A 57,671-nucleotide genomic window follows, 5' to 3' on the forward strand; every position below is an offset into this window, starting at 1 on the left:
AAGCTACCGGCATCGATGGTTCATTTGCGCGAAAGGTTGGTTAGCCTTCTGAATGAAGAACGGCCCGGTCGAAGCTTCGACCGGGCCGTCAAGGGCAGACCTAGAAAATATGACGTTCGCGTATTAAAAAAATCTCCTTAACTGAACGGCATTACGCCGACGGCGCGTTTTTTTTATGCGTGAAACCGAATCATTTCTGCGACAGGACCCATTTCACCAGCGTCTGGGCTTCCGCTTCGTTGACTTGCGGGTTGGCTGGCATCGGGATCGCGCCCCAGGTGCCGGAACCGCCCTTGATCACTTTGGTGACCAGCTTGGCCTCGGCATCCTTCTGGCCGGCGTATTTGGCGGCGACGTCCTTGTACGCCGGACCCACCAGCTTGGTGCCGACCGCGTGGCAAGCCATGCAGTTCTTGGCCTTGGCCAGATCCATGCCCGCGTCCGCCATCGCCGCTTGCGAAGCGAACGCCGTTGCCACAACCATCCCAACCATCATCAAATTGCGTTTCATTGTGTTCTCCAGGTAAGTGCTTCTTCATTCCACCAAGAATTCTAACGCATCACAACGCCAAAGGTTGACCGAGAGCAGAATATTGCTCCCCGTAAAGCCATTTTGTTTGTAAGATGGCGGAAGAAAAGGAGGACGTCATGCCGATTATCCTGTTGATCGTGGCGCTGTGCGCGCTGCGTTATTTTGAGGTCTGGAAGTTCGCCGAGCTGTCGTGGTGGTGGATCGTCGGACTGATGGCGTTCGCCTTCCTGTGGTTCGAATACCTCGAACCGATGTTCGGCCTCGACAAGCGCAAGGCCCACAACGAAGACGAAAAACGCCGCCAGGCCCGCGTCAAGCAGAGCTTCGACAAGAAGAAATAACTCCCGCCCGGGACGGCGCGGGAGCATAGTGACTTAGCGCTTCAGCTGCGACAGGTCGCGCACCGCGCCGCGATCGGCGGAAGTGGTCAGCGCGGCGTAGGCTTGCAGCGCTTGCGAGACGTAGCGGTCGCGGTTGACCGGCTGCCATGCGTCGGCACCCTTGGCTTCCATCGCGCCGCGCCGCGCCGCCAGATCGGCGTCGCTGATGCGCAGGTTGATGCTGCGGTTCGGGATGTCGATGTCGATCATGTCGCCCTCTTCCACCAGGCCGATCGCGCCGCCTTCCGCCGCTTCCGGCGAGGCGTGGCCGATCACCAGGCCCGACGAACCGCCCGAGAAGCGGCCGTCGGTGAACAGCGCGCATGCCTTGCCCAGGCCCTTGGACTTGATGTACGAGGTCGGATACAGCATCTCCTGCATGCCCGGACCGCCTTTCGGACCTTCGTAGCGGATGATGACCACGTCGCCCTCATGCACGGTGTCGCCCAGGATCGCTTCGACCGCCGCGTCCTGGCTCTCGAACACACGCGCCTTGCCGCTGAATTTCAAAATGCTTTCATCCACGCCGGCCGTCTTGACGATGCAGCCGTTGACCGCCAGGTTGCCATACAAGACCGCCAGTCCGCCGTCCTGCGAATAGGCGTGCGCCTTGTCGCGGATGCAGCCGGTGCTGCGGTCCAGGTCCAGCGCCGCGAAGCGTTCCGACTGCGAGAACGCGGTCTGGGTCGGCACGCCGCCCGGCGCGGCGCGGAACAGCTGGTGCACCGCCGGATCGTCGCTGCGCTTGATGTCGTTGCGTTCGATCGCATCGGCCATGGTCGGCGCGTGGATGGTCGGCAGCGAAGTGTCCAGCAAGCCGGCGCGCGCCAGTTCGCCCAGGATCGCGATGATGCCGCCGGCGCGGTGCACGTCCTCGATGTGGTACTTGTCGGTCATCGGCGCCACCTTGCACAGGCACGGCACCTTGCGCGAGATGCGGTCGATGTCGGCCATGGTGAAATCGACGCCGGCTTCGTGCGCGGCGGCCAGCATGTGCAGCACGGTGTTGGTCGAGCCGCCCATCGAGACGTCCAGCGCCATCGCGTTCTCGAACGCCGCCTTGGTGGCGATGGAGCGCGGCAGCACCGAGTAGTCGTCCTGCTCGTAGTGGCGCTTGGCCAGTTCGACGATCAGGCGGCCGGCGCGCAGGAACAGCTGTTCGCGGTCGGAGTGGGTGGCGAGCACGGTGCCGTTGCCCGGCAAGGCCAGGCCCAGCGCCTCGGTCAGGCAGTTCATCGAGTTCGCGGTGAACATGCCGGAACAGGAACCGCAGGTCGGACAGGCGGAACGCTCGATCTCGGCCACATCGGCGTCGCTGACGGTCTGGTCGCCGGCCTTGATCATGGCGTCGACCAGATCGAGCTTGATGATCTTCTGCTTGCCGTCGACCACCTTCAGCACCTTGCCGGCCTCCATCGGGCCGCCGGAGATGAACACCACCGGGATGTTGAGGCGCATCGCGGCCATCAGCATGCCCGGCGTGATCTTGTCGCAGTTGGAGATGCAGACCATGGCGTCGGCGCAGTGCGCGTTGACCATGTACTCGACCGAGTCGGCGATCAGGTCGCGCGACGGCAGCGAATACAGCATGCCGCCGTGGCCCATGGCGATGCCGTCGTCGACCGCGATGGTGTTGAATTCCTTGGCGACGCCGCCGGCCTTTTCGATCTCGCGTGCGACCAGCTGGCCCAGGTCCTTCAGGTGCACGTGTCCCGGCACAAACTGAGTGAACGAGTTGACCACTGCGACGATCGGCTTGTCGAAGTCGCCGTCCTTCATGCCTGTGGCGCGCCACAGGGCGCGGGCGCCGGCCATGTTGCGGCCGTGGGTGGTGGTGCGTGAACGGTATTGCGGCATGATGTTTCTCCTGATGATAAGGCTAGCTTAATTCCGCTGGCTTAGCATGAGAGTTTGCGGCGGCCAAGGCCCGCTGTCAAATATATGATTCGCATTGCTGTGAGTCGTATAAAATATCACAGACCAATAATCCAACAGTAAACCATATGGAACTGCGACAGCTGCGCTACTTCGTCACCGTCGCCGAAGAACTCCACTTCGGCAAGGCCGCGCTGCGCCTGCACATGACGCAACCGCCGCTGTCGCAGACCATCCAGGCGCTGGAGGAACTGCTGGGTGCCGCGCTGTTCGAACGCAACCGGCGCGGCGTCGCGCTGACCCCGGCCGGCCTGGCGCTGCTGCCCGAAGCGCGGCGCATGCTGGCGCAGGCGCAGGAGCTGCCGCAGCTGGTGCGCCGCGCCGCCGGCGGCGAAGTCGGACGCCTGACGCTGGCCTTCGTCTCCTCGGCCGACTACAGCGTGCTGCCGCCGTTCCTGCGCGCCTACCGCGCCGCCTACCCGCAGGTGCAGATCACGCTGCAGGAGGCCACCTCCGACCTGCAACTGGACGACCTGCTGCACAGCCGCATCGACGCCGGCCTGCTGATCCCGCCGCTGCCCGACAAGGCCAGGCTGGAACTGGACTATCTGCCGGTGCTGAGCGAGCCGCTGATGCTGGCCCTGCCGGCCGACCTGCCGGCGCTGAAGAAGAAGGGCAAGCTGTCGCTGGCCGCGCTGCCGGCCCTGCCGCTGATCATCTTCCCGCGCGCGATCTCGCCGGCGCTGTACGACGCCATCCTGTCGGTGTTCCGCGAAGCCGGCGTCACGCCGGAGATCGGCCAGCAGGCGATCCAGATGCAAACCATCGTCGGCCTGGTCTCGGCCGGGATGGGGATGGCGCTGGTGCCGCAGTCGGTGTCCAACCTGATGCGGCCCGGGGTAGAATACCGGGCGTTGGCGGACGTCACCCCGCTGGTCGAAACCGGCCTGGCCTGGCGCCGCGACAACGCCTCGCCGGTGCTGCGCGGCTTTTTGGATTTATTAAGAAAAGAATTAAGGAAAACCGCCCTATGCTGATACACCCGATGCCCGACCCGATCGCCCTGCAACTGGGACCGGTCGCGATCCACTGGTATGGCCTGATGTACGTGCTCGCCTTCGCGATGTTCATCACGCTGGGGCGGGTGCGCATCAAGCAGCCGCACATCGCCGCGCAGCTGTGGAAGAAGGAAGACCTGGACGACATGCTGTTCTACGGGATGCTGGGGGTGGTGATCGGCGGCCGCATGGGCGAAGTGCTGTTCTACGAACCGGTCAAATATTTTTCCGACCCGATCGAGATCCTCAAGGTCTGGCATGGCGGCATGTCCTTCCACGGCGGCTTCATCGGCGTGCTGATCGCGATGGCGCTGTGGGCGCGCAAGTCGGGCCGCAACCTGCTCGACGTGTACGACTTCATCGCGCCGCTGGTGCCGCTGGGTTATGCGGCCGGCCGCCTGGGGAACTTCATCAACGCCGAACTGCCGGGCCGCGTCGCCGGCGATCAATCGCTGCCTTGGGCCATGATGTGGCCGGACACGCGCTACCCGCTGCTGCCGGACCCGGTGTTCCTGCAAGGGCTGCGCCATCCGTCGCCGATCTACCAGCTGCTGATCGATGGCCTGCTGGTGTTCGCGATCCTGTGGCTGTATGCGCGCAAGGAGCGTCCGCGCCTGGCGGTCGGTGCCTTCTACACGCTGCTGTACGGCTGCGCGCGATTCTTCACCGAGTACTTCCGCACTCCGGACTGGGAAACCACGGTGCTCGGCATGCCGATCACCTCCGGCCAGGTGCTGTCGCTGCCGATGGTGGTCGCCGCCATCGTGATGCTGGTGTGGGCGTATAAGGTCAAGCAGAAGGGCCGCGCGCCGATTCTTACTTCAACAACTTCGCGATAGTTTTCCACTGGGCGGCCGTCACCGGCGTGATCGACAGCCGGCTGCCCTTCTGCAGCACCACCATGTCCTCCAGCGCCGGAATGGTGCGCAGCTCCGCCAGCGGCAGCAGGCGCGTCTTCCGCGTACCCTTCACATCGACCGAGATCCAGCGCGGCTGCTCCTGCGTCGCCTTGGGGTCGTAGTATTTGCTCTTGGCGTCGAACTGGGTCGCATCCGGATATGGACCGCCGACGATGACCGCCAGCCCGGCGATGCCCGGCTCGGGGCAGCTGGAGTGATAGAACAGCACTCCGTCCCCGTCCTGCATCTGGTCGCGCATGAAATTGCGCGCCTGGTAGTTGCGCACGCCGAACCACGGCGTGGTCTGGTTCTTCGACGCCATGACGTCGTCGATACTCACTTCATCCGGCTCGGACTTCATCAACCAGTATTGCATCAGCATTCTCCAGACGAAAAAAAACGGCTGCGCACTCACATGCTGACAACCGTTTTTTAATGAATAAGTACCCCGCCTGTGCCGTCTTTGCCGGCATCCCGAACCAAACGGTTCAAGGTGGTCACAGTTAGTTCAATTTCGGGTTCATCGGACTAGCGACGCTCACGCCCATCGAACAAAATTCCGCAACCGGTGCACATAAATGGTTCAAGGAATATATGGCAATCGCGAACACCGCAGGGTGAAACGAAGTTTACTCTCTTGTCCGCCGCAAAGGAAGGAGTTTCGCCAATTAAAACAGGGTTTCTTGCGGGGTCAGGGCGGAATCCAGCACTTTGTGCATGGCCGCGATCTTGGTCTGCACTTCGAGGATGGACATGTCAGACAACGGACCTTGCGGCGCTTTTACCGACAGCAGTTGCGCCGCCATGCCCAGCGCCGCCATGACGGCGATGCGGTCGTTGCCCTTGACTTTGCCGGCGTCGCGGATGACGTTCATCTTCTTGTCCAACAAGGCAGCCGCCTCGCGCAGCGCGCGCTCTTCGTCCTCCTTGCAGACCAGGCGATACGGCTGGCCCATGATGGTGATATCCAGCTGGATCATCGAGCATCCTCGTTTTCAGGCAGCGCGTCGGATTCGCCGCCGTCGAGGGCGGGGACTTTTTCCAGCAGCGCCGCGACGCGGGCCGACACCTCACCCAGGCGTCGCTGATAAGCCATGCTCTCCATGACGAGCGCGGAATTAGCTTGGCGCAGCTGCGCATTTTCCCGGCGCAAAGCAACGGTCATCTCGGCCAGCTGGTCGATTTTATCGGATAGTTCTTGGAATTCAGAAATCATCCCGCCACTATAGGCAGCGCACGGGACGCCGTCAACCGAATCGCGTATTTGCGACCAACAAGCACGCGATTTATTTACAGGCCGTCAACAACCGCCGTCCTATCGTTCGATGGTGACGTTGCCGTCGATGCCGCTGCCCTGCCCCGGCTCCGCCTCGACGATGACGTTCAGCTCGCGCTTGCCGGCGCCGGCCGGCAGCGGCAGGTCCAGCGCCCCTGGGGCGTAACCGTCCTTCTTGCCGAGCAGGACGCCGTTCAGCCACACCTCGGCCTTGCCGCGTATCGAAGCGAAGCGCAGGCGCCCGCTGCCGTCGGCCAGGTTCTTGCGCGGCGTGAAGCTGGAACGGTACAGATGGAACTTGCCGCCCGCCTTGGCCACCATCGGCGGCGAGCCCCAGCCCCAGGTGTTCATGTCGAAGCCGGCCAGCTGCTGCACCGGGTCCGGCCGCGTGTCGCTGTCGGGCGCGATGCGCCAGCTGCGCACAAAGGTCAGCGGCGCGTCGGCTTCGGCGACATACGGCTGCGCCGCCACCGGCTTGACCGGAATCGTCACCCGCGCGGCGACCAGGCCGGGCGCGCTGGCGACGACGGTGACGGCGTCCTTGCCGTCGTAGTTGGTCTGCACGATCAGCTGCGCCAGGCCGTTGAACAGACGCCGCGTCGCGCCCTTCTCATCCTCGTGCGAATTCGGATCGCCGTTGCCATGGCCGATCGAACGGCCGCCGCCCGTCACCGCGAAGGTCACCTGCGCGTCGGCCAGCGGCACCGCGCGGCCCTGCGCATCCAGCGCGCGCACCGTGATCGGCATCGCGTCGCGGCCGTCGCCGGCCAGCTGCGCGCGGTCCGGCACCAGCTCCAGCGCCACCGCCGCGCCGGTGGTCTCCACCGCCGTGCGCGCCACTTCCTGGCCGCCGCGATAGCCGATCGCCTCCAGCTTGCCCGGCGCGTAGGCGACGTTGAAATAGTTCATGCGGAACGGATCGACCTGTTGCTCGCCCAGCGCGCGCCCGTTCAGCAGCAGCTTGATGCGCTCGACGTTGGCCATCACCATCACGCGGATCTCCTTGCCCTCGCTGCCGCTCCAGTTCCAGTGCGGCGCGATGTGGATCAGCGGCTTGTCCTTGATCCACTGCACCTGGTGGATGTAGTAGGCGTTCTTCGGGAAGCCGTTCAGGTCCATGATGCCGAACACCGAGCTGACCGACGGCCATTCGTTCGGCGTCGGCTCGCCGCGATAATCGAAGCCGGTCCAGACGAAGCCGCCCGCCACATACGGCCGCGTGGCGATGGCTTCCCACGCGTCGCGGTGGGTGTTGCCCCACTTGGCCGCGTCGTCGTCGTAGCTGGCGATCAGGTTCTTTTCCTTGACGGTCTTGAACTCGCCGCGCGTCATGAAGGCGGAGGTGTCCTCGGAACTGGTGAACGGCTTGTCGGGATAGGCCTTGTGATACTTGTCGTAGTCCGGCACCTGGTAGTTGGCGCCCACCACGTCCACCGCGTGCGACACATTCAGCTCGGTGAGGAAGCCGCCGTTCATCGCCGCCGTCACCGGCCGCGTATCGTCCAGCGCCTTGACGGCGGCCGACATGCGCCGCACCATCTCGTAGCCCACTTCGGTGGCCTGCACCGGTTCCTCGTTAAACACCGACCACAGCACCACGCCCGGATGATGGCGGTCGCGCTTGACCATCCACTCCAGCTGCTTCATGTAATCCGGCGATGGATTGAAGTTGCGGTTCTCGTCCATGACGACAAAGCCCATGCGGTCGACCAGGTCCAGCACCTCGGCCGCCGGCGCGTTGTGCGAGAAGCGGATCGCGTTGACGCCCAGTTCCTTCAAGCGGCGCAAACGATACTCCCACACCGAATCGGGCACCGCCACGCCGACGCCGGCATGATCCTGGTGGATGCACACGCCCTGCAGTTTCACGTGCACGCCGTTGAGGAAGAAGCCCTGCGCCGCGTCGAAGCGGATGCTGCGGAAGCCGGTGTGCAGCGTCAGCTCGTCCTGCTGCTCGCCGCCCTGCAGGACGCGGGTAGCGACGCGATACAGATTGGTTTTCTCCAGCGACCACAGGGCCGGGTTGTCGATGGCGACCGGCAGCTGCACGGTGCTGGTGGCCAGCACGCCGACGCGCGCGGCGGCCGTGCGCTGCGCCACTTGCTTGCCGGCCGGGTCGAACACGGTCACCTCAACCGTCACGTCGGCGGCCTGCTTGCCGCTGTTGTTCAGCGTAACCTCGACCGGGATGCTCCACGACTTGCCTTTGCCGGCGCGCGGCGTGGCGTGCACGCCGTCGGTGGCGATATGCACCGGGCTGCGCTTGACCAGCCAGGCGTGGCGATACATGCCGGCGCCCTCGTACCACCAGCCCTCCATCGCCTCGGCGTCGGCGCGGACGGCGATGGTGTTGAGCGCGTCGCCGTAGCGCAGGTAAGGCGTGATGTCGATGTAGCTGGCGTTGTAGCCGGACCAGTTGCGCGTCACCACATTGCCGTTGACCCAGACCGTGGCGTGGGTGGCGATGGCGTCGAACTGCAATTCGAAATGCTTGCCGCGATCGGCCGCGTCGACGCGCAGGTAGCGCCGGTACCAGCCGATGCCGCGCGGGCGATAGCCTTGCGCGACGTTGGCCTTGGGATCGAACGGGCCTTCGACCGCCCAGTCGTGCGGCAGATCCAGCTTGCGCCAGTCGGAGTCGTCGAACTCGTTGCCGGCCGCGCCGGCGGCGCTGCCGGCCTTGGCGTTGCCATAGGATTCCTCGTGGCCGAGGATGGGCGGCTGGACCACGTCGCCCAGATGGAACAGCCAGCCGCGATCCAGCGACAGGCGTTCGCGCACATCGGCGCCGGCTTCGGCATGCATGCAGACCGCCAGCAAAATCAAAGCGGAGCACAGCCTCCGCCAGTTACTCATGTATGGTTTCAAGCTGCGCTCCCGAAAATGAAAAAAAACGGAGCGGCGCCATCACGCACCGCTCCGCAAACCACGATAAAAGGTTACAGCTTGAACGACAAGCCCAGGTTGAAGCGGCGGCCGAATTCCGTGACCTCCTGCTGGATCGGGATATTCGAGCTGGTGTAGACCGCCTTCTGGTTGGTCAGGTTGTCGATGCCGAAGCGCAGCTGGATTTGCGGCGTCAACTGCTTGGCCAGGTTCAGGGTCAGATAAGTCTCGGACTCGTTTTCGATCAACTGGCCCGCGCCCCAGGTCGGATTGCGCACAAACTTGCTGTGATAGTTGGCCGACAGCCGCGCCTCGTAGCCGGACTTCTCGTACCACAAGGTCACGCCGCCGTTGTGCTTCATCAGGCCCTCGATCGGATACGGATTGCCGACCGGCGTCTGCTCGCGGATATTGCTAGTGGTGTAGGCGTAGTTGCTGGCGACGCCCAAGCCGTCGAACGGCGCCGGCAGCGAGGTGAACGCCTGCTGGTACACCAGCTCCAGGCCGCGAATATCGCCGCCGTCGCCATTGACGGAACGGGTCAGCGTCGCGGTGCGGCCGTTGACGGTGGTGGTGTCGCTTTCGATGGCGATGTAGCGCTGCACCTTCTTGTAGAACGCGCCGGCCGACAGCAGCGAGGCTTTGTCGAAGTACCACTGGTACGACAGGTCGACCTGGTTCGCCATCATCGGCTTCAGCTCGGGATTGCCGGCGCCGCCGGTGATCGGCTGGCTGGTGTTCGACACATTGCTCAGGTTACGCGAACCGCGCATCTCGTCCAGCGGCGCGCGCGACATGGCGCGCGCCACGCTGAAGCGCACCTGGCGTTGCTGCGCCTCGTCCATGTTGAAGATCAGATTCAGGCTGGGCAGGACTTCGGTGTACGTCGCGCCGCCCTCCACCGCAGTCGGCGCCGCGCCGTCCAGCGACTGCATGCCATAGCCGGTCTGCTTGGTGTGCACCAGCCGCACGCCGACATTGCCGCGATAGGTCTTGCCCAGCGCTTCGCCTTCCAGGTCGCCCTGGATGAAGGCCGAGGTGCTGCGCTCCTTGACCTTCCAGCCGGCCAGCGCGTCGTTCTGGATCTGCCACGCTTCCTGCACCTGGCCGTTCGGATTGAAGGCGTTCGCGCCGAAGGCGCTGGCGACGCTGGCGTCGAAATCCTTCAGCGCGATGAACGCCGGGAAGCCGTCGGCCTTGACGGTCTGGTAGGCCGACGCCGGAATCGCCGACTTCTGCGCCAGCGTCCACGTGGTCTGGTGATAGCTCTTCTCGCGATCGCTGCCGCGCACGCCGAACTTGAGGCGGCTGATGATGCTGCCGTCGATGGCGCGCGAGGCGTTCAGGCTGAACGCGTCCAGCTTGTCCTTCACATGGCCGTCGTTGTCGACGTACAGCGTCGGCGTGCCGAAGTTGGCGACGTTGCCGGTGTCGATGCCGAAGCTGTAATCCTGCTTCTCGCCGCCGGTGAAGGACCAGGTGACCGGCACGCCGCCGTTGGCGTTCAGGCGCAGGTCGCGCCACTGGCTGCCGCGCCGCGCGTGCGACGACGACAGGTCGGCTTCGATCTTCCAGTCGCCGGCGTTGAACTTGCCGTTCAAGCCGCTGGCGGCGACGCTGGTGTCCTGCACATAGACGAAATCGTTGGTGATCAGCGTGGCGTTGTTGAAGGTGCCGCCGGCGACATAGCCGTCGCGGATATCCAGGTTGCTGTAGCCGGCGGAATTGCCGCCGTCCCAGTTGCCGAGGTTGTCGGCCCAGTGCTGCAAGCCGCGCTCCTTGATCTTGGCTTCGGCGTAGTAGCTATCGGCGGTGATCAGCACGTCCTTGTTCGGCTTCCATTCCAGCTTGCCCAACACGCTGGAGCGCTTGTCCTTGCCGTAGCGCGCCTCGTCCTGGAAGCCCCACGGCGTCTTGTCGATCTTGCCGTCGCCGTTGATGTCGGCCGAGTGATCCTCGTTGAAGCCCCAGTGGCGCTTGTTCTTCTGCACCGACGGCTGGTCCTGATAGCTGAAGGCCAGCGCCGCGCCGATGGTCTTGTCCGCGAACTGGTCGATGTAGACGCCGCCGAGGCGCGGCGCGGTCTTGTCGGCGCCGGGGATGTCCCTGGCCAGCGCGTAGTACAGCGCATCGGCCTTGAGCGACAGCTGGCGGCCGTTGTACTTCAATGGCGACACGGTCTGCAGGTCGATGGTGGTGGCGATGCCGCCCTCCACCAGTTCCGCGTTCTGCGATTTGTAGACGGTGGCGCCGCTCAGCGACTCCGACGGAAACTGCTCGAAGCGCACCGCGCGGTTGGGCTCCGACGACGCCAGCTCGCGGCCGTTCAAGGTGGCGCCGATGAAGCGCGGGCCCATGCCGCGCGCGACGATCTGGCTGGCGTTGCCGCGATCGAGGCCGGACGACAGGCCCGGCAGGCGCGCCAGCGATTCGGCGATGGTGGTGTCGGGCAGCTTGCCGATGTCCTCCGACGACACCACTTCGACCATGCTGTTGGAAGCCTCCTTGGCCGCCAGCGCGTTGCGCACCGAGGCGCGGATGCCGGTCACGGTGACCTGCGTCATATCGCCGGCCGTCTCCTGCGCCAGCGCCTGTTGTACCAATAGGGGTGAGGTGAATAGCGTGGCGATGAGCCAGCTCATTTTTTTGTGTTTCATTGCGCGTCTCCAGTATTTTTATATTCCGTCTCGTTACAGAGTGGACGGGTAACTGAATGCTAACGAAACACTAATTTACAAACCAATAGCTTATTGCGTGCGCGGCATACCAAGTTCGTATATCAGGGATGCGCAGGAGCACGATAATCGGGATAGATGTTCGCCGCGACATCGCGCAGCGCCATCAGCATCGCATCCGCGCCAGGCGACAGCTGGTGCCGTTTGCGGGTGATGATGCCGAAGTAGTCCATGCTCACGCCCAGGTCGAACGGCAGGATCGTCAGCAGGCCGGCCTCCAGGTACGGCTTCACCGCGTCGGGCGGCAGCGCCACGATCATGTCGTTGTTCATCAACAGGCTGGCGACCACCGGCATGTCCAGCGTCTCGACGGTTTCCGCCGGCTGCTCCAGGCCGTGCGACAGGAACAGCGCGGTCAGGCGGTCGCGCAGGATGCTGCCGGCCGGCGGCAGGATCCAGCACTGCTCCATCAGTTCTTCCAAAGTCAGGTCGGTGCGGCCGGCCATCGGATGGCCGCTGCGCGCGATCAGCAGGTGCGGCTCGTCGGTCAACGGTTCGAAATTCAGTTCGTCGGCCGCCTCGGTGTCGAGGATGCGGCCCACCACCAGATCCAGCTCGCCGCCGCGCAGGCGTTCCACCAGCACTTTGCTGGTCGACATATTGACCGCGACGTGCACCCGCGAGTGGCGCGCCTTGAGCAGGTTGATCGCCTTCGGCACCAGGCCGGTGCCCGGCGCCAGCACGGTGCCGATGCCGACCCGGCCGCGCAGGCCGGACAACAGCTCCATCACCTCCTGGTGCGCCGCGTCCATCTCGGCCAGCGCGGCGCCGGCACGGCGGATCAGCACCTTGCCGTACCAGGTCGGCGCCACGCCGCGCGACAGCCGTTCGAACAGCTGCACGCCCAGCGCGTGTTCAAGCTCGCCCAATAATTTGGACGCACCGGGCTGGGTCAGATTGGCGGCTTGGGCCGCATGGGCGATGGAGCCATGGCGGCCCAACTCGACCAGCAAGACCAAATGGCGGGTTTTCAGGTGGGAGCGGACGAAGCGATCCGAGCGGGAATCAGTCATATGGGTGATTATTTGAATAGCCCATCATAAAGGCGGGCTGGGGCAGCGTCAATCACCGTTACAGGCGGCGTACGGGGGTACCGCTATCATCGAACAGCGTATCGGCGATGCCGGGGGGCAGTCCGGCCGCCAGATCGGACGGCAGGCCGTACAAACCGCCGCGCGCGCCCAATAGCAGCAACTGCTTCAATCCCGGGCCGCCGTAGGCGACGCTGGCCGCCGCCTCGCGCGCCAGGGCGATGCGCTGGCGCACCCCGCCGTCGGCGTCGTACTGCACCAGGGCGCCGCCCTGCACGCTCCACAAGCTGCCCACGCTGTCGACCACCGCCGCGCCGGCGCCCCGCTCCAGCACCTCGGCGAACGGCGTCACGTCGCCGACCTTGGCGCGTTCGGCGTCATAGCTGCACTGCATGATGGCGCCGCCCTCGGCGTCGGCGAAGTACATGCGCCGGCCGTCGGGACTGAAGGCGATGCCGCCGGCCGTCACCACCACCGGCAACGCCAGCCGGCGCAGGCCGTGGCGCTGGGAATACTGATAGAAACTGCCGATCGGCCGCTTGTCCGGCGCGGTGTTGGCGGTGCCGAAGACGAAATTGCCGGCGCGGTCGGTGCAGCCGTCGCTGATGCTGGTGCGCGCTTCGGCGGCGTCGATGGTGGTCAGGACCTGGGCCTGCAACGGGCGGCTGGGCTGCCCCGGGTCCGGCAGGTCGATCATGCCGAGCCGCTTGCCGAGGCCCAGCAGCACCCGGCCGGAGGCGCAGCAGGCCATCACGCAGGCGCTTTCCTGCATCCGCACGCCGCTCGGCATGCCGGCCGGCGCGGGCCAGGCGTACAGCTGGCCGCCGACCGGGTCCGGCCAGCGCCAGCAATGGGCCGTGGCGTCCCAGCGCAGCGCGCAGCCGGCTTGCCCGACGCGGATCAACATGATGCCCGCAGTGGAGGCGACGGTGGTGCTGGCTGTGCTCATGCGGTCAATGCTCCTGATGTGTGACCGCCAGTCTAAGCGGCGACGCCGCGCCGCTGATATGAATAAATCAGCATCATCCATGACGATATCGGATAGCTGCGCGGCCCTGTACAGCTATCCGATATTGATATGGCTCCCTGCGAATTAATCATATTTCCCGTCTAGCCGACGGCTTTAGACTGAGCGCTGTTCCCTGAACTTCAACTCCTGACCCTATGAAAATCACCAAACTGACGACTTACCGTGTTCCACCGCGCTGGATGCTGCTGAAAATCGAGACCGATGAAGGCGTCGTCGGCTGGGGCGAACCGGTCATCGAAGGCCGCGCCCGCACCGTGGAGACGGCGGTACAGGAGATGGAACCGTTCTTGATCGGCCAGGACCCGGCCCGCATCAACGATTTGTGGCAGACCATGTACCGCGCCGGCTTCTATCGCGGCGGCGCGATCCTGATGAGCGCCATCGCCGGCATCGACCAGGCGCTGTGGGACATCAAGGGCAAGGTCATGGGCCAGCCGGTGTACGAGCTGCTGGGCGGCCTGGTGCGCGACCGCATGAAGATGTACAGCTGGGTGGGCGGCGACCGTCCGTCCGACATCATCGAACAAATCACCACGCTGAAAAAAGGCGGCTTCGATACCTTCAAGATGAACGGCACCGAGGAGCTGGGCATGCTCGACACCTCGGCCAAGGTGGACGAAGCGGTGCGGCGCGTGGCCGAGATCCGCGCCGCCTTCGGCAACACCATCGAGTTCGGGCTGGACTTCCACGGCCGCGTGGCCGCGCCGATGGCCAAGGTGCTGATGCGCGAGCTGGAGCCGTTCCGTCCCCTGTTCATCGAGGAGCCGGTGCTGGCCGAGCAGGCCGAATACTACCCGCGCCTGGCCGAGATGACGTCGATCCCGATCGCCGCCGGCGAGCGCATGTACTCGCGCTTCGAGTTCAAGAACGTGTTCGCGGCCGGCGGCCTGTCGATTGTGCAGCCGGACCTATCGCACGCCGGCGGCATCACCGAATGCCTGAAGATCGCCGCCATGGCCGAAGCCTACGACATCGCGCTGGCGCCGCACTGCCCATTGGGGCCGGTCGCGCTGGCCGCCTGCCTGCAGGTCGATTTCGTCTCCTACAACGCGGTGCTGCAGGAGCAGAGCATGGGCATCCACTACAATCGTGGTGGCGAGCTGCTCGACTACGTCATCAACAAGGAAGACTTCAAGATCACCGATGGCTATATCAAGCCGCTGACCAAGCCCGGATTGGGCGTGGAAGTGGACGAGGAGCGCGTGATCGCCGCCAGCAAGAACGCCCCCGACTGGCGCAATCCGGTCTGGCGTCATGCCGACGGCAGCGTCGCCGAGTGGTAAGGGCAAGCCTCCCGGCATCGCACCAACAATAAAAAATATCTGGAGACGAGTATGCCCTTTTTGTTACGCCGCCACACCGGCGCCGCGCTGATCGCCGGCGTCCTGGCAGGCAGCACGGCCGGCGCCGGGACGCTGGCGATCGACGCCAGCGCGCCGACTCCGGCGCCGCTGGCCGCCGCGCTGCGCCTCGGCAGCGCCGTCGCCCCCAATGGCGACACGCTGGGCGCCAACGCGCGCTACCTGACCCGCAACGGCAAGCCCTGGCTGCCGGTGATGGGCGAATTCCATTACAGCCGCACGCCCGCTTCGCAGTGGGAGGCGGAGCTGCGCAAGATGAAGGCGGCCGGCATCGACATCGTCGCCAGCTATGTGATCTGGACCCACCACGAGGAAATCGCCGGCAAGTTCGATTGGTCGGGCGACCGCGACCTGCGCCGCTTCGTGCAGCTGGCCGCCAAGGCGGGGCTGGATGTGGTGGTGCGCGTGGGGCCGTGGGCGCATGCGGAAGTGCGCTTCGGCGGCGTGCCGGATTGGGTGGTCAACGCGATGCCGACCCGCTCCAACGATCCGCAATACATGGCGTTGGTGGAAAAACTGTATGCGCAGATCGGCGCCCAGATCAAGGGACAGCTGTGGAAGGACGGCGGGCGCGTGATCGGCGTGCAGCTGGAGAACGAGTACAACATCGATGGGCCGGGCAAGGGGGTGGCGCATATCTCGGCGCTGAAGAAGCTGGCGCTGAAGGCGGGCATGGATGTGCCCTACTACACCGTCACCGGTTGGGACGGCACCATCTATCCAAGTGGGGAAGTGACGCCGGTGTTCGGCGGCTATCCGGACGAGCCCTGGGGCGTCAGCACGCAAGAGCTGCCGCCGAAGGAGACGTATGCGTTCCGCTTTGACACCCGCGTCAGCGGCGACCTGGGCGCGCAGACGGCGGCCCATGCGCCCGGCACGGCGGAGACGGACAAGGATGTCACGCCTTTCCTCGGCGCGGAGTATGGCGCGGGGCTGCCGGCCATGTATCGGCGCCGCACGGTGGTGTCGGCCGACGATATCGCGGCTATGCTGCCGGTGCAGCTGGGGTCCGGGGTGAATTTGATGGGCTATTACATGTTCCACGGCGGGCGCAATCCACTGGGCCTGGGCGGCACCTCGCTGGAGGAGAGCACGCTGTCCGGCGGCTACAACGACACCACCATGATCAGCTACGATTTCCAGGCGCCGCTTGGGCCGGATGGCCAGCAGCGCAAGGTGCTGGAGAAGCTGCGGCCGTTCCATCTGTTCCTGCATGATTTCGGCGCGCGCCTGGCGCCGATGACGGTGCGCAAGCCGGACCTGACGCCCGCCACGCCGGCCGACCTGAAGACCGCGCGCTTCGCGGTGCGCAGCGAGGGGGATCGCGGTTTTCTGTTCTTCAGCAACCATGTGCGCCAGTATCCGATGGCGGCGCAGAAGGCGACCCAGTTCAAGGTCAAGCTGCCCGGCCAGAGCCTCACGCTGCCGAGCAAGCCGGTCGACATCGCCGACGGCGCCTACTTCATCTGGCCGCTGAACCTGGACCTCGACGGCACCAACCTCGCCTACGCCACGGCGCAGCCATTGACGTTGCTCGACCAGGGCAAGGACGGCGTGGTCGCGGTCTTCGCCGCTGCGGCCGGCATCCCGGTCGAATTCGCGTTCGGCGCGGCCGGCATCCCGGCGGCGTCCACCGGCTCGGTGGGGTCGGCCAGCATCGCCGCGCCGGGCGCGCAGGTCAGCGAGGCCGATGGGCGCACGCTGGTCGCCGGTGTGCAGCCGGGCGCCAACGCGGCGCTGACCGTGCGACGCGAAGGCAAGCGCCCACTGACCATCGTGGTGCTGACGCCCGAACAATCGCAGCAGCTGAGCGTGCAGCAGCTGGCCGGCCAACGCCGCCTGGTGCTGAGCGCCCAGCAAACCTACGTCGGCGACGGCGCGCTGCAACTGCGCTCGACCGGCAGCGGCAAGTTCCGCTTCGCCGTCTACCCGGCGCTGAAAGCCCAGCCGAAAGCCAGCAGCGACAGCGCCGCCTGGAGCGCCAAAGCCACCGGCTCGGCGCCATCGGCCAACGTCGCGCTGCGCGCCGCCGGCAACGACGGCATCTTCCAGGTCTTCGAAGCCGAACTGCCCGCCCGCGAACTGAAAGCCACGCTGACGCAAACGCGCGCCGCGCAGGCCGCGCCTCCTGTCATGATAGGCGGTCTGGCGAAAGCCGCGATCCAGCCGATACCGGAAGCCTTCAAGGCCGCCGGCGCATGGCGCATCGACGTGCCGCGCGAACAACTGCGCGGCCTGGAAGACGCCCTGCTGCAAATCGATTTCGTCGGCGACATCGGCCGCCTGTACTCGGGCACCCGCCTGCTGGACGACTGGTACTACAGCGGCTACCAATGGCAGTTCGGCCTGCGCCGGAACGCGGCCCTGCTGGACCAGCCGCTGACCGTATCCGTATTGCCGCTGCGCGCCGACGCCCCGGTCTACCTGCCCAAAGAGGCACGCCCGGACTTCGGCCGCGACCAACAACTGGCCGCCGTGCGCGGCGTCAGCGTGATACCCGTGTATCAACTGCGCGTCGTCACGCCAACCCGACCGTAAAAAATAATATCAATTGGAGATTTAAATGAAACGAACCCTTATCGCCGCCGCAACGCTCTGCCTGATGGCCGCCGCCACCCTCGCCCACGCCGCCGATCCGGTCAAGATCGGCTTCCTGGTCAAGCAGGCGGAGGAACCATGGTTCCAGGACGAATGGCGCTACGCCGAGCAGGCCGCGAAAGATAAAGGCTTCACGCTGGTGAAGATCGGCGTGCCGAACGGCGAAAAGATGATGGCCGCGATCGACAACCTGGCCGCGCAAAAAGCCCAGGGCTTCGTCATCTGCGCGCCGGACGTCAAGCTGGGCAAGGCGGTGGAACGCTCGGCCAAGCGCAACAACCTGAAAGTGATCTCGGTCGACGACCGTCTGGTCGACGGCGGCGGCAAGCCGATCGAATCGATCCCGCACATGGGTATCTCCGGCTACGCCATCGGCAAGCAGGTCGGCGAAGGCATCATCGCCGAGATCAAGGCGCGCAAGTGGAGCATGGCCGACGTCGGCGCGATCCGCGTCGCCTACGACCAGCTGCCGACCGCCAAGGAACGCACCATGGGCGCGGTCGACGCGCTGAAGGCCGCCGGCTTCCCGGCCGCGAACATCATCGACGCGCCGCAAGCCAAGACCGATACCGAGAACGCCTTCAACGCCGCCAACATCGCGCTGACCAAGAACGCCAAGTTCAAGCACTGGGTGGCGTTCGGCCTGAATGACGAGGCGGTGCTGGGCGCGGTGCGCGCCGCCGAAGGACGCGGCATCAAGGCCGACAGCATGGTCGGCGTCGGCATAGGCGGCGCCAAGGCGGCCGAGAATGAGCTGAGCAAACCGGCGGCGACCGGCTTTTTCGGCTCGGTCATGATCAGCGCCAAGGAGCACGGCTACCAGACCTCGGTCAATCTGTACAACTGGATCACAGGCAAAGGCGTACCGCCGGCCGAAGTGCTGACCAAGGGCATGCTGATGACCCGCGCCAACCAGGCCGACGTGCGCAAAGCGATGGGCCAGTGATATGACGGCGTATCTGCAATTCGACCAGGTCTGCAAGTTCTTCCCGGGCGTGAAGGCGCTGAACGGGGTGAGCTTCTCGGCGCACGCCGGCCAGGTGCACGGCCTGCTCGGCGAAAACGGCGCCGGCAAATCGACGCTGCTGAAAATCCTCGGCGGCCAGTACAAGCCGGACGGCGGACGGCTGCTGGTCGGCGGCACCGAGCGCCACTTCACCAGCGCCAAGGATGCGATCCAGGCCGGCGTCTCCATCATCCACCAGGAACTGCAATACGTGCCGGAACTGACGGTGGCCGAGAACGTGCTGCTGGGCCGCATGCCGACCCGTTTCGGCCTGCTGGACAAGCCGAAAGCGCACCGCATCGTGGCCGAGAAGCTGGCCGCCATCGGTGTCGACCTCTCGCCCGACGCGAAGCTGATCGACCTGTCGATCGCGCAGCGGCAGATGGTCGAGATCTGCAAGGCCATCATGCAGGACGCGCAGGTCATCGCCTTCGATGAACCGACGTCCAGCCTGTCGCACCGCGAGACCGAGATCCTGTTCCGGCTGGTGAAGGAGCTGCGCGCCGAAGGCCGCACGCTGATCTACATCTCGCACCGCCTGGAAGAGCTGTATGAGCTGTGCGACGCCTGCACCATCTTCCGCGACGGCCGCAAGATCGTCACCCACGACGTGATGGGCGACGTGCCGCGCGAGCGTTTGATCAGCGACATGGTCGGCCGCGAGTTGAGCGACATCTACGACTACCGCGAACGTCCGCACGGCGAGGAGCGCCTGAAGGTCGACGGCTTGAACGGCAAGCACGTCAAAGGCCCGCAGAGCTTTTCGGTGCGCGGCGGCGAGGTGCTGGGCTTCTTCGGCCTGGTCGGCGCCGGTCGCAGTGAACTGATGCGCCTGATGTACAACGCCGATCCACGCAGCGCCGGCACGGTGACGCTCGACGGCGCGACCGTGGCGACGGGCGGTCCGTCCGACGCCATCGCGGCCGGCATCGTGCTGTGCCCGGAAGACCGCAAGGAGCAAGGCATCCTGGCGACCGCCTCGGTGGCGGAGAACATCAACATCAGCGTGCGCCGCAACGACCTCCGCGCCGGCCTGTTCCTGCGCCACAAACAGGAGGCCGCGCTGGCCGACGAGTTCATCGCCCGCCTGCGCATCAAGACCCCGAACCGGCAGCAGGAAATCCGCCTGCTCTCCGGCGGCAACCAGCAGAAGGTGATCCTGGCGCGCTGGCTGGCGGAGCCCGGCCTGAAAGTGCTGATCCTCGACGAGCCGACGCGCGGCATCGACGTCGGCGCCAAGAACGACATCTACCGCATCATCCACGAAGTGGCGGAACGCGGCTGCTGCGTGATCGTGATTTCGAGCGAATTGCCGGAAGTGCTGGGCATCTCGGACCGCGTGATCGTCATGCGCGAAGGCGAGATCTGCGGCGAACTGCCGCGCGCGCAAGCAACCGAAACCGAAGTCCTGCGCCTGGCCTTGCCCGATTCTTCGGCGCCGGCGCCCGCCGCTTACATTGAAAATCCACGGAGCATCGCATGAACGTCTCACAATTGAATCCGGCCGCGCCAACCTCGCGCCCTCTGATCTCGCGCCAATGGCTGTCGGAATACAGCATGCCGCTGGCCTACGTGGTGCTGTTCGCCGTGCTGGCGGCCACGGTGGAAAACTTCTTCTCGCTGACCAACGTCGTCGGCCTGATGCTGTCGGTGGCGCAGATCGGCATGGTGGCCTGCACCATGATGCTGTGCCTGGCCTCGCGCGACTTCGACCTGTCGGTCGGCTCGACCATCGCCTTCGCCGGCGTGCTGGGCGCGATCGTGATGGAGCAAAGCGGCAGCGTCACGCTGGCCATCGGCGCCGGCCTGGCCGCCGGTGCGCTGATCGGCGCCTGCAACGGCGTGCTGATCGCCTACCTGCGCGTCAACGCGCTGATCGCCACGCTGGCGACCATGTTGATGGTGCGCGGCCTGGCCTTCATCGTCTCCAAGGGCCAGGCGGTCGGCATCAACAGCGACGCCTTCATCGCCTTCGGCGACGAGCGTTTCTTCGGCATGCCGCTGCCGGTGCTGGTGTGCGGCCTGTGCTTCCTGGTGTTCGGCGTGCTGCTGAACCAGACCGTCTTCGGCCGCAACACGCTGGCCATCGGCGGCAATCCGGAAGCGGCGCGGCTGGCCGGCGTGCGCGTCGAGCGGCTGCGGGTGTGGATCTTCCTGCTGCAAGGGCTGGTCACGGCGATGGCGGGCTTGATTCTGGCGTCGCGCATCACCAGCGGGCAGCCGAATGCGGCGCAGGGTTTTGAGCTGGATGTGATTTCGGCCTGCGTGCTGGGCGGCGTGTCGCTGCAGGGCGGCAAGGCGCGCATCTTCGGCGTGCTGATCGGCGTGCTGATCATGGGCACAGTGGAAAACGTGATGAACCTGATGGACGTCGACGCGTTCTACCAGTACCTGATGCGCGGCGTGATCCTGCTGGTGGCGGTGCTGCTGGACCAGCTAAAAACGCGCGGCGAGCGCCGTTAATATCGTTACGCCACCCCGCACGGCGACACAAGGGTCAGACCCCGTACGGGGTCTGACCCTGAGCGCAAGCCTCGGGGTGCGCCTCAAAGAGGTGGCAATGTCTGGACGTCTGAACGGCAAAGTGGCCGTTATCACTGGCTCGACGCAAGGCATCGGCGCGGCCATCGCGCGGCGCTTCGCGGCGGAGGGGGCGATGGTGGCGTTGAACAGCCATCGCGACGACGAGGCGGCGCGCGCGATCCGCGCGGAGCTCGGCCCGGAGCGCAGCATCTTCGTCCAGGCCGATGTGGCCGACCGCGCCGCGATGGAGCTGCTGGCGGCGCGCACGCTGGAGCGCTTCGGCCGCATCGACATCCTGATCAACAACGCCGGCATGAACGTCTTCAGCGATCCGCTGGCGCTGAGCGAGGAGGACTGGAAACGCTGCTTCGCGGTCGACCTGGAAGGCGCGTGGAACGCCTCGCGCGCCGTGCTGCCTTCGATGCTCGCCCAAGGAGCGGGCAGCATCGTCAACATCGCCTCGGTGCACGGCCACAAAATCATCCCCGGCTGCTTCCCCTACCCGGTCGCCAAGCATGCGCTGATCGGCATGACGCGGGCGCTGGGGCTGGAATACGCGGCGCGCGGCATCCGCGTCAACTCGATCTCGCCGGGGCTGATCGTCACCGAGATGATTGAGCGCCATTTCGATGCGCAGCCCGATCCGCAGGCAGAGCGCGTGCGCCAGGCAGCGCTGTTGCCCTGCAAACGCCTCGGCCGGCCGGAAGAAGTCGCCGCCACCGCGCTGTTCCTGGCCAGCGACGAGGCGCCCTTCATCAACGCCACCGACATCCTGATCGACGGCGGGCGCTCGCAGATGTACCACGATTAGCACACCGCTCGGCGGCTACGCCCAGCGCCGGTTGGCCCGCACCACGCGGGCGTGCGCCTGATGTCCGATCGCCAGCCGCCGCAAGGTCAGGATCGCGATGATGGAGCCCAGTATCGGTACACCAAACGCCAGCAGTTTCATGCCCAGGATGACCGACTCGGGCTGCGCCACGCCGGGCACGTAGCCCAGTTCTCCCAGGCTCCAGCCGATGCCCGCCAACGCGCCCGCGCCGCCGGCCTTGAGCAGCACCAGCATGGTGGCGAAGGTAGCGGTTTCGCGCCGCTCGCGATGGCGGAAGGTGGCGAAATCGGTGATGTCGGCCAGGATCCCCCACGGCAGCATGAACACGCCGCCGAAGCCGACGCCGATCAGCGCCGCCGCCGTCAGCAACCACGCGTTGTCGCCGGCCATAACAAAGAACAGGATGCCGCAGATGGCGACCGCGTGGCTGGCGGCCAGCAGCACGGTCTTGTCGTGCGAGCGCACCAGGAAAATCCACAACGCCACGCCGGCCAGTTGTCCGAAGGTGATGGTCAACAGCAGCCGGCCCGCCAGGCCGGGCTGGTGCAGCGCATAGGTCGCGATGTACAGCATCATCTTGCCGAACACCGGCATCGCGAAGCCGGTGACCAGCGCGATCACGGCCATCGCCGCGAACAGGCGATCCAACTTGGGCAGGAACGCGATCCTGGCCGCGCCGCCGATGTCGTCGCCGCGTTGCTGCCGCTTCGCCCCCTCCGCCCCCGCTGCCCCATCCTCCCGCGCAGACCACGCCGCGAATAATATCGCCGCACAAAACGCCAACCCGCCGACGACGCCGAGCATCGACAACTGGCCGGCGCTGGCTGGCCGCCCGTCGCCGCCCATGAACGGCACCAGCACCGTGGCGATCACCACACTGGCTGCCGAACTAAACACCGTGCGATACCCGGACGCCCGCCCGCGCGCGCGGCTGTCGCTGGCGATCCGCGCCAGCAAACTGTTATGCGGCACATCGATAATCGCATACGCCGCGCGGAAGGCAATGATGGCCAGCGCGATCACGACGATATTGCGCGCCCCCAGCAACGGCAAGCTGTAGATCAGCGCGAAGGCCGCACCGCAAGGCAGCGCCCCCAGCGCGATCAGCCGCCGATAGCCGACGCCCCGGTTCTGCGCCCACGCCGCCAACAACCCCGCGCCCAGATCAAGCACCAGGTCCGCGCCGAACACCATCAACATCAACACGCTGACGCTGTGCGGCGCCACGCCCAGCAAGTCAGTCAACAGAAACAGCAACGTCACATCCACACTGCCAAGCAAAAGATTCTTGCCAAAATTGCCGCTCGAATAACCGATCAAATGCCGGTCCGTCTTCGCCATTGCCAGGTAGCGGCTCATGATGCGCTACGTGAAAGCGACCGTGGTCGCGGCATGAATCGGCAACAGCGCGGCACCCAGCGCGATCGAGCTGCCGCCCAGCCGCGAGACGCGGATTTGCGTCGCCTGCCGGTGCTCGTGCCACTGCAGCCGCCCCCGGTTCAGCCGGGCCGCCAGGCGCAACATGATCGATTCCGGCAGCGGGCTGGAAAACACGATCTCACCCGGATCGAACCACGAGATGGCGCTGTTGACCACCAATTCCAGCTGCCCGGCCGCCCGGTCCAGCCAGCGCTCGATCAGCGCCTCGTGGCCAACGCTAGCCTCGTCGAAATGCGCGACCGACTGGATCGCACATCCCGCTTCGCGCAGCACCGACAGCAAGTCCATGGTGGTGGGGCGCGGCAGCTCGCCCGGATACAGCCCGCCGATCTCGCCCGCGCCGCCGAACTCCCCTTTGAGCAGCCGCCCATCCTCGATGACGCCGGCGCCGATCCCATACCCCAGCAAAAACACCACCACCGTCGACGACTTGCGGATCGTATCGTTCAAATAGTATTCGGCCAGCGCCGAGGCGTTGGCGTCGTTCTCCAGCATGGTCGGCAGGCCCAGCGCATCGTCGAGGATCTGGCGCAGCGGCACGTTGCGCCAGCCCGGCAGATCGTTGACGATGTTCCACTGCCCGCCGTCGCGCGCCAGCGGCGGCCCCGGCAAACCGATGCCGACGCCGAGAAAGCGCCCGCCCAGCAACCGGTGCTTGACCGACAACTCGGTGATGCGCTGCTCCAGCAACTGCGCGAACGCCAGCGGGTCCGGCGCGCCGACCTCTTCGCTGGTCAGCGAGATGATGCCGCCGGCGTAGTCGACCAGCGCGATCTCCAGCATGCCCTTGTGCACCGTCGCCCCCACCGCGAAGCCGCCGGCGGCCGAGATCGTCAACGGCACGGTCGGTCGGCCGCGCCCGCTGGTGTCCGAAGACGCCTGTTCCTCGACCAGCCCCATGCTGATCAGATTGCGCGACAGCTTGGTCAGCGCCGAATTGCTCACCTGCAGCGCCATCGCCAGGTCGCTGCGCGGCAGCGGTCCCTTGGTGCGCAGCTGCCATAACAAACGTTTTTCTTCCGAAGACAGTTTTAGCCGCGCAATTTTCATAGTGTTGTGGTCATATGGACAATTCTTGTAACACGCCTGTCATATTCTATTTATTTTACAAGTAATAAATAATTATACCAAAAGAGCGTGGCTATACTCCGGCTCGACAGCTAACCCACCCTTGTTCAGCCCGGAGAAATCTATGATGAAGAGAAAGAATACGCTTGCCCACAGCTGGGTAATCGGCGCCCTGTACGCCATGGCCTGCCCCGCTTTTGCCCAGGATGCGCCGGCCGCCCAATCCGGCGACGAAGCCGACGTCGCCAGCGTGGTCGTGACCGGTTCGGCGCGTCCGCAGCGCCGCTTCGACGTATCCTATGCGGTGAACTCGCTGTCGCAGAACGATGTGCAAAAACTCGCGCCGCTGAGCATGGCCGACCTGCTGGGCAAGCTGCCCGGCATCCAGGTCGAGGCAACCGGCGGCGAAGTGCAGAACATCACCCGCGTGCGCGGCATCCCGACCGACGACGGCCTGGCGCTGTTCCAGCAGGATGGCCTGCCGCTGTTCACCGAAATGAACGGCTTCTTCTTCCGTGGCGACAGCCTGAACCGCTACGACCTGATGACCAAAAACCTGGAAGTGGTACGCGGCGGCCCGGCCTCGATCTACGGCAGCCAGGCGGCGGCCATCGTCAACAGCAGCACCGTCACCGGCACCGAGACCACCAAGGGCAAGGCGCAAGTGACGCTGGGCACGACCGGCCTCGGCCGCCTCGACCTGTATCAGGCCGGCAAGATCGACGACAAGACCTTCTACGCGGTCGGCGGCTTCATCCGCCAGGACGACGGCCATCGCGACAACGGCTTCCCGAACGATCGCGGCGGCCAGATTCGCGGCAACATCAAGCGTGTGCTGGAGTCGGGCACGCTGACGGTCAGCGCCAACTACCTGAACGACCACAACGCCTTCTACCTGCCGATCCCGATTTCCGATCCGCGCAATCCGTCGGTGTCGCTCGACAAATACATCGATTACTTCGACGGCACGATGAACTCGCCATCGCTGCGCGCCGTGCCGCAGAAATACCTGGACGGCAACGGCAAGCTGCAAACCGACACCCGCGACCTGGCCAGCGGCCGTCACATGGAATACGGCAACCTCGGCGTGCGCTATGAAGGCGAACTCGGCAAGTGGCAGCTGTCGGCCAAGGGCGGCGCCACCAAGGGCACGCTGGACTTCGACGCGTTCTACTCCACCTCGAACCCGGCCGACGCCACCACTTTCGCCAACGGTTTCCTCGGCGCCGCCAAAACCGCCTTCGGCGCCGTCGACCATCTCGGTTACGCCATCGCCGGCAGCAACGGCGCCCAAGTCTACAGCCCGGCCGCCGCGTCCGGCCTGGTGATGCAGGCGCAGTACCGCGCCGGCGCCTCGGACTTCTATTCGAACCAGGCCGACATCAACATCACGCGCAACTTCGAGACCGGCCTGGGCAACCACGACGTCAAGATCGGCTTCTACGGCAGCGGCTACGGCCTGACCAGCAAGACCGTCTACAACGACATGCTGATCGAGGTGCAGGGCAAGCCGCGCACCCTGGATCTGCTGGCCTACTCCGCGTCCGGCGCGGTGCTCGGCTCGGTGACCGACAACGGCGTGCTGCGCTACAGCACCACGCTGAACCAGGGCGACGTCGACGCCAGGATGGGCGCGCTGTATGTCAACGACACCTGGGAAGTCAACGACAGGCTGCGGCTCGATGCCGGCGTGCGCCGCGAGCGCTACAACTACGACGGCTACGCGCTGCTGACCAAACAGGTCAATCTGGGCGACGCCGCCACGCTGGCCGACGACACCACCCGCGCCTTCACCGGCGCCCGCCAGGAGCACAAGTACAACTTCAACACCACCAACTGGACCTTCGGCGCCAACTACGATTTCTCGCAGCGCTTCGGCGGCTATGCGCGGGTGTCGCACCTGGAAGTGCCGCCGTCGATGCAGGTGGCATCCTCGGTCGATCCGCTGGTGCTGACCACCAAGGCCGACCAGTATGAAGTCGGCTTCAAGGCGACCGCCGGCCGCTCCTATTTATATGTGACCGGTTTCTACACCCAGTTCGATCCGCTCAACGCCTCGTTCGCCGCCTTCAATCCGCTGACCGGCCGCAACGACCAGACCCTGCCGTTCTTCGGCAAGGCGGTGGTGCGCGGCGCCGAGTTCGACGGCGCGCTGCACCTGACCGAGCGCTTCTACATCAACGGCTCGCTGACGCTGCAGGATCCGCAATACCGCCAGTTCGTCAACGCCGCCGGCGCCGATCCGTCCAAGGTGGTCGGTAACCAGATCATCCGCGAGCCCAAGGTGTTCGGCAACATCCGTCCGAACTACAATTTCAACCTCGGCGCCAACCTGGTCGAGCTGTACGGCAGCTATGCCTACACCGGCAAGCGCTATGTCGACTTCTTCGAGGCCACCGCGATGCCGGCCTACCACTCGATCGGCGCCGGCGTCTCGGTCACCCGTGGCGACTGGCGCGTGCAGCTGGTCGGCGACAACCTGACCAACGCCAAGGGTCTGACCGAAGGCAACACCCGCACCGACGCGCTCGGCGGACAAGGCAGCAAGGAAGCGATCTACGGACGCCCGGTCTTCGGCCGCAGCGCCCGCCTGGTCATCAGCAAAGCATGGTAAATCATATGATCAAAAAAATTATCGCAGTCTCCCTGTTGTTGGCGCAGCAGGCGTATGCCGCGCCGGTGCGCGACCAGCATTGGGCGCGTCTGGCCAACCAGCTGTTCCCGGCGCTGGTGGACATGGGCGCCGCCCGTCCCGGCGCGGCGATGCCGGTCGAGCGCCGTATCCGCATCGACGCCTGCAAGCAGGAGGTCGCCTGCCTGCTGAACGCCAGCCTGTGGACCGACGCCGAGATCGACGCGGTCGCCGCCACGGCGGCCAAGGCGCCGGCCGCATCGTGGCGCAAAGCGACCTTGGCCGACGACGGCGTCAAAGCCCAGGTGTCGCGCGAGTTGCGCGGCTTGAACAGCATCATCCAGGTCTACGGCCAGGGCTCGGCGCCGCGCTATCCGCTGGTCGACGGTCCGATCGACGTACCGGGCAGCCTGCTGTTCAACGCCGCCGTCAAGGATGCGATCGCCTTGGCCAAGGCCAGCGAAGACGATCCGGCGTTGCCGCTGGACCCGAGCCTGCCGCTGGCCATCGCGCTGCTCGACGCCAACGACCGCGCCGACGCCATCGCCTTCGAACCGCTCGACCTGGCCCACAACGGCGCCGCGCTGGGCCGCTCGCAGATCATCGACTGGAAGCTGTTCCGCTACACGGCGATCATCATTCCGGGCATCGGCCCGGAGAATGTCGGCATGGCGCTGAGCACGCGCGGCAAATGGAATGTGCGGCTGGCCGCCAAGCGCTACGCCGACGGCGAGGCGCCGTTCATCATCCTCAGCGGCGCTTCGGTGCATCCGAAGGGCACGCGTTTCGTCGAAGCGGTGGAGATGCGCAAGGCGCTGATCGAGCGTTTCGGCGTGCCGGCCGAGTCCATCATCATCGAGCCGTACGCGCGCCACACCACGACCAACCTGCGCAATGTGACGCGGCGGCTGGTCGCGCTGGGCGCACCGATGGACAAGGACAGCCTGATCGTCACCTACACCAACCAGAGCCGCTACATCGAAAGCCAGGAATTCGCCTCGCGCAACCTGAAGGAGCTGGGCTACATGCCGGGCACGGTCGGCAGCCGTTTGTCCCCGACCGAGCTGACTTTCCGGCCGTCGGCCAAGTCGCTGCGCATCGATCCGCTGGATCCGCTGGATCCTTGATAACAGCCCGGAACGCCGCGCGGCCAGCCGTTCGGCGTTCCAAACGTAGTCATATCTGCATCATTCCTCCTCTTTTTTGCGATTACGCAAAGAGTTCGCCTTGAAATACACCAAGGTCGTCCCTATAATTGGCACTCGTTACTAGAGAGTGCTAACAGCGCTCTCGACAACTTTCCGTTGTGGCAATCTGATTGAAACAACAACAAACTGTACCATTGTTAATTTAAGGAGTTTTGTATGAACCTTCGCCCTTTGAACGATCGCGTCATCGTCAAACGCCTCGACCAGGAAACCAAAACTGCGTCCGGCCTGATCATCCCTGATGCGGCCGCTGAAAAACCGGATCAAGGCGAAGTCCTCGCCGTCGGCAATGGCAAGATTCTGGAAGATGGCAAAGTCCGTCCGCTGGATGTCAAAGTAGGCGACCGCGTCCTGTTCGGCAAATACGCCGGTCAAACCGTCAAGGTCGACGGCCAGGAACTGATGGTCATGCGCGAAGAAGACATCATGGCAATCGTCGTCAAATAATTGACCGCACGTTTGCATTCAACACCTAATTCTGGAGAAACAACATGGCAGCTAAAGAAGTAATTTTCGGCGACGCAGCGCGCGCCAAAATGGTCGAAGGCGTTAACGTCCTGGCCAACGCAGTGAAAGTCACCCTGGGCCCTAAAGGCCGCAACGTTGTGCTGGAACGCTCGTTCGGCGCCCCTACCGTCACCAAGGACGGCGTATCCGTTGCGAAAGAAATCGAACTGAAAGACAAGCTGCAAAACATGGGCGCGCAAATGGTCAAGGAAGTTGCTTCCCGCACCAGCGACAACGCCGGCGACGGCACCACCACCGCGACCGTACTGGCACAAGCCATCGTGCGCGAAGGCATGAAATTCGTGGCCGCCGGCATGAACCCGATGGACCTGAAGCGCGGCATCGACAAGGCTGTCGCAGCGACCGTCGAGCAGATCGCCATCATCGCCCGTCCATGCACCACCACCAAGGAAATCGCCCAGGTTGGCGCGATCTCGGCCAACTCCGACTACTCGATCGGCGAGCGCATCGCTGAAGCGATGGAAAAAGTCGGCAAGGAAGGCGTCATCACCGTGGAAGACGGCAAGTCGCTGAACGACGAACTGGACATCGTTGAAGGTATGCAGTTCGACCGCGGCTACCTGTCGCCGTACTTCATCAACAACCAAGAGAAGCAAGTCGCGATCCTGGACAATCCATTCGTCCTGCTGTGCGACAAGAAAATCTCGAACATCCGCGATCTGCTGCCGGTACTGGAACAAGTCGCCAAAGCCGGCCGTCCACTGCTGATCATCGCCGAAGACATCGAAGGCGAAGCGCTGGCGACCCTGGTGGTCAACAACATCCGCGGCATCCTGAAAACCTGCGCAGTCAAAGCCCCAGGCTTCGGCGACCGTCGCAAGGCCATGCTGGAAGACATCGCGATCCTGACCGGCGGTCAAGTGGTGGCTGAAGAAGTCGGCATGACCCTGGAAAAAATCACCCTGGAAGAACTGGGCCAGGCCAAGCGCATCGAAATCGGCAAGGAAAACACCATCGTCATCGACGGTGCTGGCCAGGCTGAAGGCATCGAAGGCCGCGTCAAGCAAATCCGCGTGCAGATCGAAGAAGCGACTTCGGACTACGACCGTGAAAAACTGCAAGAGCGCGTGGCCAAACTGGCCGGCGGCGTTGCAGTGATCAAAGTCGGCGCAGCCACCGAAGTTGAAATGAAAGAGAAAAAAGCCCGCGTTGAAGATGCACTGCACGCAACCCGCGCAGCGGTTGAAGAAGGCATCGTGCCAGGCGGCGGCGTAGCCCTGCTGCGCGCCCGCGCTTCGATCACCGTCAAAGGCGACAACCCGGACCAGGACGCAGGTATCAAGATCGTTCTGCGCGCCATGGAAGAGCCACTGCGCATGATCGTGCAAAACGCCGGCGAAGAAGCTTCGGTGGTTGTTGCTGCGGTTCTGGCAGGCACCGGTAACTACGGTTACAACGCCGCCAACGGCACCTACGGCGACATGGTCGAAATGGGCGTGCTGGATCCAGCCAAGGTCACCCGTTCGGCACTGCAAAACGCAGCGTCGATCGCCGGCCTGATGCTGACCACCGACTGCATGGTTGCCGAAGCTGCCGACGACAAAGCTGCCGGCGGCATGGGCGGCGGTATGGGTGGCATGGGCGGCATGGGTGGCATGGACGGCATGATGTAATCGCCGCGCCGGCTTAGCCACTAGCCTCGCTGTACAGAAAGCCAGCTTCTTCGGAAGCTGGCTTTTTTATTGCGCGCCCGGTTTGCGCGTTCCGCGCTAAGCTATTCGCGCACCCTGTCACTTGCAAAGGAGCGCGGCATGAAAACCAAGGAACTCCATCGCGGTCGCCTGATCGACCATGTCCAGCTGGTGGTGCGGGACCTTCCCGCCTCGCAACGATTTTATTCCGCCATCTTCAAGCTGCTCGACATTCCGATCGCCGGCTCCGGCAAGGACTACTTCTGGGCCGACGAGTTGTTCGTCTCTACTCCCGACAGCGAGGCCGCGCAGGGTGTGCTGACCGGACGCCACCACCTGGCGTTCCAGGCGCGCGACCGCGCCATGGTCGACGCGTTTCATACCCAGGCGCTGGTCAACGGCGGCGAGGACAACGGCCCGCCAGGCGAGCGGCCGTATCACCCCGGCTACTACGCCGCCTTTGTGCTGGACCCGGACGGCAACAATATCGAATTCGTGTACCACGGCGAAGCGCAACGCAGCGCGCCGTCGGTGAAGATCACGTTCTGACCAAGGCCGCACCGGACTCCCGCCGCGCGCGCCGGATGACGGCCCACGCCGCCGTCAGACTCAGCGCGCCCATGACGGCCGCGACCAGGATGTCGGGCCAGTTGCCGCCGGTCCGCGCGACCAGGGCGGCGGCCGCCAGCACCGCCAGGTTGCCGATCACATCGTTGCGGGTGCACAGCCAGACCGCGCGCATATCGGCGTCGCCTTCGCGGAAGGCGTACAGCAGCGCCGCGACCGCGCCGTTGGCCACCAGCGCCAGCACGCCGATCACGCTCATGGTGGACGCCGCCGGCAGCGCGCCGGCGGCGACGTGCCATGCGGTGGTCGCCAGCACGAACAGGCCGTATGCCGCCATCGACCAGCCCTTGAGCAGCGCCGAGCGCCTCCGCCACTCCGTGCCCAGGCCGAGGATGAACAGCGAGATGCCGTAGTTCAAGGCATCGCCCATGAAGTCGGCGGAATCCGCAAGCAAGGCGGCGGACTCGGCGTGCCAGCCGCTTGCCAGCTCGATGACGAACATGCCGGCGTTGACCAGCAGCGCGATCCACAGGATGCGGCGGTAGCGCGCATCGGCCGGCGGCTTGCCCGAGGCGCAGCCGCCGTTGCAACAGTCAGCCATTCCGGTTCCTTGATTCAAGCTCCGCCGCGCACGGCGCCAACTACCGCGTGTATGGCGCGCCACACCTGGAGCGATTGCAATTCATCCGCCCCTGCCGCTCGTTGGACATCTCGCTGGAAGAAATCCGCACGTTGCTGCAACTGCGTGCCAGCCCTGAGGCCGGCTGCGGCGGCGTCGACCGCCTGCTCGACGCCCACATCGAAGCGGTCGCACTGGGGAACCTGCCGTTCAGTCGATACGATTAAGAATTGCAGAATTTTTCAGAATCTGGAAAGGCACGCCTCCAGCTAGCCCGCATCTGCTGAAGTATGTCGTCTGCACGCGCTGAGTTGAAGATCGGCAGGCGTTTCGCAAGAATATCGTCGACTTCCCCGATCTCGCGTGAGTAGCGATCCAATGTCTCCTTATCCAACTGATCAAAAGGCTTCCCCTCACGCGCTTCGATGCCGGCGAGGATGGCCAGTGTCAATGTTCGGCTTTCAGCGCTTGGCGTACATGAGGGCGCGTCAAAAAAGAAGTCAGCCCTCATCTCCTTGGGCCAAGCCATCGCTTCGAATGCACGACCACAGTAAAAGAGCGCCTCGTTTGCTGTCTCGAAAGGAACAGCGTCAACGTAAGCAAGGATATCCATATCAAACCTCCGGCTCATAATTCAAAAGCATCGAAGAAATCCCGCGATAGGTTGCTGATGATGTATTCCTCGGATAAAAGATTCGCTTTTCGCGTTACTTCGACAGGCATGAATAGATTGGCAATCGGAGAAACCGGTATCACAAACATTAGCGGTTTGAAATCCGACGGTTGCGACCGCCTCAATATGCCCAGAATTTCTTTGTATCCCGACTTGTCGATGATACCCGCTTCTAGCTTCCTGGCGGCGCCCCTCTGGATGCCGCGTCGGACGTCTTTTATTTTCGAAGAGTGCAGGTCGGCGGCATCCACATCCCTCCTTAGATTCCAGTATATCTCCCTGGGATTCGAACTCGGAGGCACCGAATTGTGGGGGCTTAACTTGGAGCATGCGTCAAAATATGGGGAGCACCAAGCGTAATGCACCTGACCGTAGTAGCGTTGACAGATTTCATAAGAGAGCCAGGTACTGCAGGAGTAATAAATACGCTTGTTATTCATTTGACGGCCCCTTTGGTACAGGACTCAGATGTAGCACGCCGGACAATCCGCATCGCTGATCGCGCTCAACGGGCGCCGTCGGTGATCTTGGATTTTCAGCACCGGTTGAGCTGATTGGCATTATGATCTCAGCATGTCCAGATCCGAACGCCTGCTCAACCTGCTGCAAGTGCTGCGGCGCCATCGGCGTCCCGTCAGCGGGATGGCGCTTGCCGCTGAAACCGGGGTCAGCATCCGCACCTTGTACCGCGATATCGCCAGCCTGCAGGCGCAGGGTGCCGCCATCGTCGGGGAGCCGGGCGTCGGGTATGTGATGAAGCCGGGCTTCATGCTGCCGCCGCTGATGTTCGGCTCGGAGGAACTCGACGCGCTGGTGCTGGGCATGCGCATGGTCGCCGATTGCGGCGACCGGCCGCTGGCGCAAGGCGCGTTGAGCACGCTGGCCAAGATCGCCGCCGTGCTGCCGCCCGAACTGCGCCGCGAACTCGACGAGTCCGCGCTGCTGCTCGGCGCCGGCCGGCGCCCGGTGGCGCACGGCATCGTCCCGGACCTGTTGCGCGCGGCGATACGGGCGCAGCAGAAATTGCGGATCACTTACCGCGATCCTTCGGGTGTGGAATCGCAGCGCGTGGTGTGGCCGTTCGCGCTGGTGTATTTCGATCAAAATCGGGTGCTGATGTGCTGGTGCGAACTGCGCGACGGCTTCCGCAATTTCCGTTCCGACCGCATCAGCGAAGCCGAGTTGCTGGAGGTGCGCTATCCGCGCAACAAGCAGTCCCTGCTCCGCGAGTGGCGCCGCCTGGAACATGTTCCGGGCCACAGCATACTGCCAGAAACTGACAGTGGTCCCCGATAGAATGGGGCTCCCTTATCTATTCGGAGTTCACCATGAAAGCAGTTATCCATTTGAATTTTCGCGGCCAGGCACGTGAGGCGCTTGGTTTCTACCAGAGCGTGTTTGGCGGCGATGTCACGCTTGTGACGTATAAGGATGCCCATAAGGTCACGGAACAATCCGAAGCCGAACAGATCATGTGGGGCCAAGTGGCGGCCGACGACGGCTTCCGTGTGATGGCCTACGATGTGCCATCGCACACGGCCTTTAATCCAGGCGAGCTGGCCTTCCTGGTGGTGGTGGAGGCGGCAACCGCCGAAGAGACCAGCGCACGTTGGGACAAGCTGTCCGACGGCGCCACGATCACCGCGCCGCTCGCGCCGTCGCCATGGTCGCCGCTGTACGGCATGCTCAAGGACCGCTTCGGCGTGAACTGGGTGCTGAGCGTGGCGACGGCTTACTCCGAAGCTTAAGCGTCGCGGTACTCGGCTTCGATTTCCTCGCGGCGCGCGGCGTCGGCGATGTGGACGATCAGCGTCTCGCGCAATTCCGCCGGATGCACGGCGCGGTGCTTGGCGAACCAGAAGGCTTCGCTCAGCTCCTCGTCCTCATGGGCGGTGGTGATGACCTGCCGTTCCTCGGGCACATCGTCGTAGTCGGTCGCTTCGAGGCTGGCGTCTTCCAGCGCCTCGCGCCACGCCTCGCACTGATCGCCCCACGCCAGCGCGTACAGGCAACCCGACGCAATCAGCGCGCGGCTGGTTTCCCACATCGTCATCTCCGCCACTTCCGCCTCGACCACCAGCACGGCCTTGAATTGCGACAGCCCTTCCAGCGCGGGGAAATCGCTGTCAGGGGTGAGATGTAAATAGCGTACAGCTGTTTTTTGCATGATGAGACCATTGAAGATGATCCCGGATTTTAACCTGATCAGCCGAAGCGCGCGGCCGGGACGCCGGCGACGTCGACCCGCACCGCGAACAGCGCGCCGGTCAGCGGGAACTCTTTCAATTGTTCCGGCGTGTTGTCCTCGCGCGCGGTGGTGATGAACAAGGTCTTCAAATCCGCGCCGCCGAACGTGCAGGAGGCGGGATTGCGCGCCGGTACGCGCACCGTCTCCAGCAGCTCGCCGTCCGCCGAGTAGCGGCACACCCGCCCGCCGCCCCACTGCGCGATCCAGACGCAGCCTTCGCTGTCGACCGTCATGCCATCCGGCGAGCCTTCGACGGCGCCGTCGAACTGGCGCCACACGCGCGGCGCGCCCAGCGTGCCGTCCGCCGCCAGCGGATAGGCATAGGTGCGGCCCTCGTAGCTGTCGGTGTGGTACATGGTCGCGCCGTCGTTGCTGAAGGCCGGGCCGTTGCAGATATGATAGTCGCGCTCCAGCGCGTGCAGCGACAGATCGGTGTCGAGCCGGAACAGCGTGCCAATCGCCTGCGCGTAATCGGTGTTGTGCATCGACCCGGCCCAGATGCGGCCGGCCGCGTCGACCTTGGCGTCGTTCATGCGCAGCCCGCTGTCGGCCGGGAAGGGACGATGCAGGTACTCGATGCGCAACGCCGGCTCCAGCCAGACGCGAGCGATACCGTCGCGCAGGCCGGCCATGAAGCCGTCGCCGTCGCGGCGCGCGATCAGCCAGCAGATGTAGTCCGGCATGGCCCAGCTGCGGCGCTCGCCAGCGGCGGTGTCCAGCGCGTGCAGCGTCCGGTTCTTCAGGTCGACAAAGTACAGGCGGTTTTGCTCGGCCACCCACAACGGGCCTTCGCCCAATTGCGCGCCGGCTTCCCACAGGCATTGCACGTCATGCTTGCTCATCGGTTCAGATCCCCAAATTTTAGACAGCCGCCATCATACGGCCAAAGAACGCCACTTGGCGACGAAGGCGGCGGCGCGTTCGGCCAGCGCGTCCAAGGTCACGCCCGGCGTGAACAAGGCGCCGCCGATGCCGAAGCCGGTCGCGCCGGCGCGCACCCAGCCCTCCATGGTGTCCGGCGTGACGCCGCCGACCGGCCACATCGGCGTGCCGGCCGGGATCACGCTGGTCAAGGCCTTCAGGCCGCCGTGGCCGACCATCTCGGCCGGGAACAGTTTCAGCGCGTGGGCGCCGGCGTCCAGCGCGGCGAACGCCTCGGTCGGCGTGGCGACGCCCGGCGCGCAGTACATGCCCAGGTCGGCGGCGCGGCGGATCGCGGCCGGATTGCAGTTCGGCGAGACCAGCAGGCGGCCGCCGGCCTCATGCACCGCCTCGACATGGCCGACGTTGAGCATGGTGCCGCCGCCGACCAGCGTATCGGGCAACTCCAGCGCCACCATGCTGGCGATGCATTCCAGCGCGCCGGGTCGGTTCAGCGGCACTTCCAGCGCGCGGAAGCCGGCCGCGTGCAGCACCTTGGCGACATCGACCGCTTCTGCGGGTTTCAGGCCGCGCAGGATGGCGACCAAGGGTGTGGTGGGATGGGAGAGGGACATGGTGATCAAGCCTTGATAAATTGAGAAACCGCCGTGCAGAACACGCGGTGGGGATCGAGCACTTGGCATTGCAGGCCGAAGTGCGCGGCGGCGGCGGCATAGCGCGTGGCCAATGCCGGCGAACCGATGACGGTGATGCCCTGCCCCGCCTGCAACGCGGCGGCGGCGAATTCGGCGCCGATCAGCAAGCCGCTGGCCAGCGCGGCGGCCTGTTGCGGCGGCGCCGCCTTGGCGACCACGCCGGCGCGCACGCGGAACAGCGAATTGGACAAGGGCAGCTTGCGCGCCGCCTGCTCCAGCCCGGCCGCGAAGCCTTCGGCGTCGGTGCTGTCGCCGCCCATCATCGAAGACAGCGTGCCGCCGGCCGACAGCATCGCGAACAGCTCGCCGGTCATGTAGGTCGCCAGCGACTGGATCACGCCGTCGCGCAGCAGCACCCATTTGCTGTGCGTGCCCGGCAGCACGATCCAGCCGTCGCGATGGCCCAGCGCGACCGCGCCGAGCAGCTGGGTCTCCTCGCCGCGCATCACATCGACCGCCGCGCCGTCGCGGTAGCAATAGCCGGGCACGATGTGGCAGCGGCCGGCCCAGGCCGGATCGGTGACCGGCGCCAGATGGCGCGGCAGGCCCTCCAGCGGCGCGGACGCGTCCTGATAGCCGACCTCCTGCCAGCCCGAGGCGCTGCCGACCATGCCGGCCATGATCACCGGCACCTCGGCCGGCAGGCGCATGGCATCCAGCAGCGCCGCCAGCGAGGCGCCGAACCGCTCGCGCCCGCCGACCGCCAGCATGCCCTGATTGTCCTCATGTTCGGCCAGGCAGGCGCCGGATTCGTCGATCAAATAGGCGCGCCGATTGCTCGTGCCCCAGTCTATCCCCACTATATTCTTGTTCACTATGCATGATCCTTTGCTGGTTCCCCCGTGATGGTACGAAAAACCCCGGCCCTCAGGCTATGAATTATCTCGCGCAAGTGATATCAAAACAGTATAGGCCTCGGCCGAAGGCAGTTGCCCCTGAGGGGGCTTTGGTTTAGTATTGCCGACTATAAAATAGCCACAGGCATAACCTCATGGAATTTAGCAAGCTGTCCACCCGCACATTGATCGTCGCCGCCGCCGCACTGGGCGCGGTGGCGGTGGCGCTGGGCGCGTATTACTCCAGTTCGGCGCCAGTCGCGCCGCAGGCGGTCCCGGCGCCCGCGCCGGCGCCGGCCAGCGCCAGCAGCAGCGCGGCCGCGATCAAGAAGGCCGCGCCGGTCACCGCGCCGCGCGTGGTCGCCGAGAAGGAACCGGCGCCGCCGTCCGAGCCGGTGGCCATCCGCACCAAGGAACAAGCCGCCGCCGCGCTGATGGCCTTGCCGGAACTGCAAGCCTGGTCGGCGCTGCTGGAAAAGAACTCCAACGGCAAGGTGCACGGCGCCCTGATCGAGTACGACCCGACCCCGCGCAAGCTGAACGGCAAGAACTACTGGCAGTTCAGCTATGTGGAAAACACCGCCGAAGCGGCGCAGCGCTGGGAAAGCTTCCTGGTCTCGTCCAGCGACGACGAGATCCTGGTGGAGGACGCCAGCTCCGACGAAGTCATCAGCCTGGCGCGCTGGCGCCGCGAGAAGCACCCGGCCAAGCGCACCAGCATCGACGGCTGACTAGGCCGCCTCGCCCTTCACCACCGGCGCCGCCACCGGCGCGGCGCCGCGTATCCGCCCCACCCACAGCACCGCCAACACCGCCAGCCCGGCGGCGATCCAGCCGTTCAAACCGTAGCCGTCGATCTGCCCGGCCGCGTTGGTGCGCAAGGTCAGCCCGCCCAGCAAGGCGCCGAGGCCGGTGCCGACCTGCTGCACCGCCGCGTTGGCGCTGAGGAAGGCGCCGCGCCGCGCCGGATCCGGCACGGTCGTCATCAGCGCCTGCATCGGGATATTGCGGCCCGACGCCAGCACCATGAAGAACGGAAAGAACAGCATCACGCCGATCAAAGGCATCACCGGCATGTGGGTGATGAACAGCACCGGCAGGATGAACAGCAAACTCAGCGTGCGATACACCTTGTGCGCGCCGACCCGGTCCGACCACTTGCCCACCATGCGCGCGGTGAAGAAGGTGGCGATGCCGCCGGCCAGGTAGACATAGGTGATCTCGGCCGGCTTCAGCCCGACATTACTCACCAATACCGGCGAGATGAAGGGAATCACCATCATCCCGGTCGCCATATTGACCGCCGACAGCAGGAAAGCCTTCAGGTGGTTCGGCACGCGGTACAGCGCGATCAGGTCCGGCAGCACCGCCGACAGCGGCGCGCGCTGCGCCACATGGCCGTCCAGCGCCGGCAGCACGCGCGCGGCCAGCGCCAGGATGGGCAGCGAGCACAGCACCAGGATATAGAACGGCGACGCCCAGCCGAAGTGCGCCGCCAGCATCACGCCGGACGGCACCCCGATCACCGCGGCCATGCTGAACGAGGTCATGACGATGCCGGTCGCCGCGCCGCGCCGGTGGGCCGGGATCAGGTCGCCGATGATGGCCATGACGATGGCGCCGAGCACGCCGCCGGTCAGCCCGGCGAAGGCGCGCGACAGCACCAGCACGTGGAAGTTCGGCGCCGCCGCGCAGGCCAGGTTGGACAGCGAGAACAGCGCGAACATGGTCAACAGCAGCTTCTTGCGGTCGAAGCGGTCGATATACATCGCGGCGGCCAGGCCGGACAGGCCGGCGCACCACGCATACGCCGACACCGCGCCCGACACGGCGGCCGGGGTAATGGCGAACGCCGTCATCAGCTGCGGCGCCAGCGGCATCATCACCATGAAGTCCATGATGACGGTGAACTGCGTCAGCGCCAGCAGCCAGAGCACCAGGCGTTCGCGGGACGGCGTCAGCGCAAGCGGGCCCGTCATCTTATGCCAGCGCGGCGATGTCGGCCTGCGCCTGGCGCAGGATGGCGCGGATCTGCTCCAGCTTCTGCTCGTCCTGATTGCCTTCCCAGGCCTGGGCGATGACGGCGTGCTTCAGCTCGTGCATCAGCGCGCGCAGGTCGCCGCGATTGTCGCCCGGCTCGGTCATGCGCGCCACGACGGCGTCGACGAACTGGCGGTTCTCGGCCAGGAAGGCCTCGCCGTCGGGCGTGATGGTGTGCAGCTTCTTATTACCGTCCGGCGTGGCCGAGACGTGGCCCATATCCAGCAACATCGCCAGCAGCGGATAGATGGCGCCCGGGCTGGGGGTATAGCCGCCGCCGGAGCGCTGCTCCAGCTCCTTGATGATCTCGTAGCCGTGGCGCGGCTTCTCGGCGATCAGTTGCAGCACGACATAGCGCATGGCGCCGGCGTCGAACATTTTCGGACCGCGACCGCGCGGGCCGCCGCCATGGCCGTGATGGCCGTGCACGGCGTGCGGATGATGATGAGCGTGATGGTGATGATGATGCTTGAACATGCTGAACTCCCAGACGTGACACAGTTAAGATATAACTTAATAAGATATATCTTAACCCAATTCGTCCAGAGTTCAAGAAAAATCTCCGGCGAAATGTCCACTTACTCCGGGGTCAGAGCTAAAAACTGGACACGGCCTCTACAGTAGCGATCGCTACTGTAGAGGCCGTGTCCAGTTTTTAGCTCTGACCCCGGATTTTAGGACATGGACTCAGCCATCGAGGTGGGAAATCATCAGCCGGCGGTTGTCGTCGCTGCCCTTGGTCTTGTGCTCGACCACCAGCCGCGAGTTTTGCGTGTCCAGCGAAATGCCGACCGAAAGAATATCAATCAGCAGCAGTTGCAGGATGCGCGAGATCATCGACAGGAAACTGGTGCTGTCCTCGGTGTGGTCCACCGCCAGGCACACCGTCGCCTTCTTCGCCAGCGGCGAGTTGCTCGACGTGATGGCGATGACGTCCGCCCCCGCCGCCCGCGCCAGATCGACCGCCTCCAGCAGATCCGGCAACTTGCCCGAGTTGGAGATGGCGATCACCACGTCGCCCGGATTCAGCAACTCCGCCGCCAGGGTCAGCAGGTGCGAGTCGCCATAGGCCGAGGTCGGAATGCGGAAGCGGAAGAATTTGTGCTGGCCGTCCAGCGCCACCACCCGCGAATTGCCCATCGCGTAGAACTCGACCCGCTTCGCCTTGGCCACCAGCGCGATCGCCTTGTCCAGCGAGCGCACGTCCAGCTGGTCGCGGAATTTCAGGATCGCGGAAACGGTGTTGTCGATCACCTTGGCGCTCAGGTCGTGCGTGCTGTCGCTGACCCGCACCTGGCTGTGCCGCACCGGGATCGCGCCGGTCAGGCTGCTGGCGAACTTCAGCTTGAAGTCGGCCAGGCCGAGGAAGCCCAGCGAGCGGCAGAAGCGGATCACCGTCGGCTGGCTGACTTCCGCCAGCCGCGCGATGTCGGCGATCGGCTCGTTCAGCACCAGCCGCGGCTGCTCCAGCACCAGCTGCGCCACGCGCTGCTCGGCCGGCGTCAGCTCGTGCTGCAGATGCTGCACCCGCTCCATCAGCGTGTTGGCGCCGCTGCGGCCGCGCAGGTGTTCGGACAGGATCGTCGCCACGCCATAAAAGGCCGGGTTCGGCGTGGTGATGACGTAGGTCGGGATCTCCGACAGGTAGCTGGTGAAGCGCCCCTTGGCCTCGAAGCGCGAGCGGAACGGCGACGCGGCGAACCACTCGCCCATGCGCGGCACGATGCCGCCGCCGATGAACATGCCGCCGAACGCGCCCAGCGTCACGGCCAGGTTGGCGGTGGCGCCGCCCAGCATGGCGCAGAAGCATTCCAGCACCTCCAGGCACAGCGGGTCCTTGTCGGTCAGCGCGCCGGCCATGATTTCCTGCGAACTCAGGTCGCGCACCTGGCGCCCGTTGCGCTTGGCGATGGCGCGGTAGATGATCTCCATGCCGGGGCCGGAAATCAGCCGCTCGGTCGACACGTGCGACCAGGTCTGCCAGGCGTATTGCAGGATCGCGTACTCGCGCTCGTCGGCCGGCGCGAAATTGGTGTGGCCGCCTTCGGAACCGAGCGTGACGAAGCCGTCGACGGTCGGGATCACGCCGGAGACGCCGAGACCGGTGCCCGGCCCCAGCACGCCGATCACCGAGTTGGACGCCGGCTTGCCGCCGCCCACCTGCATCAGGTCGGCCGGCTTCAGGCCCGGCAGCGACATCGCCAGCGCGGTGAAGTCGTTGACCACCAGCAGCGTGTGCAGCCCCAGCGCGCGGCGCACCGCGTCGGTGGAGAATTCCCAGTCGCGGTTGGTCATGCGCACGTGGTCGCCGCTGACCGGGTTGGCCACCGCCAGCGCGGCGTGGTTCAGCGTGATGTCGGCGTGGTCGGCCAGGTAGGAGCGCAGCATCGCCACGATGTCGGGGAAGTCGTCGCACTTGAGCACGCGCACCGCGCGGAACTCGCCGGGGGCGGTCTGCAGTGCGAAGCGGGCGTGGGTGGCGCCGATGTCGGCCAGCAGGCGCGGGCCGTCGGCAAAGGCGGTGCGATTCAGTTTGTGATCCACTTCAGCTTGTTTCATCGTCGAGTCAGTCAAAACAGTTGGCGGAAGCATACCCGAAATAGCTGATGTTAAGAAGGAAACGATATGAAATCGTCTCCTTCCCCACGCGCTTACCGCGCGTAGCCGAACCAGGCGCCGAAGGCCGGCAGTTCGACCTGGCCGTCGACCACCGTGCCCGGCAGGCCGTAGCCCGCCATCTGCTCCGCGCCCGCCGCCTGCGGCAGCGCGAAGCTGACCGGCGCGGCGCCGAGGTTGAACACGGCGATGATGCCGCGCTCGCCGTCGGCATCGCGCCGCAGCGCCAGCGCCGGCTCCGGCGCGTCGAAGAACGCGATGTCGCCGCGCGTCAGCTGCGGCAGCGCGCGGCGCCAGGCGATGAACCGGCGCGTGAACGCCAGCGACGACGCGGCGTCGCCCTCCTGCAGCGACGCCGCCTTGGCCAGGTGGTCCGGCGACAGCGGCAGCCACGGCGTGCCGCTGGTGAAGCCGCCGCCGGCGTCGGCGCTCCACGCCATCGGCGTGCGGCAACCGTCGCGGCCCTTGAACTCCGGCCAGAAGGTGATGCCGTACGGATCCTGCAACAGCTCGAACGGCACGTCGGCCTCGGCGAACGCCAGCTCGTCGCCCTGGTACAGGCACGGCGTGCCCTTCAGCGACAGCTGCATCGCCAGGATCATCTTGGCGAACGCCGCCGGCGCGTCCGGACCGCCCCAGCGGGTGGCGACGCGCTGCACGTCGTGGTTGCCGACCGACCACGAGGCCCAGCCGCCCTTGACGCGCGCTTCGAAATTCTCGACCTGCTTGCGGATGTAGTGCGACGAGCAGTCCGGCACCAGCAGGTTGAAGCTGTAGGCCATGTGCAGCTTGTCGCCGCCGGCGGTGTACTCGGCCATCACCGCCAGCGAATCGTCGGCGCCGACTTCGCCGATCGACACCGCCTGGTATTCGTTCAGCAGCGCGCGCAGCTTTTGCAGGAACGGCAGGTTCTCCGGCCGGCTCTTGTCGTAGACGTGCGCCTGCATGCCGTACGGGTTGACGTCCGACACGGTGGCGGTGTCGCGGTTGACGGCCGGCGGATTGCTGCGCAACGCGGGGTCGTGGAAGTGGAAGTTGCTGGCGTCGAGGCGGATGCCGTCGACGCCGCGCTCCAGCCAGAAGCGCAGCGCGTCCAGGTGCGCCTGCTGCACCGCCGGCTGGTGGAAGTTCAACTGCGGCTGGCTGACCAGGAAATTATGTAAATAGTATTGACGACGGCGCGTGTCCCACTGCCACGACGAGCCGCCGAACACCGACATCCAGTTGTTCGGCGGATTGCCGTCCGGCGCCGGATCGGCCCAGACGTACCAGTCGGCCTTCGGATTGTCGCGGCTGGCGCGGCTTTCCTTGAACCACGGATGTTCTTCGGCGGTATGCGCCATCACCTGGTCGATCATGATCTTCAGGCCCAGGCTGTGCGCCTTGGCGATCAGCGCGTCGAAGTCGGCCAGCGTGCCGAACAGCGGATCGACGTCGCAGTAGTCCGAGATGTCGTAGCCGAAGTCCTTCATCGGCGATTTGAAGTACGGCGAAATCCACACCATGTCCACGCCCAGCGATGCGATATAGTCCAGCTTTGCGGTGATGCCGGGCAAATCGCCGACGCCGTCGCCGTTGCTGTCCATGAAGCTGCGCGGGTAAACCTGGTAGATGATCGCTTCGCGATACCAGTCTGGGGAGTGAGGCGACACTTGAGTAAGTTGCTTAGTCATAAGAGAATCCGGGGTTGGCTGGCCGACGTATAAATTTTGTAGATAATATACATGACGATATCGTTTTTTTCAATCCGTGACCCGATTCACGATTACCAAGAATAATCGTTGAAAATCAACGTCTTAAGAATTTCTATAGAAAATCTGAAGGCAAAAATAGTAGTCAAACTACACAAACGAGGGAGAACTCATAGTGAGCAGTAACGGCAACGGGCCGATGCCCCGGCAAATTCCATACATCATCGCCAACGAAGGCTGCGAGCGGTTCAGCTTTTACGGCATGCGCAACATCCTCACGCCCTTCCTGATCAGCACCCTGTTGTTGTTCGTTCCGATGGCCGACCGCGCCAGCGAAGCCAAGCATGTGTTCCACACCTTCGTCATCGGCGTCTACTTCTTCCCGCTGCTGGGCGGCTGGCTGGCCGACCGCTTCTTCGGCAAATACCAGACGGTGTTCTGGTTCAGCCTGATTTATGTGGCCGGCCACGCCTGCCTTGCGATCTTTGAGGACAACCTCAAGGGCTTCTACTTCGGCCTGGCGCTGATCGCGTTCGGCTCGGGCGGCATCAAGCCGCTGGTGGTGGCCTTCGTCGGCGACCAGTTCGACCAGACCAACAAGAACCGCGCCAAGCTGGTGTTCGACGCCTTCTACTGGATCATCAACTTCGGCTCTTTCTTCGCGTCGCTGCTGATGCCGCTGTTCCTGCGCGACTACGGCCCGGCGGTGGCGTTCGGCATCCCCGGCATCCTGATGGCGATCGCCACCTTGATCTTCTGGATGGGCAAGAAGAAATACGTACATGTGCCGCCGGCCGCGCCGAATCCGGATTCGTTCAGCAGCGTCGCCCGCACCGCCTTGCTGGCGCGCGCGCCGGGGCAAGCGCGCCCGGGCCTGGTGGTGGCCGGCGTCGGCGCCGTGGCCGCCGTGCTGGCGCTGGCGATGACGCCGCAATGGGGCTTCGTCATCGCCGCCTGCACCGCGCTGGTGGCGCTGCTGGCGTTCGGCGGCATCGGCGTCTCGCTGCAGCTGGAGCGCGCGCGCGGCTTGCACACCGATGAAGCGGTCGAAGGCGTGCGCTCGGTGCTGCGCATCCTGATCGTGTTCGCGATGATCACGCCGTTCTGGTCGCTGTTCGACCAGAAGGCCTCGACCTGGATCGTCCAGGCCAACGCGATGCACAGCCCGCTGCTGTCGCTGTTCGGCTGGGAATTCACGCTGCTGCCGGCGCAGATGCAGGCCATCAATCCGATCCTGGTGATGCTGCTGATCCCGTTCAACAACGTGGCGCTGTTCCCGCTGATGCGCGCGCTCGGCGTCACGCCGACGCCGCTGCGGCGCATGGGCATGGGCATCGCGCTGTCGGGCGCGGCGTGGATCGCGATCGGCCTGATCCAGTTGCGCATGGACGGCGGCGACACGGTGTCGATCCTGTGGCAGCTGCTGCCGTATGCGCTGTTGACCCTGGGCGAGGTGCTGGTGTCGGCGACCGGGCTGGAGTTCGCCTACAGCCAGGCGCCGGCGCCGATGAAGGGCATCATTTTGAGTTTCTGGTATCTGGCGGTCACGGTGGGCAACCTGTGGGTGCTGATCGTCAACTCGGGCGTCAAGAACGACGTGGTGGGCGGCTGGATCGCGTCGAGCGGCATGGGGGTGATCGCGTTCCAGATGTTCTTCTTCGCCGCCTTCGCGCTGCTGATCGCCGCCCTCTTCGCGCTGTACGCGATGCGCTACAAGATGGTCGACAACTACCGCAAGGACGTGCAACCAAAGTAGCGACAAGAGTAAGTACCAAAACTACAGATTTTGGATTACCATAACCGGAAAATTCAAGGGTATTTTGCGGATTTTGTAACTGCACTACCTAAATCGATAGTTTTGGAGACGGTGATATGAGTGGTAATTACGTGCGGCGTTTGTCCGTTGGCGGCGCGCTGGCGCTGACTTGTCTGGGCGCCGCAGCCGCGCCTTCGCTGGCGGACTGCGACGGGCCGTTCGCCACCACGCTGCAAGCGGCGCCCGCCACCGACGCCCGCGCTTACTGGCTCAATCGCCGGATCATCAAATGGCCCGGCGCCGATGCCGGCGCCGGCGTCTTCAAACTGTACTACTCCGCCAGTGCGCAACTGCGTGCGACGCCGGGGGCGCGCGTCAGCGGCGCCGATGGCTCGCTGGCCTTGTCGCGCATCGACGCCGCCAACGTGCCGGCCGATGTCGCGCAGCGCTTCAAGTTCGTCGGCGCCGGCCCGGTGTTCGCCGTGCCGACCGCCCAATCGCCCGCCCTGCTGACGCAGCAAGTGATGCTGGTCCACGAAGCCGACGACGGCACCGTGCGCGACGCCACCACACTGCAACTCCCCGGCGCGCTGGACGACCTCTACGCCGGCGCCGCCGACGCCACCGACCTTGGCGTCACCGTCCGCGCCAATGCCGCCGCCTTCAAACTCTGGGCGCCGACCGCGCAGAACGTGGCGCTGTGCACCTACGCCAGCGGCTCCGCCAAGGCCGCCGCCATCACGCCGATGCGGCGCGACGACGCCACCGGCATCTGGTCCGCCACGCTCGATGGCAAACAGTCCGGCCGCTACTACCAATACCTGGTCGACGTGGTGGCGCCCACCGCAGGCCTGGTGCGCAACCTGGTCACCGATCCGTACTCGATCAGCCTGACCACCGACTCCAGACGCAGCTACATCGCCGACCTGAACGCCGCCAAGCTCAAGCCGGCCGGCTGGGACAAGACACCGGCGCCGAACAGGGTCGCGGCGCAAACCGACATGTCGGTTTACGAACTGCACGTGCGCGACTTCTCGATCAACGACGCCAGCGTCAGCGCCGCCCACCGCGGCAAGTACGCCGCCTTCACCGAAGCCCGCTCCAACGGCATGCGGCACCTGGCTGCGCTGAGCAAGGCCGGCATGACCGACATCCACCTGCTGCCGGTGTACGACATCGGCAGCGTGCCGGAACAAGGCTGCGTCACGCCGCAGATCCCGGCCGGCCTGGCGCCGGACAACGAACAGGCGCAGGCGCTGGTGACGGCGGCCAAGCTGACCGACTGCTACAACTGGGGCTACGACCCGTACCACTACAGCGCGCCGGAAGGCAGCTACGCCACCGACCCGGCCGACGGCGCCAAACGCATCGTCGAGTTCCGCCAGATGGTGCAGGCGCTGCACCAGACCGGCCTGCGGGTCGGCATGGACGTGGTCTACAACCACACCTACATCGCCGGCCAGAACGAGAAGTCGGTGCTGGACCGCGTGGTGCCGGGCTACTACCACCGCCTCGACGCCAAGGGCGGGATCGAACGCTCCACCTGCTGCGACAACACCGCCACCGAGCATCTGATGATGGGCAAGCTGATGGTCGACTCGGTCGCGCTGTGGGCGGTGCAGTACAAGATCGACTCGTTCCGCTTCGACCTGATGGGCCACCAGCCGCGCGCCGTCATGGAGCAGTTGCAGGCGCGCGCCGACCGCGCCACCGGCCGCCACGGCAGCGGCCGACCGATCAACCTGATCGGCGAAGGCTGGAACTTCGGCGAAGTGGCCGACGGCGCGCGCTTCGTGCAGGCGTCGCAGCTGTCGCTGAACGGCAGCGGCATCGGCACCTTCAGCGACCGTGGCCGCGACGCCGTGCGCGGCGGCGGCGGCGGCGACAGCGGCATGCAGATGATCACCCGCCAGGGCTACATCAACGGCCTGGCGTACGACGCCAACGCGGACGCCGAGGCGGCGGCCACGGCTGCGGGCGCGGCCGCCGAGCTGCTGCACGCCTCCGACCTGGTCAAGGTCGGCCTGGCCGGCTCGATCCGCAGCTACCCGCTGACCATCGCCGACGGCCGCACCATCGCGCTGCAGGACATGGTCTACGGCGGCAACCAGCCGGCCGGCTACGCCAGCGAACCCGGCGAAACCGTCAACTACGTCGAGAACCACGACAACCAGACCCTGTTCGACATCAACGTCTTCAAGCTGCCGGCGGCCACCACGCCACGCCAGCGCGCGCAGGTGCAGATGCTGGGCGCCGCGATCAATGCCTTCAGCCAGGGCGTGGCCTACTACCACGCCGGCTTCGACCTCCTGCGCTCCAAGTCGCTGGACCGCAACAGCTTCGAATCCGGCGACTGGTTCAACCGCCTGGACTGGAGCTACCAGGACAACTACTACGGCACCGGCGTGCCGCGCGAAGAAGACAACGGCAAGGACTACGCGCTGATCAAACCCCTGCTGCGCAACGCCGCCGCGATCAAGCCGTCGCCGGCCGACATCGCCTACGCCCGCGACGCCTTCCGCGACCTGCTGGCGATCCGCGCCAGCAGCACCCTGTTCCGCCTGCGCAGCGCCGACGACATCCGGCAGCGCCTGCGCTTCCACAACACCGGCCCGGGCCAGGTGCCGACCGTGATCGTCGCCCATCTCGACGGCGCCGGCTACGCGGGCGCCAACTTCAAGTCGCTCACCTATCTGATCAACGTCGACAAGGTCGCGCAGCGCGTCACCGTGGCCGAGGAACAGGGCCGCGCCTACCGGCTGCACCCGGTCCACACCCGCGCCGGCGCCGCCGACCAGCGCGTGCGCAGCGAAGCGCGCTACGACCCCGCCACCGGCGGCTTCACCGTGCCGCCGCGCAGCGCGGTCGTGTTTATCGAAGCGCGTTAAACACGCGGACAAAAGCGCGGCATGGACTTGCCGCGCCGCTTTCCATGCTATCTTTTCGGTTTCATGTTCACGAATGACGCCATGATCCGATCCCTCCCGCTGCTGGCCGCCTTGCTCACGCCTTTGCTGGCGCTGTCCCCCATGCTCGCCTCGGCCGCCACCGACCCGGTCGAACTGGTCAATCCGCTGATGGGCACCGCCAGCAAGCCGGAACTCTCGAACGGCAACACCTACCCGACCATCGCGCTGCCGTGGGGGATGAACTTCTGGACCCCGCAGACCGGCAAGATGGGCAACGGCTGGGCCTACACCTACGACGCCGACAAGATCCGCGGCTTCAAGCAAACCCACCAGCCGTCGCCGTGGATGAACGACTACGGCCAGTTCGCCATCATGCCGGTGACCGGCAAGCTCCGATTCACCCAGGACGACCGCGCCAGCTGGTTCTCGCACAAGGCCGAAACGGCCAAGCCCTACTACTACAGCGTCTACCTGGCCGACGCCGACGTCACCACCGAGATCACGCCGACCGAGCGCGCGGCGCAATTCCGCTTCACCTTCCCCAAGACCGACGAAGCCTATGTGGTGGTGGACGCCTACGACAAGGGCTCCTACATCAAGGTGATCCCGGCCGAGCGCAAGATCGTCGGCTACAGCACCCGCTACGCGCGCGGCCCGCTGCCGAAGAATTTCAAGAACTACTTCGTCATCCACTTCGACAAGCCGTTCACCTCCGCGCGCATCTGGAGCGGCGACAAGCTGGTGGCCGACGTCACCGAGCTGGCCAGCGAGCATAGCGGCGCGGTGGTCGGCTTCAAGACCGAGAAAGGCGAGAAGGTCGGCATGCGCGTCGCCTCGTCCTTCATCAGCGAAGAACAGGCGGAGCTGAACCTGCAACGCGAACTGGCCTCCGACAGCTTCGACACCACCGCGCAAAAGGGCAAGGAGATCTGGAACAAGACGCTGGGCCGCATCAACGTCGAAGGCGGCAGCGACGAGCAGACCCGGACCTTCTATTCCAGCCTGTACCGCATGCTGTTCTTCCCGAACAAACTGTACGAGGTCGACGCCAACAACCAGATCGTCCATTGGAGTCCCTACAACGGCAAGATCCTGCCCGGCTACATGTTCGCCGGCACCGGCTTCTGGGACACCTTCCGCGCGCTGTATCCCTTCCTCAACCTGATGTACCCGTCGATCAACCGCGAGATGCAGGCCGGCCTGGCCAACGACTTCAAGGAAGGCGGCTGGCTGCCGGAGTGGTCCAGCCCCGGCCTGGCCAACGTCATGATCGGGAATAACTCGGCGTCGGTGGTGGCGGAAGCCTACGTCAAGGGCCTGCGCGGCTACGACATCGACACGCTGTGGCAGGCGCTCAAGCACGGCGCCGACAACGAAGGCCCGATGGACGCCGTCGGCCGCAAGGGCGTCAAATACTACAACGAGCTCGGATACGTGCCCTACGACGTCAAGATCAACGAGAACGCCGCGCGCACGCTGGAATACGCCTACGACGATTTCGCCATCTACCAGCTGGGCAAGGCGCTCAACAAGCCGGAGTCGGAGATCGCCATCTACAAGCAGCGCGCGATGAACTACAAAAAACTGTTCGATCCGGAGACGGGTCTGATGCGCGGCAAGAACCAGGACGGCAGCTTCCAGTCGCCGTTCAATCCCTTCAAGTGGGGCGACGCCTTCACCGAAGGGAACAGCTGGCACTACACCTGGTCGGTGTTCCAGGACGTGAACGGGCTGGTGGACCTGATGGGCGGGCGCGAGAAGTTCGTCGCCAAGCTGGATCAGGTGTTCACGCTGCCGCCGACCTTCGACGAGAGCTACTACGGCGAAGTGATCCACGAGATCCGCGAAATGCAGATCGCGAACATGGGCCAGTACGCGCACGGCAACCAGCCTATCCAGCACATGATCTACCTGTACGGCTACGCCGGCGCGCCGTGGAAAACCCAGTACTGGGCGCGCGAAACCATGAACCGCCTGTACAAGCCGACCCCGGACGGCTACTGCGGCGACGAGGACAACGGCCAGACCTCGGCCTGGTACGTGTTCTCGGCGCTGGGCTTCTATCCGGTGACGCCGGCGGTGCCGCAGTACGTGGTCGGCGCGCCGCTGTTCAAGAAGGCGACGCTGACGCTGGAGAGCGGCAAGCGGATCGTCATCAACGCGCCGGCCAACAGCGACGCCAAGCGCTACGTGCGCGCGCTCAAGGTCGACGGCAAGCCGTATGAGAACAACTGGCTGGGCCACGCCGCGCTGATGCGCGGCGCGGTGCTGGACTTCGACATGAGCGCGCAGCCGAACACGCGCCGCGCCACCGCGCCGGCCAGCGCGCCGTATTCGCTGTCCACCGACGGCGCACGATAGGCGCGCATCCAAGCCGGGAAGCGCAGAACGTGGTATGCTGTAGTTACTTAGCGGCAATTACATTGTTCGAATGAAAATATTCCGGCGGGCCCCAGCCCGCCCGCCGGAGTCGTCCCGGCCTACCGCGCCAAAAACCAGTGCCTCGACCCGCATTGCAGCAACCACCGAGTCACTGATGAAAACCATTGAATGCCCATTGCAGGAGGCGCGCCGCCTCGACGCGCTACACAAGCTGAATTTGCTGGATACGCCGCCGAGCGAGGCGTTCGACCGCATCACGCGCATGGCCGCCAGCCTGTTTGGTTTGCCGATCGCCGCCGTGTCGCTGACCGACAGCGATCGTCAATGGTTCAAGTCGCGCGTCGGCGTCGAGTACAGCTCGATCCCGCGCCTGCGCGCGCCATGCGGCCAGGTGGCCGACAGCGGCGCGCTGCTGGTGATCCCGGACCTGCTGCTGGACGACTATTTCCGCGACAGCCCGCTGGCCGCCAGCGGCATCCGCTACTACGCCGGCGCGCCGTTGATGACGCTCGACGGCCACTGCCTCGGCGCCATGTGCGTGCTCGGCACCGAGCCGCGCCAGACCACGCCGCAGGAGATGGCGGCCCTGCGCGACCTGGCCAGCATGGTGATGGCGCAGATCGAGCTGACCCACGCGCTGGGCCGCATCGACGCCGTCAGCGGCCTGCCCAACCGCACCCAGTTCATCGACGACTTCCACGACCTGCAGCTGGACGCCGCGCCGCACGAGCAGCGGCTGGCGGTGATGATCAATCTGGCCACGCCGGAACAGCTGGGGCACGCGGCGCGCGCGATGAAGTCCAGCTATCTGGACGACCTGGTGACCGGCGCGGCCAAGTGGCTGCGCGAGGCGATCGGTCCCGGCCGCACCATCTACCACGTGGCGACGGTGCAGTTCGTGCTGCTGGCGCCCGCCGGGGCGACGCTGGACACCTGGCTGCCGGGGATTGAAAGCCGGATGCAGACCGCGCTGGCCATCGCCAAGACCCGCTACGTGGCCACGCCGTCGGTCGGCGTGGTGCCGTTCGACGTCGGCGTCGACGACAGCCTGAACGTGCTGCGCAAGGCGCGCAGCGCGGCGCATGACGCCATCGCCTGCCCTTCCCACGTGGCGGTGTATTCGCAGTCGGAGGACGCGCTGTACCAGCGGCGCTTCACGTTGCTCAACGATTTTTCGGCGGCGCTGGAAAACACCGGCCAGCTGCGGCTGGTGTTCCAGCCGCGCGTCGACATCGCCACCGGCGAGTGCTGCGGCGCCGAGGCGCTGCTGCGCTGGAATCATCCGACCCTGGGCGTGGTCGGGCCGGCGGAATTCATTCCCATCGTCGAACGCTCCGGCCTGGCGCAGGCCGCCACCGCCTGGGTGCTGGACGCCGCGCTGCGCCGGCAGCGGACCTGGCGCGACGAAGGCCTGTTCATCGACGTCTCGGTCAACGTCTCGGCGGCCAACCTGATGGAGCCGGACTTCGCCGCCTGCGTCGCGGCCGGCCTGGCGCGGCACGGCCTGCCGGCGTCCTGCCTGGAGTTGGAGATCACCGAAAGCGCCATCATGGAGCAGCCGCAGAAGGCGCACGCCGCCTTGGCCGCCATCGCCGCGCTGGGCGTGGGCCTGGCGATCGACGATTTCGGCACCGGCTACAGCAGCCTGGCGTACTTGCAGAAGATGCCGGCCGACGTGGTCAAGATCGATCAATCCTTCATCCGCGAGATCGACAGCGACGTGCGCCAGCAGGCGCTGGTCAGCGTGATGATCACGCTGTCGCAGGACCTGGGACACCGCGTGGTGGCCGAGGGCGTCGAGACCATGGCCGCGCTGGACTTCCTGCGCAAGGCCGGCTGCGACGAGGCGCAGGGCTATCTGTTCGCGCGGCCGCTGGAAGCCGCTTCGTTCCAGGCCTGGTGCGCCGCCGCCCGCGCGCCGGCGGCGGCGGCGGCAGTCGTCGCCGCCGCGCCGGGATACGCGCCGCGCTCGCGCTCCGCGCGGGGACCGGGACCGGCCTAGTCCTGCCCGATCAGCACCACCGCGTTGCGCGTACCGAAGTTGACCGCGCCGCCTTTGACCACGGCGGTCTTGCCGGAATAGTAGTCCCTGACCTTCTGCCCGTTGGCGAACACGCCGTGCAGCTTGATGCTGCTGGCCTGGTCGGTCGGCAGATCCAGCGCCACCACCACCTTGTCGCTCCCCAGCGTCCGTTTGAATACGTAAGGCTTGGCCTCCAACTGCTGATGCACGCCCGCGCCGACCGCCACGTGCGCCTGGCGGAACAAGCCCAGCTTGGACCAATGCGCCCGCACCTCGGCCAGCTTGTAGCCGTCGCGCTGCGCGTTCCGCTCCAGCTCATCCCAGTTCATGAACGAGCGCAGCTTGGCGTCGCCCACCGCGTCGGCCACGTCCAGCCGGCGCGCGGTCTCGTCGCCATAGTAGATCTGCGCCGCGCCGGGCGCCAGCAGCAGCTTGTTGGCGCTTTCGAACGGCTTTTTGCGCGCCGCGTCGAACGGCCGGTCGAAGTCGTGCGAATCGAGATAGTTCACCACCGAGTAACCCTGCAACGCGCCGCCGTGCAGCGCGGCGGAATAGCTGCTGAACAGCGTCTCGTAATCCTTCTTCGCATCCTCGACCAGCGCGAAATTGATCAAACTATTAAAACCGTTTTGATAGTAATTGGCGCTTTGCCCGCCGCCCAGGTCGTGCAGCTGGCCGTCCTCGATCCTGTAGTTGAAGACTTCGGCCGTCATGTAGAACTTGTCGTCGCTAAGCTTCTTGTCCGGATTGGCGCGCTTCCAGTCCTCGAAGGCGGATGAGGCCACCGTCTGCAACTCCTTCCACACCTTGGCCTCGACGTGCTTGACGGTGTCGGCGCGGAAGCCGTCGACGCCGTATTTGCGGATCCAGTCCGCATGCCACTTCATCAGATAGTAGCGCGGCGCGCGCGGATAGCCGGTGCGGGCGAAGAACTCGTTGAGCTCCTTCACCTCGCGCTCGAAGCGGCCCTCGCGCTGCCACTTCGCCATCAGCCGCTCCGGCAACTCGACCGGCGTGTCGCTGTCGGTCAGGACGTCCGGCAGGTTGGCCACCAGCGTGCAATCGATGGTGGTCTTGGGATCCTTGTAGGTGCACTGCGGCGCGGTGCGCACCCAGTCCGACGGCCACACCGGATCGTAGCGCGTCACCGGGCCGGTGTGGTTCATCACCACGTCCAGGATCACCCGGATGCCGCGCGCGTGGGCCGCGTCGACCAAGTTGCGGAAGTCGTTCTCGGTGCCCAGGTTGGCGTCGACCGCCGTGAAGTCCGACGCCCAGTAGCCGTGGAAGCCGTAGGACTTGCCGGTGCCCTCGTCGGTGCCTTCGTGGATCTGCTCCACCGGCGGCGTCAGCCAGATCGCGTTGACGCCGAGGCTGTCGAAGTAGCCCTCGTTGATCTTGTTGGTCAGCCCGGCCAGGTCGCCGCCCATGAAGCCGCGCAGCGGGCCGGCGTCGGCGCGCCGCTCGTAGGCCAGGTCGTTGCCGGTGAAGGCGTTGTTGAAGCGGTCCGTCAGCACGAAATAGATGGTGGCGTTCTCCCACAGGAATGGCTTGCGTACCGCCGGCTTTTGCGCCGCCGGCGCGGCCAGCGCCGGAGCGCCTGTCGCGGCGGCGCCGAGCGCCAAAGCCAAAGTCATTGCGAGGGGAGTCAATTTCATGCTGTCGTCCTTATGGTGGTGTTATGTGGTGACGGTCGGGTGCGCGCGCCCGGTCCATCCGGTGATGCCGCCGACCTGCTCGGCGATCAGGATCAATGGATACAAGGCCTGCTGCGTCGGCAGGTGGTGGTAGGTCGGGTCGGCCTCGTAGCGCTCCAGGTAGACGCGCAGCGTCGCGCCCTCGGTGCCGGTGCCGGACAGGCGGAACACGATGCGCGAGCCGTTGCTCATCACGATGCGGATCCCCTGCTGCTTCGACACCGAGCCGTCGACCGGATCGGTGTATTCGAAATCGTCGGCGAAATCGACCACGTAGTTGCCCAGGTCCTGGCCCGCCAGCGTCGCCAGCTTGATGCGCAGCGACGCCATCAGCTCGTTGGCCGCGTCGCTTTCGACCGCCTCGTAGTCGTGGCGCGAATAGTAGTTGCGGCCGAAGCGCGCCCAGTGTTCGCTCACCAGCTGCTCCACCGACTTGCCGCTGGCGGCCAGCAGGTTCAGCCAGAACAGCACCGCCCACAGCCCATCCTTTTCGCGGATGTGGTCCGAGCCGGTGCCGTAGCTCTCCTCGCCGCACAGCGTGGCCTTGCCGGCGTCCAGCAGGTTGCCGAAGAACTTCCAGCCGGTCGGGGTTTCGAACGCCGGGATGCCCAGCGCCTCGGCCACCCGGTCGGCCGCGCGCGAGGTCGGCATCGAACGCGCGATGCCTTTCAGACCGGCGCGGTAGCCCGGCGCCACGGTGGCGTTGGCGGCCAGCACCGCCAGGCTGTCGGACGGCGTGACGTCGAACTTGCGGCCGACGATCATGTTGCGGTCGCCGTCGCCGTCCGACGCGGCGCCGAAGTCCGGCGCGTCGTCGGCCGCCATCAGCGCGATCAGCTCCGCGGCGTTGACCGGATTCGGGTCCGGATGGTGGCCGCCGAAGTCCTCCAGCGGCACGCCGTTGATGACGGTGCCGGCCGGCGCGCCCAGCATGCCCTCCAGGATCGCCTTGGCGTACGGGCCGGAGACCGCGTGCATGCCGTCGAAGCACATGCGGAAGCCGCCGCCGAACAGGGCGCGGATGGCGTCGAAGTCGAACAGTTTCTGCATCAGCTCCGCGTAGTCGGCGACCGAGTCGATCACTTCGATCTCGGTCTGCTCGATGCGCGACGTGCCGAGGCGATTCAGGTCGATCGCGGCGGCGTCGCTGATGCGGTATTCCTTGATGCTTTCGGTGCGCTGGTAGATCGCCTCGGTCACGCCCTCCGGCGCCGGGCCGCCGTTGGCGATGTTGTACTTGATGCCGAAGTCGCCGTCGGCGCCGCCCGGATTGTGGCTGGCCGACAGCACGATGCCGCCCAGCGCGCCGTGCTTGCGGATCACGCAGCTGACCGCCGGCGTCGACAGGATGCCGCCCTGCCCCACCAGCACCTTGGCGTAGCCGTGCGCCGCCGCCATGCGCAGGATGGTCTGCACCGCCTCGCGATTATGGAATCGGCCGTCGCCGCCCAGCACCAGCGTCTTGCCGGCGCAATCGCCCAGCGTGTCGAACACGCTTTGCACGAAGTTTTCGAGGTAATGCGGCTGCTGGAAGACCGTGACTTTTTTCCGCAAGCCGGATGTCCCCGGCCGCTGGCCGGGGAAGGAGGTGGTACTGACCGTCTGAATGCTCATGTTCGCTCCGCGTGGGTAGATGACAGATTTGCTGCAACGGTTTTACCTGTTTCGGCAAAATCGCGTCGCACATCTAGCTTGTCTCGCGAACAATCTTAGCTCATTTGGCCACCGGTTCCGCGTTGTCGCGCACCGCCAGCGTCAACACGCCGGCCACCACCATGCAGACGCCGCCCAGCATCAGCGTCTTGACGCTGTGACCGGCGAACCAGTGCTTGGTGACGAAGCCGAGCAGCAGGCCGCTGACGATCTGCGGGATCACGATGAAGAAATTGAACACGCCCATGTAGTAGCCCATGCGCTTGGCCGGCAGCGCGCCGGCCAGGATCGCGTACGGCATGGTCAGGATGCTGGCCCAGGCGACGCCGACGCCGATCATCGGCAGGTACAGCAGGTCCATGTCGTGGATCGCGTAGATGCTGAACAGGCTGACGCCGCCGATCACCAGGCAGCTCATGTGCACGAACTTGCGGCTGGTGTGGCGCGCGAAGATCGGCAGGATGAACGCCGCCAGCGCCGACACGCCGCTGTACACCGCGAACATCACGCCGACATGGTTGCCGGCTTCCTGGAACGCGGCCGATTGCGCGTCGGTGGTGCCGAACACGTTCTCGCCGATGGCGTTGGTGGTGTAGATCCACATCGCGAACAGCGCGATCCAGGTGAAGAACTGCACCGCCGCCAGTTGCAGCATGGTCTTCGGCATGCGCGTGAAGCCGCCCATGATTTCCTTCAGCGCGTGGCCCAGGCCCTTGCCGGCGCGCTGCTCGGCGCGGAACGCCTCCAGGTTCTCCGGCGGCGCTTCCTGCGCGGTCAGCACGGTCCACATCACGGCCGCCATGTAGATCGCGCCGCCGGCGTAGAACGAATAGCGCACGGTGTCGGGAATCGCGCCGGCCATCGGCACGTTGTTGACGCCCATGTGGGCGAAGATGGTCGGCAGCATCGACGCGATCACCGCGCCCCAGCCGATGAAGAAGGTCTGCATCGCGAAGCCGGCGGTCTGCTGCGACGGTCCGAGCTTGTCGCCGACGAAGGCGCGGAACGGTTCCATCGAGACGTTGATGGCGCCGTCCATCAGCCACAGCACCGCGACCGCCATCCACAACGCGGACGAATTCGGCATCAGGAACAGCGCGATCGACGCCAGCAAGGCGCCGACGAAGAAGAACGGGCGGCGCCGGCCCCACCTGGGGTGCCAGGTGTTGTCGCTCAGGTAGCCGATCACCGGCTGCACCAGCAGGCCGGTGACCGGCGCGGCCAGCCAGAACAGGGACAAGTCGTCGGGATTCGCGCCCAGCGTGGAGAAAATGCGGCTGGTGTTGGCGTTCTGCAGGGCGAAGCCGAATTGGATGCCGAAGAAGCCGAAGCTCATATTCCATAGCTGCCAGAACGACAGTATGGGCTTGCTGCTGGAAGAATGCATGCTGCGCGTCCCCGATTATTGAAAATTTGTAGCAAAATAACACGCTACCCCAACAGTGTCAATTGAAAGAATTTCCCAGTAAAATAAAGGAAACAAGCCATCCTGCGGGCAGGCTTTTGTAGTCAAATGTAGCCAAACAACAGAATATAAGACAACCACAAAGCCCGAATACCTACATGACAACCCTTTCCCTACCAAAATTGGCGGCGCTGCCTTTGGCGCTGCTGGCCTGCCATGCCGCGCTGGCGCAAAACGCCGGACGCACCTTCGACCGCGTCAGCGACGGCGGCGGCCAGCTGGAGGTGCGCACCAGCGACGGCGTCTACCTGATCAAGCCCTACTCGAACGCCATCGTCGAAACCACCTTCGTGCCGGCCGGCGAAGCGGTCGATCCGGCCTCGCACGCCGTGGTGCTGGCCCCGGCCGCCGTCAAGACCACGCTGAAGCAAACAGCCGGCCGCATCGAAT

General features: G+C 65.3%; 48 protein-coding genes and 1 other RNA gene (1 of these 49 running past the window's edge). 23 read left to right on the forward strand and 26 right to left on the reverse strand.

The annotated features are described in order from the left end of the window. Nucleotides 1-190: 190 nt before the first annotated feature. Entirely contained in the window at nucleotides 191-511 is a 321-nt protein-coding gene (locus GW587_RS26725) for a c-type cytochrome (protein ID WP_166107956.1), read from the reverse strand. Nucleotides 512-648: 137 nt separating this feature from the next. On the opposite strand from GW587_RS26725, the gene GW587_RS26730 reads away from it, so the two are divergent. Next, nucleotides 649-873, forward strand: coding sequence for a TIGR04438 family Trp-rich protein (locus tag GW587_RS26730; protein WP_166107957.1), 225 nt, complete (start codon nucleotides 649-651; stop codon nucleotides 871-873). A 33-nt stretch (nucleotides 874-906) separates the two neighbouring features. Here GW587_RS26730 and ilvD read toward each other — a convergent pair whose 3' ends face one another. Next, a complete protein-coding gene (gene ilvD, locus GW587_RS26735) occupies nucleotides 907-2,769 on the reverse strand; it encodes a dihydroxy-acid dehydratase (RefSeq protein ID WP_166107958.1) in 1,863 nt (620 codons plus the stop codon). 146 nt (nucleotides 2,770-2,915) lie between these two features. On the opposite strand from ilvD, the gene GW587_RS26740 reads away from it, so the two are divergent. After that, the gene (locus GW587_RS26740; RefSeq protein WP_166107959.1) at nucleotides 2,916-3,824 is read left to right on the forward strand and encodes a LysR family transcriptional regulator; all 909 of its coding nucleotides are present in this window, start codon (nucleotides 2,916-2,918) and stop codon (nucleotides 3,822-3,824) included. After that, nucleotides 3,818-4,684: a prolipoprotein diacylglyceryl transferase gene (gene lgt, locus GW587_RS26745; protein ID WP_166107960.1), complete on the forward strand. Its 867-nt coding sequence runs from the start codon at nucleotides 3,818-3,820 to the stop codon at nucleotides 4,682-4,684. Before GW587_RS26740 ends, lgt begins: the two co-directional genes overlap by 7 nt. Here the strand turns inward: lgt and GW587_RS26750 are convergent. The 8 genes from GW587_RS26750 to GW587_RS26785 all read right to left on the reverse strand — a co-directional run bounded on the left by GW587_RS26750 (nucleotide 4,662) and on the right by GW587_RS26785 (nucleotide 13,621). After that, entirely contained in the window at nucleotides 4,662-5,120 is a 459-nt protein-coding gene (locus GW587_RS26750) for an EVE domain-containing protein (protein ID WP_166107961.1), read from the reverse strand. The two genes, lgt and GW587_RS26750, sit on opposite strands and share 23 nt — an antisense overlap. 65 nt (nucleotides 5,121-5,185) lie before the next feature. Then, nucleotides 5,186-5,366, reverse strand: a non-coding RNA gene (gene ssrS / locus GW587_RS26755) — 6S RNA. Between the two features lie 46 nt (nucleotides 5,367-5,412). Continuing rightward, on the reverse strand, nucleotides 5,413-5,724 hold the full coding sequence (locus GW587_RS26760; protein ID WP_166107962.1) for a cell division protein ZapA: 312 nt from the start codon (nucleotides 5,722-5,724) through the stop codon (nucleotides 5,413-5,415). After that, nucleotides 5,721-5,960, reverse strand: coding sequence for a hypothetical protein (locus GW587_RS26765; RefSeq protein WP_166107963.1), 240 nt, complete (start codon nucleotides 5,958-5,960; stop codon nucleotides 5,721-5,723). Before GW587_RS26765 ends, GW587_RS26760 begins: the two co-directional genes overlap by 4 nt. Before the next feature lie 99 nt (nucleotides 5,961-6,059). Continuing rightward, entirely contained in the window at nucleotides 6,060-8,825 is a 2,766-nt protein-coding gene (gene galA / locus GW587_RS26770) for a beta-galactosidase GalA (RefSeq protein ID WP_229259673.1), read from the reverse strand. Between the two features lie 134 nt (nucleotides 8,826-8,959). Further along, nucleotides 8,960-11,563, reverse strand: coding sequence for a TonB-dependent receptor (locus GW587_RS26775; RefSeq protein WP_166107965.1), 2,604 nt, complete (start codon nucleotides 11,561-11,563; stop codon nucleotides 8,960-8,962). A 122-nt stretch (nucleotides 11,564-11,685) separates the two neighbouring features. Then, nucleotides 11,686-12,654 (reverse strand): LysR substrate-binding domain-containing protein, encoded by a 969-nt coding sequence (locus GW587_RS26780; protein WP_166107966.1) that lies wholly within the window; start codon nucleotides 12,652-12,654, stop codon nucleotides 11,686-11,688. A gap of 58 nt (nucleotides 12,655-12,712) precedes the next feature. Beyond that, a complete protein-coding gene (locus tag GW587_RS26785; RefSeq protein WP_229259674.1) occupies nucleotides 12,713-13,621 on the reverse strand; it encodes an SMP-30/gluconolactonase/LRE family protein in 909 nt (302 codons plus the stop codon). A 215-nt stretch (nucleotides 13,622-13,836) separates the two neighbouring features. On the opposite strand from GW587_RS26785, the gene dgoD reads away from it, so the two are divergent. The 6 genes from dgoD (at nucleotide 13,837) to GW587_RS26815 (ending at nucleotide 22,001) form a co-directional block, all read left to right on the forward strand. Beyond that, the gene (gene dgoD, locus GW587_RS26790; protein ID WP_166107967.1) at nucleotides 13,837-14,985 is read left to right on the forward strand and encodes a galactonate dehydratase; all 1,149 of its coding nucleotides are present in this window, start codon (nucleotides 13,837-13,839) and stop codon (nucleotides 14,983-14,985) included. Nucleotides 14,986-15,036: 51 nt separating this feature from the next. Next, the gene (locus tag GW587_RS26795) at nucleotides 15,037-17,601 is read left to right on the forward strand and encodes a beta-galactosidase (protein ID WP_166107968.1); all 2,565 of its coding nucleotides are present in this window, start codon (nucleotides 15,037-15,039) and stop codon (nucleotides 17,599-17,601) included. A gap of 25 nt (nucleotides 17,602-17,626) precedes the next feature. After that, nucleotides 17,627-18,607 carry an arabinose ABC transporter substrate-binding protein gene (locus tag GW587_RS26800; RefSeq protein WP_166107969.1) on the forward strand — a complete coding sequence of 327 codons (981 nt, stop codon included), beginning with the start codon at nucleotides 17,627-17,629 and terminating at the stop codon, nucleotides 18,605-18,607. Between the two features lies 1 nt (nucleotide 18,608). After that, complete coding sequence (gene araG / locus GW587_RS26805; RefSeq protein ID WP_166107970.1) at nucleotides 18,609-20,150, forward strand: L-arabinose ABC transporter ATP-binding protein AraG; 1,542 nt, start codon at nucleotides 18,609-18,611, stop codon at nucleotides 20,148-20,150. Continuing rightward, entirely contained in the window at nucleotides 20,147-21,130 is a 984-nt protein-coding gene (araH, locus tag GW587_RS26810; protein ID WP_166107971.1) for an L-arabinose ABC transporter permease AraH, read from the forward strand. Before araG ends, araH begins: the two co-directional genes overlap by 4 nt. A gap of 97 nt (nucleotides 21,131-21,227) precedes the next feature. Further along, nucleotides 21,228-22,001, forward strand: coding sequence for an SDR family oxidoreductase (locus tag GW587_RS26815; RefSeq protein ID WP_166107972.1), 774 nt, complete (start codon nucleotides 21,228-21,230; stop codon nucleotides 21,999-22,001). A 15-nt stretch (nucleotides 22,002-22,016) separates the two neighbouring features. Here GW587_RS26815 and GW587_RS26820 read toward each other — a convergent pair whose 3' ends face one another. Both GW587_RS26820 and GW587_RS26825 read right to left on the reverse strand, forming a co-directional pair. Next, nucleotides 22,017-23,381: an MFS transporter gene (locus tag GW587_RS26820; RefSeq protein ID WP_166107973.1), complete on the reverse strand. Its 1,365-nt coding sequence runs from the start codon at nucleotides 23,379-23,381 to the stop codon at nucleotides 22,017-22,019. Nucleotides 23,382-23,387: 6 nt separating this feature from the next. Next, nucleotides 23,388-24,512: an ROK family transcriptional regulator gene (locus tag GW587_RS26825; RefSeq protein ID WP_166107974.1), complete on the reverse strand. Its 1,125-nt coding sequence runs from the start codon at nucleotides 24,510-24,512 to the stop codon at nucleotides 23,388-23,390. 142 nt (nucleotides 24,513-24,654) lie between these two features. Between GW587_RS26825 and GW587_RS26830 the strand changes: the two genes are divergently transcribed. The 5 genes from GW587_RS26830 to GW587_RS26850 all read left to right on the forward strand — a co-directional run bounded on the left by GW587_RS26830 (nucleotide 24,655) and on the right by GW587_RS26850 (nucleotide 31,078). Then, on the forward strand, nucleotides 24,655-27,144 hold the full coding sequence (locus tag GW587_RS26830) for a TonB-dependent receptor (protein WP_166107975.1): 2,490 nt from the start codon (nucleotides 24,655-24,657) through the stop codon (nucleotides 27,142-27,144). A gap of 5 nt (nucleotides 27,145-27,149) precedes the next feature. Then, on the forward strand, nucleotides 27,150-28,289 hold the full coding sequence (locus tag GW587_RS26835) for a YdcF family protein (protein ID WP_166107976.1): 1,140 nt from the start codon (nucleotides 27,150-27,152) through the stop codon (nucleotides 28,287-28,289). A 237-nt stretch (nucleotides 28,290-28,526) separates the two neighbouring features. Then, nucleotides 28,527-28,817 (forward strand): co-chaperone GroES, encoded by a 291-nt coding sequence (gene groES / locus GW587_RS26840; protein WP_008451606.1) that lies wholly within the window; start codon nucleotides 28,527-28,529, stop codon nucleotides 28,815-28,817. 44 nt (nucleotides 28,818-28,861) lie between these two features. Beyond that, nucleotides 28,862-30,511, forward strand: coding sequence for a chaperonin GroEL (groL, locus tag GW587_RS26845; RefSeq protein ID WP_166107977.1), 1,650 nt, complete (start codon nucleotides 28,862-28,864; stop codon nucleotides 30,509-30,511). A 138-nt stretch (nucleotides 30,512-30,649) separates the two neighbouring features. Beyond that, nucleotides 30,650-31,078, forward strand: coding sequence for a VOC family protein (locus GW587_RS26850; RefSeq protein ID WP_166107978.1), 429 nt, complete (start codon nucleotides 30,650-30,652; stop codon nucleotides 31,076-31,078). Here GW587_RS26850 and GW587_RS26855 read toward each other — a convergent pair. After that, nucleotides 31,068-31,697: a cation efflux transmembrane domain-containing protein gene (locus GW587_RS26855; protein ID WP_166107979.1), complete on the reverse strand. Its 630-nt coding sequence runs from the start codon at nucleotides 31,695-31,697 to the stop codon at nucleotides 31,068-31,070. The two genes, GW587_RS26850 and GW587_RS26855, sit on opposite strands and share 11 nt — an antisense overlap. 74 nt (nucleotides 31,698-31,771) lie before the next feature. Between GW587_RS26855 and GW587_RS26860 the strand changes: the two genes are divergently transcribed. Continuing rightward, nucleotides 31,772-31,942: a MerR family DNA-binding protein gene (locus tag GW587_RS26860; protein WP_229259675.1), complete on the forward strand. Its 171-nt coding sequence runs from the start codon at nucleotides 31,772-31,774 to the stop codon at nucleotides 31,940-31,942. Here the strand turns inward: GW587_RS26860 and GW587_RS26865 are convergent. Then, nucleotides 31,939-32,328, reverse strand: a complete 390-nt coding sequence (locus GW587_RS26865) for a hypothetical protein (RefSeq protein WP_166107981.1) — start codon at nucleotides 32,326-32,328, stop codon at nucleotides 31,939-31,941. The two genes, GW587_RS26860 and GW587_RS26865, sit on opposite strands and share 4 nt — an antisense overlap. A gap of 14 nt (nucleotides 32,329-32,342) precedes the next feature. After that, entirely contained in the window at nucleotides 32,343-32,639 is a 297-nt protein-coding gene (locus tag GW587_RS26870) for a hypothetical protein (RefSeq protein WP_166107982.1), read from the reverse strand. A gap of 322 nt (nucleotides 32,640-32,961) precedes the next feature. On the opposite strand from GW587_RS26870, the gene GW587_RS26875 reads away from it, so the two are divergent. Beyond that, nucleotides 32,962-33,684 (forward strand): helix-turn-helix transcriptional regulator, encoded by a 723-nt coding sequence (locus GW587_RS26875; protein ID WP_166107983.1) that lies wholly within the window; start codon nucleotides 32,962-32,964, stop codon nucleotides 33,682-33,684. A 32-nt stretch (nucleotides 33,685-33,716) separates the two neighbouring features. Then, nucleotides 33,717-34,136: a VOC family protein gene (locus GW587_RS26880; protein WP_166107984.1), complete on the forward strand. Its 420-nt coding sequence runs from the start codon at nucleotides 33,717-33,719 to the stop codon at nucleotides 34,134-34,136. Here GW587_RS26880 and GW587_RS26885 read toward each other — a convergent pair. From GW587_RS26885 to GW587_RS26900, 4 genes are read right to left on the reverse strand one after another with little or no spacing between them, the layout of a single operon-like run. Next, nucleotides 34,133-34,555, reverse strand: coding sequence for a DUF7684 family protein (locus tag GW587_RS26885; protein ID WP_166107985.1), 423 nt, complete (start codon nucleotides 34,553-34,555; stop codon nucleotides 34,133-34,135). The genes GW587_RS26880 and GW587_RS26885 overlap by 4 nt on opposite strands. 38 nt (nucleotides 34,556-34,593) lie before the next feature. Beyond that, nucleotides 34,594-35,478 (reverse strand): SMP-30/gluconolactonase/LRE family protein, encoded by an 885-nt coding sequence (locus GW587_RS26890; protein ID WP_166107986.1) that lies wholly within the window; start codon nucleotides 35,476-35,478, stop codon nucleotides 34,594-34,596. 33 nt (nucleotides 35,479-35,511) lie between these two features. Further along, nucleotides 35,512-36,132, reverse strand: coding sequence for a 2-dehydro-3-deoxy-6-phosphogalactonate aldolase (locus GW587_RS26895; RefSeq protein ID WP_166107987.1), 621 nt, complete (start codon nucleotides 36,130-36,132; stop codon nucleotides 35,512-35,514). A 5-nt stretch (nucleotides 36,133-36,137) separates the two neighbouring features. Continuing rightward, a complete protein-coding gene (locus GW587_RS26900; RefSeq protein WP_166107988.1) occupies nucleotides 36,138-37,028 on the reverse strand; it encodes a 2-dehydro-3-deoxygalactonokinase in 891 nt (296 codons plus the stop codon). Between the two features lie 176 nt (nucleotides 37,029-37,204). Between GW587_RS26900 and GW587_RS26905 the strand changes: the two genes are divergently transcribed. After that, nucleotides 37,205-37,780, forward strand: coding sequence for a hypothetical protein (locus GW587_RS26905; RefSeq protein ID WP_229259676.1), 576 nt, complete (start codon nucleotides 37,205-37,207; stop codon nucleotides 37,778-37,780). Here the strand turns inward: GW587_RS26905 and GW587_RS26910 are convergent, their stop codons facing one another. The 4 genes from GW587_RS26910 to GW587_RS26925 all read right to left on the reverse strand — a co-directional run bounded on the left by GW587_RS26910 (nucleotide 37,781) and on the right by GW587_RS26925 (nucleotide 43,378). Further along, the gene (locus tag GW587_RS26910) at nucleotides 37,781-39,028 is read right to left on the reverse strand and encodes an MFS transporter (RefSeq protein ID WP_166107989.1); all 1,248 of its coding nucleotides are present in this window, start codon (nucleotides 39,026-39,028) and stop codon (nucleotides 37,781-37,783) included. Between the two features lies 1 nt (nucleotide 39,029). Then, nucleotides 39,030-39,566, reverse strand: a complete 537-nt coding sequence (locus tag GW587_RS26915; RefSeq protein ID WP_166107990.1) for a PadR family transcriptional regulator — start codon at nucleotides 39,564-39,566, stop codon at nucleotides 39,030-39,032. Nucleotides 39,567-39,776: 210 nt separating this feature from the next. Beyond that, complete coding sequence (locus tag GW587_RS26920; protein WP_166107991.1) at nucleotides 39,777-41,648, reverse strand: glucokinase; 1,872 nt, start codon at nucleotides 41,646-41,648, stop codon at nucleotides 39,777-39,779. Nucleotides 41,649-41,740: 92 nt separating this feature from the next. Beyond that, a complete protein-coding gene (locus GW587_RS26925; protein WP_166107992.1) occupies nucleotides 41,741-43,378 on the reverse strand; it encodes an alpha-glucosidase in 1,638 nt (545 codons plus the stop codon). Nucleotides 43,379-43,595: 217 nt separating this feature from the next. On the opposite strand from GW587_RS26925, the gene GW587_RS26930 reads away from it, so the two are divergent. From GW587_RS26930 to GW587_RS26945, 4 genes are all read left to right on the forward strand, one after another. Continuing rightward, entirely contained in the window at nucleotides 43,596-45,152 is a 1,557-nt protein-coding gene (locus GW587_RS26930; RefSeq protein WP_166107993.1) for a POT-type proton-dependent oligopeptide transporter, read from the forward strand. Between the two features lie 116 nt (nucleotides 45,153-45,268). Next, on the forward strand, nucleotides 45,269-48,040 hold the full coding sequence (gene pulA, locus GW587_RS26935) for a pullulanase-type alpha-1,6-glucosidase (protein ID WP_166107994.1): 2,772 nt from the start codon (nucleotides 45,269-45,271) through the stop codon (nucleotides 48,038-48,040). 81 nt (nucleotides 48,041-48,121) lie between these two features. Further along, a complete protein-coding gene (locus tag GW587_RS26940; RefSeq protein WP_229259677.1) occupies nucleotides 48,122-50,422 on the forward strand; it encodes a GH92 family glycosyl hydrolase in 2,301 nt (766 codons plus the stop codon). Nucleotides 50,423-50,597: 175 nt separating this feature from the next. Then, nucleotides 50,598-52,445 (forward strand): sensor domain-containing phosphodiesterase, encoded by a 1,848-nt coding sequence (locus tag GW587_RS26945; RefSeq protein ID WP_166107995.1) that lies wholly within the window; start codon nucleotides 50,598-50,600, stop codon nucleotides 52,443-52,445. Here GW587_RS26945 and GW587_RS26950 read toward each other — a convergent pair. The 3 genes from GW587_RS26950 to GW587_RS26960 all read right to left on the reverse strand — a co-directional run bounded on the left by GW587_RS26950 (nucleotide 52,442) and on the right by GW587_RS26960 (nucleotide 57,203). After that, nucleotides 52,442-54,124, reverse strand: a complete 1,683-nt coding sequence (locus GW587_RS26950; protein WP_166107996.1) for an alpha-amylase family glycosyl hydrolase — start codon at nucleotides 54,122-54,124, stop codon at nucleotides 52,442-52,444. The genes GW587_RS26945 and GW587_RS26950 overlap by 4 nt on opposite strands. 21 nt (nucleotides 54,125-54,145) lie before the next feature. Then, entirely contained in the window at nucleotides 54,146-55,777 is a 1,632-nt protein-coding gene (locus GW587_RS26955) for an alpha-D-glucose phosphate-specific phosphoglucomutase (protein ID WP_166107997.1), read from the reverse strand. 100 nt (nucleotides 55,778-55,877) lie between these two features. Beyond that, nucleotides 55,878-57,203 carry an MFS transporter gene (locus GW587_RS26960; RefSeq protein WP_166107998.1) on the reverse strand — a complete coding sequence of 442 codons (1,326 nt, stop codon included), beginning with the start codon at nucleotides 57,201-57,203 and terminating at the stop codon, nucleotides 55,878-55,880. A 176-nt stretch (nucleotides 57,204-57,379) separates the two neighbouring features. Here GW587_RS26960 and GW587_RS26965 point away from each other — a divergent pair, with 176 nt between their 5' ends. Next, nucleotides 57,380-57,671, forward strand: the beginning of a protein-coding gene (locus tag GW587_RS26965) for a TIM-barrel domain-containing protein (RefSeq protein ID WP_166107999.1). The gene runs 2,159 nt beyond the window's last position; only the first 292 of its 2,451 coding nucleotides appear in the window; the start codon lies at nucleotides 57,380-57,382; its stop codon lies off the right edge, out of view.

Origin of the sequence: Duganella aceris, assembly GCF_011090165.1 — a bacterium.
GTDB lineage: Bacteria > Pseudomonadota > Gammaproteobacteria > Burkholderiales > Burkholderiaceae_D > Rugamonas > Rugamonas aceris.

Coding starts and splice junctions, on each gene's coding strand:
- GW587_RS26795 (WP_166107968.1), top strand. CDS start 15,037: ATGCCCTTTTTGTTACGCCGCCACACCGGCGCCGCGCTGATCGCCGGC.
- GW587_RS26750 (WP_166107961.1), bottom strand. CDS start 5,120: ATGCAATACTGGTTGATGAAGTCCGAGCCGGATGAAGTGAGTATCGAC.
- GW587_RS26950 (WP_166107996.1), bottom strand. CDS start 54,124: ATGAAATTGACTCCCCTCGCAATGACTTTGGCTTTGGCGCTCGGCGCC.
- GW587_RS26850 (WP_166107978.1), top strand. CDS start 30,650: ATGAAAACCAAGGAACTCCATCGCGGTCGCCTGATCGACCATGTCCAG.
- GW587_RS26815 (WP_166107972.1), top strand. CDS start 21,228: ATGTCTGGACGTCTGAACGGCAAAGTGGCCGTTATCACTGGCTCGACG.
- GW587_RS26800 (WP_166107969.1), top strand. CDS start 17,627: ATGAAACGAACCCTTATCGCCGCCGCAACGCTCTGCCTGATGGCCGCC.
- pulA (WP_166107994.1), top strand. CDS start 45,269: ATGAGTGGTAATTACGTGCGGCGTTTGTCCGTTGGCGGCGCGCTGGCG.
- GW587_RS26945 (WP_166107995.1), top strand. CDS start 50,598: ATGAAAACCATTGAATGCCCATTGCAGGAGGCGCGCCGCCTCGACGCG.
- GW587_RS26785 (WP_229259674.1), bottom strand. CDS start 13,621: ATGAGCACAGCCAGCACCACCGTCGCCTCCACTGCGGGCATCATGTTG.
- GW587_RS26825 (WP_166107974.1), bottom strand. CDS start 24,512: ATGAAAATTGCGCGGCTAAAACTGTCTTCGGAAGAAAAACGTTTGTTA.
- GW587_RS26915 (WP_166107990.1), bottom strand. CDS start 39,566: ATGTTCAAGCATCATCATCACCATCACGCTCATCATCATCCGCACGCC.
- galA (WP_229259673.1), bottom strand. CDS start 8,825: ATGCATGCCGAAGCCGGCGCCGATGTGCGCGAACGCCTGTCGCTGGAT.
- GW587_RS26780 (WP_166107966.1), bottom strand. CDS start 12,654: ATGACTGATTCCCGCTCGGATCGCTTCGTCCGCTCCCACCTGAAAACC.
- GW587_RS26835 (WP_166107976.1), top strand. CDS start 27,150: ATGATCAAAAAAATTATCGCAGTCTCCCTGTTGTTGGCGCAGCAGGCG.
- GW587_RS26880 (WP_166107984.1), top strand. CDS start 33,717: ATGAAAGCAGTTATCCATTTGAATTTTCGCGGCCAGGCACGTGAGGCG.
- GW587_RS26765 (WP_166107963.1), bottom strand. CDS start 5,960: ATGATTTCTGAATTCCAAGAACTATCCGATAAAATCGACCAGCTGGCC.
- GW587_RS26760 (WP_166107962.1), bottom strand. CDS start 5,724: ATGATCCAGCTGGATATCACCATCATGGGCCAGCCGTATCGCCTGGTC.
- GW587_RS26955 (WP_166107997.1), bottom strand. CDS start 55,777: ATGAGCATTCAGACGGTCAGTACCACCTCCTTCCCCGGCCAGCGGCCG.
- GW587_RS26875 (WP_166107983.1), top strand. CDS start 32,962: ATGTCCAGATCCGAACGCCTGCTCAACCTGCTGCAAGTGCTGCGGCGC.
- araH (WP_166107971.1), top strand. CDS start 20,147: ATGAACGTCTCACAATTGAATCCGGCCGCGCCAACCTCGCGCCCTCTG.
- GW587_RS26905 (WP_229259676.1), top strand. CDS start 37,205: ATGGAATTTAGCAAGCTGTCCACCCGCACATTGATCGTCGCCGCCGCC.
- GW587_RS26910 (WP_166107989.1), bottom strand. CDS start 39,028: ATGACGGGCCCGCTTGCGCTGACGCCGTCCCGCGAACGCCTGGTGCTC.
- GW587_RS26920 (WP_166107991.1), bottom strand. CDS start 41,648: ATGAAACAAGCTGAAGTGGATCACAAACTGAATCGCACCGCCTTTGCC.
- GW587_RS26855 (WP_166107979.1), bottom strand. CDS start 31,697: ATGGCTGACTGTTGCAACGGCGGCTGCGCCTCGGGCAAGCCGCCGGCC.
- GW587_RS26940 (WP_229259677.1), top strand. CDS start 48,122: ATGATCCGATCCCTCCCGCTGCTGGCCGCCTTGCTCACGCCTTTGCTG.
- GW587_RS26925 (WP_166107992.1), bottom strand. CDS start 43,378: ATGACTAAGCAACTTACTCAAGTGTCGCCTCACTCCCCAGACTGGTAT.
- dgoD (WP_166107967.1), top strand. CDS start 13,837: ATGAAAATCACCAAACTGACGACTTACCGTGTTCCACCGCGCTGGATG.
- GW587_RS26895 (WP_166107987.1), bottom strand. CDS start 36,132: ATGTCCCTCTCCCATCCCACCACACCCTTGGTCGCCATCCTGCGCGGC.
- GW587_RS26740 (WP_166107959.1), top strand. CDS start 2,916: ATGGAACTGCGACAGCTGCGCTACTTCGTCACCGTCGCCGAAGAACTC.
- GW587_RS26820 (WP_166107973.1), bottom strand. CDS start 23,381: ATGAGCCGCTACCTGGCAATGGCGAAGACGGACCGGCATTTGATCGGT.
- GW587_RS26775 (WP_166107965.1), bottom strand. CDS start 11,563: ATGAAACACAAAAAAATGAGCTGGCTCATCGCCACGCTATTCACCTCA.
- GW587_RS26885 (WP_166107985.1), bottom strand. CDS start 34,555: ATGCAAAAAACAGCTGTACGCTATTTACATCTCACCCCTGACAGCGAT.
- GW587_RS26960 (WP_166107998.1), bottom strand. CDS start 57,203: ATGCATTCTTCCAGCAGCAAGCCCATACTGTCGTTCTGGCAGCTATGG.
- GW587_RS26725 (WP_166107956.1), bottom strand. CDS start 511: ATGAAACGCAATTTGATGATGGTTGGGATGGTTGTGGCAACGGCGTTC.
- GW587_RS26730 (WP_166107957.1), top strand. CDS start 649: ATGCCGATTATCCTGTTGATCGTGGCGCTGTGCGCGCTGCGTTATTTT.
- GW587_RS26865 (WP_166107981.1), bottom strand. CDS start 32,328: ATGGATATCCTTGCTTACGTTGACGCTGTTCCTTTCGAGACAGCAAAC.
- GW587_RS26890 (WP_166107986.1), bottom strand. CDS start 35,478: ATGAGCAAGCATGACGTGCAATGCCTGTGGGAAGCCGGCGCGCAATTG.
- groES (WP_008451606.1), top strand. CDS start 28,527: ATGAACCTTCGCCCTTTGAACGATCGCGTCATCGTCAAACGCCTCGAC.
- lgt (WP_166107960.1), top strand. CDS start 3,818: ATGCTGATACACCCGATGCCCGACCCGATCGCCCTGCAACTGGGACCG.
- araG (WP_166107970.1), top strand. CDS start 18,609: ATGACGGCGTATCTGCAATTCGACCAGGTCTGCAAGTTCTTCCCGGGC.
- groL (WP_166107977.1), top strand. CDS start 28,862: ATGGCAGCTAAAGAAGTAATTTTCGGCGACGCAGCGCGCGCCAAAATG.
- ilvD (WP_166107958.1), bottom strand. CDS start 2,769: ATGCCGCAATACCGTTCACGCACCACCACCCACGGCCGCAACATGGCC.
- GW587_RS26830 (WP_166107975.1), top strand. CDS start 24,655: ATGATGAAGAGAAAGAATACGCTTGCCCACAGCTGGGTAATCGGCGCC.
- GW587_RS26930 (WP_166107993.1), top strand. CDS start 43,596: ATGCCCCGGCAAATTCCATACATCATCGCCAACGAAGGCTGCGAGCGG.